This is a genomic window from Maridesulfovibrio spiralis (SeqCode) (assembly GCF_048571135.1).
GTDB classification, from domain to species: Bacteria; Desulfobacterota; Desulfovibrionia; order Desulfovibrionales; family Desulfovibrionaceae; genus Maridesulfovibrio; species Maridesulfovibrio spiralis.
The window spans coordinates 571,645-629,315 of the sequence record NZ_CP182344.1 but is presented as its reverse complement, the minus strand read 5'-3'; the positions used below and the strand labels follow the sequence as shown (position 1 = coordinate 629,315).

Below are 57,671 nucleotides of genomic sequence, written 5' to 3'. Positions count from 1 at the left end.
AATTTCGACAACATCTTCAAGTTCACGGGCTGCCTGAAGCATGCCTTCGCGTTTAGCGTTTTCAGCCTGCTTGCGGGCTTCGTCTGCTTCAAGGGTAGCCTGCTGCGCTCTTTTGGTTTCCTCAGCAGCAAGACGAGTCTGTTCCTGCGCTTCACTGATTTTTTCTTTGAGTGTGTTAACCATGGAGAGCAGGGCTGCTGCGAGAACTCCGACTTCGTCGTTTGTTTTTACACTCAGGTCGCGGTCCAGATCGCCTTCAGCAACAATGCTGGCGTATTCAGTGGTGGCGATGATCGGTTTGGCAAGGCTTCTGGCATAGAGCCACGCACACAGCATGATGATCGGCAGGATGATTGCGATAACCATAAGTGATGAGATCTCAATATTACGCTGGGCAGTAACCATAGTTTCAATGGGCATACCGATGAACCACATACCGATGTTGGATCCGTCCATTCCTTTGATAGGCCAGTATGCTGTCTGGTAGTCAATGCCGAGAATGTTATTGGTTGCGAGGAAGGTGTTGCCACGGTCGATTACGGTGGTGATAACTTCCTGATTGGTCATTTGGGTTCCGACTGCTCTACGTCCGTTTTTAACGATGGTGGTCATTTCTCTGGTGTCACCGTTGAAAACAGTAACTTCGAGATCACTGAAACGTTTTACGTCATCAACAAAATCTTCGTCGGAGAGAGATGTGCCGAGTGAGATGGTTCCGATAATCTTCCCGTCTGATTTTACGGGAGCTGTAGACCGTAGTGAAAAAGCTATTTCCTTACCTTTAATTATACCGGATGAAATTTCACCGCGCAGTGCCTTGCGTACGGTTCCGTGGGATTGAATATTGTCACCGGAGCTGTTTGCATGGGCCCGGCCGAGTACTGTTCCCTTGGCATCGGTCAGGGTCAGAAATTCAGAATCTGTTTCAGCCATCAGCTTTCGCAGTGTTTTGTTCAGCTCCTGCGAGTCCCCTTGTCCAATGGCATTGATAAGTTCAACCTCGTGCGAAAGTAGTTCAGCTTTTTCGCGGAAAGCTTGTGACATGCTGGCCACATGGCGGTTGACCACTTTCTTCATGGTTGAAATATTCCGCGTCGCTTCTTTGGCGAATCCTTCACCTACATAATGATTGATTGTCAGGAAAATGGATGCGGCAGTAATTAATGATATCACCACGGCCAGCAGCACAATCTTGTTACGAATTGAAAAAGTCATGGCATCCCTCTTTGATTATAAATTGCTTTACTCTGCCTGCTTACTCCCCCTCCAGAGATTTCTTTCAGGTAGCACCTTAAGAAATAATTGTTCCCCTATTCTCCTCTAACTATTTCTTATATAGAAGATTTTAGAGAATTTTAGCGAATGGGCAATTATAATTAACTAGGCTCAATTTGACAAAATTTTTCGTGGCAACAAGTTTAATTTTATAAGAATGGAACAGGATTTGAAAACTAAGGTGCTAGTTCGCGATCACTGTCGGTGTAATCCCGGACAACTTTTGCAACCCTGATTCTGTACTTGTCAAAAAGTTTGTCTTTTCCTGCAGTCTGTCCTTCATAATGTTCAAGTATGCCGCGCCATTTGGCTATTGATTCTTCATCTTCCCAGAAGGACAGGCTGAGGATTTTGTCCTCATCGACCAGACTTTGAAACCTTTCCGCTGAAATAAAGCCTTCGTTATCTTCAAGCAGCGGCCTGATTCTGGCTGCGATCTGCATGTATTCCTGTTTCCCTGAGGTCTTGGGATAAACTTCAAAAATTACTGCGTACACGTGTTTACTCCGTTTGTGACAATTTCTTTATACTGAACAGTTTTGTGTCAGTTTCCGTAATTTCGGACAAGCGATTTTCGGAAATGAGTCTACAAATATTATCTGTTTGAAATGACACATAAAAAATATGACGATGATTTTTGTAATACTGGAGTGTCCAAAAAAGAAGACTTGAGTTTGTTTAGGGTTAAAATTGGTATTTATATTTAATTCAAATGTTTATCTGGTATTGTCTTGATTTTCAGACTCTTGTTTTTCAGACTTTGTGCAAAAAAGAACAAATGTGTGGCGGTGTAGTTTTTGTCGATAATTATAATATTTTTTTCACAATATTTTGTCGCTGTAGTTAAAGACTGTTATTCTGGGTTCTTGAGTGGTTAAAGTAATTATCGAAGTTATATTTTATAAACGCATGGTATGGTAATTGCTACTGTTGGTAGCTGAATGAATAATCAATCGTATTCGGGGCTTGTGGTGCAGGCACTGATGGTTTCATACTTTTGATTTTCGGCTCTGGTCTTATGTCGAGAGGTTATTTCCTACTTGACCCAGGCGGTATTTTTTGGAAAGGGTTACTCCGAAACTAATACTGAATGATTGACCAATCATTAGCCGCTTCGCAATTCCACTTTCCATATGTACCCTTTCCCAGAGGGTTCGGAAGGGGGAGTCGCGAGGCGGACTGAATCTTTCGCAAAAGGCTGTGGATAGAGGGTTCCATACACTTTTTAAAGATTTACCGGAGGATGAAACTGCAAATTGATGCATAGGATTTGCTTCTAATCGTTAGTTTCCGGCCTTAGTGCCTTAATCTTGAATCTTTCTAAATCTAAGGATTGATCCGTTGAAGAACAGATATATCCCAATAACTTTAATTGTTGCTGTTTTGGCCGTTGCGGCTGCAGCCGGTTTCCTTTTTCCGCCTGCGGTTCAGGAAAACCCGGCCCGAGTCGTACTGGATAACAGTGGCGGCAGGGTTATTTTCACCCATTTTGTCCATGCTGATGAATATGGATACGAATGTTCCGATTGTCACCATGACGATATCGGTCAGGAAACACCCATTGCGTGCGGCAGCTGTCATCCCGCCGCTTTTGACGCCAAGTTCAGGGCTGAACACCAGAAGAGTTTTCCCAGTGAAGAAGCGTGTCTGCGCTGCCACGACGATGTTCCTTCCGGTCCCCTCGCTGAAGAGGATAAACCTGATACAGAGAACATTCCCCTGCGCGCTGAAGCTTTTCATGGCCAGTGTATGGACTGTCACGAAAGTGATGGAGGCCCCTACGGTGAAGATTCCTGTTACGATTGTCATGCGAGGTAGGTCTCATGCTTAGAATTCATTATTCCCTTGAATCCGATGTCCAGAACACCATTACCGACATCACTGCGCCTGCTGAGCTTAACATCTCCATGCGCAATAAGATTCTTAAAATTAAAAAAGGCCAGAAGCTCGTAGCAGGTCAACTCCTTGCCGAACGCCCTTCAAAATACGGTGCTGCCTGCAGCGCTGCACTTTCCGGTAAAGCCACCAAGGTCAACTACCACCATCTGACCATCAAGTCCGATGGCGGAGAAGAAAGTGTTGAACCTATCGATGTAAAATCCATGGGCCCGGGCAAAGAACTTCTTCGCACCCTTCAGGAACTGGGTGTTAATGTTGCAGCTCTTTCATCCCACGCAGACAATCTTGTCATTAACGGTCTGAACCCTGAACCGGGAATTTCCGTAGCCGAACAGCTGCTCAAAGATGAGAAAGAAACCATTGAAGCCGGGTTGCGCCTTGCTGAGTCAATGATCACTCCCATGCACACCACTCTGGCAGTTGCCGCTGGATCTTCATACGAGCTTGCCGGGACTGAACGAGTTTTTGTTAAAGCCAAATACCCTAAATCCCTTGATGCTCTTGTGGTTAAAAAAGTCACCGGAAAGGAATTTCCTGACGACACTAAAGTGATCAGCGTCATGGATCTCTACAACCTCGGACGGGTTGTTAAGACCGGTATGCCTATCACCGACACCATTATGACCATCGACGGTAAGAACTACCGTGTGCTTTTCGGAACTCCGGTCCGCCACATCTGTGCGGAACTGGATATTGATGTGAAGTCCGGCGACAAGGTTGTTCTGGATGGTCCCTTTCGTGGTGAAGCGATTTACAGCCTTGATGAAGGGGTCAAGAAAGGTGATTACGGTCTGTTCGTAATTCCTTCCGGCACATTCCCTTCAGTTGAAGATGCAACCTGCATAAACTGCGGTGAATGTGTGCTCAGTTGTCCGGCCAGGATCCAGCCGAACATGCTCAGCCGTTACGCAGAGTACGAAATGTTTGAAATGGCTGAAAAGCATAACCTGCACAGCTGCTTCGAATGCGGACTCTGCTCCTTCAACTGTACGGTCAGACGCCCGATTCTGCAGTACATCCGTTTTGCCAAAGACCAGCTTCTGGTCAGCGGTCAGGCGGAGAAGGCATAGTTGTTGCGCTTCGCGCGTTTGATGATTTGATTTCGCCTCCGGCGGCCAAAGGGACTAAGCCCCTTTGGAAACCCTGATGAATGAAGAAGAATTAATATTAAATACTTAAGTGGACCAGCCTTTTGGGATTCTTGCTGCAGACGTGGCGGAGCCTATTAAAAAAGTTTGGGATTCTTAAACCCTTTCCAAAGGGTTTAAGGCCCCCGGCAGGATCGCCGAAGGCATGCAAGCCGAGCCATTGGGTTATCCTACTCTAAATATTGATTGAGTAATCATACAGGGCTGCTGGTAAAGCGGTTAAACATACAAGTTTCAAGGGTTAAAATATGACTCCTCCAGTAATTAAAGCAATGTCCGACATTGCGGTCAGACTCACGGTTTCGCCTGCTCCCCACTGGCGCAGCAAACGTACCGTGGAGAAGATGATGCAGTATCATCTTCTGGCTCTGGTTCCCGCTCTGCTCATGGCTTTCAATATGTTCGGCCTGTCCGCCTTCTCAACAGTAGGTATCGCAGGTGCCGTTGCTGTCCTCACTGAGGCCGGCTGCCTCAAGTTGCAGGAACGGGACATCAATGTAGATAACTACACCGCACTTTATGAAGGTATACTCTTTGCCTTCCTGCTGCCTGCGGGTGCTCCTTGGTGGCTGGTAGCCAGCGGTGCTGCGCTGACCATCGTTCTGGGCCGTACCGTTTTCGGCGGCTTCGGTTCCAACCCCATCTGTGCGCCTCTGGTTGCATGGGCATTCTGCCGCCTCTCCTGGCCTGCAGCAATGGACATTGACCTGAACCTTGCACACTTCATGATCAATGCGCCTCTTGATCAGCTTAAGTATTTCGGTCTCGATACTCTTGACCAGTTCAGCTACGGCGATCTTTTCCTCGGCAAACAACTCGGCGGACTGGGTGCTTCCCAGATCATCGCAGTGCTGGCCGGCGGTATCTTCCTTATCGCTACCGGTTGGGTGCGTATCTTCATCCCCGCGGCTTTCCTCGTGGGTGTGACTGTTACCGCATCCATCTTCTGGATGATTGATCCCGAGGTTTACGCCAACCCGATGTTCCACCTGCTGACCGGTTCGGTAATGTTCGGGGCATTCTTCCTTGCTCCCGATGTTTCTTCCAGTCCGGTAGGCATGATTCCGCAGGTTCTGTTCGGCCTCATAGCCGGAACAATGGTTATCATCATCCGGGTTTATGGCATCTACCCCGACGGTGTGCCTTTTGCCATCATGGTGGCAAACCTGCTTACCCCCCTGCTGGACCGCGTGCGTCCCAAACCTTTCGGAGGCAAGTAAGTCATGCGCGAAATACTTCATATGCTCGTGGTCCTCTCCATCATCTGTGCCACTTCCGGTGCGGTGCTGGTTAACCTGAAGCAGGCCACCAAATCCCAGATTGAACAGCAGGTTCTGACCTACGTACAGGGACCCGCACTGCTCTCAGTCCTTGAGAATCGTGACAACGATCCCATCAAGGAGCGTGTAAAAATTAACGATGTGACTGTCTTCCCGGCCATTAAGGACGGCAAGCTGGTCGGCGTTGCCCTTGAAGCTTTTGCTCCCGGTTACTCCGGCGACATCGGCGTTATGGTCGGCTTTGATGTGAATGAAGATCAACTGCTCGGAATCGGCATCACCACTCAGACTGAGACTCCCGGTCTCGGTGATAAAGTCATGAAGCCTTCCTTCACTGGTAAATTCATCGGACATGACCTTGACTCCATGCAGGTATCTGCAAAGGGCGGGGACATCGATTCCATCGCCGGTGCGACGTACTCCTCTGTGGGTACTGTCGATGCTGTACGCAAGGCCATTGAGATTTATCAGACTATCAAGCCTGAGATCTCCAACATCTGGAAGAATTCTTAAGGAGAAACCATGAGCCGTTTAGTAAAAGAATTTGCAAAAGGACTCTGGGATGAGCTTCCTCCGTTCAGGGTTCTGCTGGGACTCTGTCCTGTACTGGCTGTTACCTCCTCTGCGGAGAACGGTCTCGGCATGGGAATGGCGGTCATCTTCGTATTGACAATGTCCAACCTGATCATTTCCAGCATCAGGAAAATCATCCCCGCTAAAGTACGTATCGCCTGCTTTATTGTTATCACCGCATCACTGGTTGTTACGGTTGAACTGCTGATGCAGGCTTATGCATATCCGCTTTACCAGAAGCTGGGCATCTTTGTTCCGCTTATTGTTGTTAACTGCCTTATCCTCGGTCGTGCTGAAGCATTCGCTTCCAAGAACGGGGTGATCCTCTCCATTGCCGATGCTCTGGGTATGGGAATCGGTTTTGCCGCCTCCTTGACCTTCCTTGGCGGTCTCCGTGAAGTCCTCGGTGCCGGTACCATTTTCGGTGTCCCGGTCATGTGGGAAAGCTTCAAGCCCGCTGAGTTCATGATTATGGCTCCCGGTGCTTTTGTCGGACTCGGTGTTATTCTCGCGGGCATGAACGCCTTCAACAGGTATCAGAGCCGTAAGAAGGGTGAAACTCCTCCGGATGTAATGCATTCCGGCTGTGCCAACTGCGGTGCCTGCGGCGGCATTGAAAACCTCAAGGATAAATAGGGGAGAGCGTTAAAATGGAATACTTTCTGCTTTTTATCTCCGCCATTTTCATCAACAACATCGTACTGGTTCAGTACCTTGGCGCATGTCCCTTCATGGGAACCTCCAAGTCCACAGATGTTGCCATGGGTATGGGCGGAGCGGTTATATTTGTTACCTTGATGGCGACCGCCATTACCTGGCCCCTGCACCAGTATGTGCTCATCCCTGCCGGGATTGAATACCTGCAGACCATCGTGTTTATTCTGGTCATCGCATCACTGGTACAGTTTGTTGAGATGTTCCTTAAAAAGGTCATCCCGCCTCTCTATAAATCTCTGGGCCTCTTCCTGCCCCTGATCACCACCAACTGCGCGGTGCTCGGTGTGGCGATCATGGTTCAGCGTAACGAGTACTCTTTCTTAAAGTCTATGATGTACGGGCTGGCTTCCGGTATCGGTTTCCTCATCGCCCTGGTCATCATCTCGTCCATTCGCGAACGTCTGGACGTTGCTCCGGTTCCCCATGTTTTCAGAGGCGTACCTATTGCCCTGATCACTGCGGGAATCATGTCCCTGGTCTTTTTCGCCTTTAAGGGCATGGCTGCCTAACAGGCTAAGCAAGGAGAATATATAGTTATGGTTACTTCTTCTATTCTGGTCCTGTTCCTGCTCGGTCTAACCGCAGCGGCCGTTCTGGCTGCCGCATCCAAAGTGCTGCATGTTGAGGAAGATCCCCGCATTGCAGAAGTTGAAGGATGTTTTCCCGGTGCGAATTGCGGTGGTTGCGGCTACCCCGGTTGCGGTGCTGCCGCAGGTGCAATCGTAAAGGGTGAAGCTGGTCCCGAGATCTGCGTAGCAGGTGGTCCCGATATTGCTGAAAACATTGCTGCTATCATGGGCCTCGAAGCTACTTTCAAAGAGCCCAAGGTTGCTAACAACATCTGCACCGGCGGTTCCCGTGCGAACTTGCTCTTTGACTACGAAGGTGTTGAAGACTGCCGCGCTGAAGCACTGCTCTACGGCGGTGAGAAGTCCTGCGGTCTCGGTTGCCTCGGCCTCGGTTCCTGCGTAAAGGTCTGTGGCTTTGATGCTATCCGCCTCAACGAAGAGGGCGTTCCTGTTGTAGACATGAACGCCTGCGTTTCCTGCGGTAAATGCGCAGAAGTCTGCCCCACCGGAGCTATCCGAGTCAGCGGCATGACCATGGACCTGCTCCATCTCAACAAGATCGACGATTGTCTGGCTCCCTGTATGCAGAAATGCCCGGCCCAGATTGACGTTCGTACATATATCAACCAGATGAAAAACGGCGACATGCGCGGCGCACTGCTGACCATGAAGGAACGCAACCCGCTTCCGCTGGCTGTGGGCCGTCTTTGCCCCGCACCTTGCGAAACCATCTGCCGCCGTAACATTGCTGATGACGGTGTGGCTATCCACACTCTTCACCGTTTTGTTGCTGACTGGGAAATGAATTCCGGTGCTCGCGTTAACCTGAACTGCAACCCGGTTTCCGGACACAAAATTGCAATCATCGGTGCCGGTCCTGCCGGTCTTTCCGCAGCTTACTTCCTGCGCCGTATCGGTCACGAGCCTGTGATCTTTGAAAAGCGTGAAGAGACCGGTGGTATGATGAAGGGAGTTATCCCCGAATACCGTCTGCCTTCCAAAGTTGTTGACTGGGAAGTCCAGACCATCCTCGACCTCGGCGTTGAGGTTCAGAACGGCGTTGAGTTCGGTAAGGACATCACTTTTGAATCCCTCGAACGCGACGGTTTCGAAGCTGTGTTTATCGCAACAGGTGCATGGAAAGTTCCTGCTCTTGAAATTGAAAACGCAGATGCTGAAGGCGTCATGGATGCAGTTACTTTCCTCAAGGAAGTCGGCCAGTCCATCTCCGACCTTAAAGGCAAGAAAGTAGTTGTTATCGGTGACACAAATACCGCTATGGATGTCGTCCGCAGCGGCGCACGCCTCGGTTGCGACGTGACCTCTCTGGTCGGCTGCATCCAGCGTAAAATGTCCGCCAACAAGAACGAAGTTAAACGCGCATCCGAACTCGGAAGCGAGCTTCTCTTCCTGACCAAACCCACCCGCGTTCTTGCTGAAAACGGCAAGGTCAGCGGGGTTGAATATATTGAAGTTCAGTACAAGGACCCCAAGAAGGCCCTTGGCGAACCTCTGCCTGTAGAAGGCACTGAGCAGACCATCAATGCCGATATCGTTGTCGTTGCTACCGACCGCGTACCGGATATGACCCCGTTCATGAATGCAGAAGGCGAAATTCCCTTCAAGCTCAACAAGAAGACCGGCGGTATTGATTGCGATAAGACCTCTATGCAGACCAGCATGCCCAATGTTTTCGTTGGTGGTGAGCTGCATACCGGTCGCTCCATCATCATTCAGGCCGTTGCTGACGGTCGTATGGCTGCCCGCGGTATCCACCACTTCATCACTGAAGGTGATATTCCCGAGCCAAAGAACCCGCAGTTGCGTGTTATTCCCGAATCCATTCTCAAGAATATGGACGTTACCTACACCATCCCGAGAATCAATGTTCCCGAGATAACTGTTGAGGAACGCAGATCCACATTCAAAGAAGAAGTTAAAGGCTCTATCGTTTACGAAGCAGCCCGCAAGGAAGGCAGCCGTTGTCTGCGTTGCGGCCTGACCTGCTACGATGCTGAGGCCGGAGCAGAATATGCTCAGGATTCCGACGTGCAGAAGTTCAGCGAACTGGGCAAGGAATAGGGACTTAATTCATGGTAAATGCGGCTAACCGTTCTTTTGTAAAAGCATTCGGTGCAATCAGTACCGGTGCAGCGACATTTGCCCATCCTCTGGGAGCGGCAATGAAGCTGGCTGACACTCTGCGCATCGGTGATAAGCGACGTAAGTATCGTGCCACCCGGTTCCTCATGGGAACCAAGGTCACTATTGTTGCTTTGCATAGCTCTAGAGATGCGGCTGATACAGCCATGTCTCTGGCTTTTGAAGAAGTAGAACGGCTGGCCGCAATCTTCGACCGCCGCAATCCCGGAACACAGGTTTCAAAACTTAATGAAACCGGAAAGCTGAGCGATGTCCCCCCGGAGCTTCATGAGGTAATGGAAAAGGCTCTGTCCTTTTACTACCGCTCCAACGGGACTTTTGATGCCACTGTGCTGCCCGTTCTGGATATGTTGAAGAGCAATATGGATTCAAAAGGGCAACTCATGCTCAGCCTCAGCGATCTTGATGATGCTCGCGCTCTGGTAGGCTCTGAATTCGTAAAGGTATCTTCCAGCGAAATCAGTTTCGGCAAAAGATCCATGTCCGTCACTCTGGACGGTATCGGCAGAGGGTTCATCGTGGACCGTGCTTCCGACATCATGGCTGCTAACGGTGTGGAGAACCACCTGATCAGTGCAGGCGGCGATATCCGCGCCCGTGGTGAATGCGCTCCGGGACAGCCTTGGGTAGTGGCTATCAAAAGCCCTTCCGGTAAGGGAGTCTACCCGGCTGTGATTCAGCTCAAAGATTCAGCTGTAGCCACCTCCGGTAACGTGGAATTCTACTTCGATGCTGAGCGGTCTTATTACCAGATACCAAACCCCGTAAACACACCGGGTCCCATTCTGGGAGTCTGCGTTTCTGTTGTAGCACCTACCGTGCTGGAAGCAGATGCGCTTTCCACCTCGGCATTTGTTATGGATGCGCAGGATGCACTTCGGTTCATCAATAAGCAGAAAGATAGCGAATGCCTGATTTCCAGCTCTTCCGGTGTAAAAATGGATTCCCAAAACTGGTTAGCCATGGTCGGGAGTAAATAAGATATAAAGTCGATTCCGGTGGCGGGGACTAAAAGCACCTCCTAAATGAAAGGTTCCCCTCCAAGCTGTATGGGACGGTACATCTCACCGTTCAGGGCAACAACGCAGCAACTGGAAATACGACGTACTCATACATGGGATCTACCTCGTCCCCATGAAAGTCGAACAGGCCGGAAGCTCACTCTTCCGGCCTGTTTATTTTTTATTTCTATCGCTCAGCAGTTGTACTTAGCAGAATTATGGATTTTTGTTCTTGGCGAGAGGTGTTAGGATCGGGCTATTAAATTTCGCGCTTCTTGCTCGGAAAGAGGTTTACCGAGGTAGTAGCCTTGTACAACGTCACATCCCAGTTTGATCAGGATCTGTAATTGTTCTTCGGTTTCGACACCTTCGGCAATAGCAATCATATTCAAGCTGTGGGTAAGCTTAATGATTGATTCGACCAGTTTTCTTTTGCTGGTATCTGCTTCGATTCCCTGCACAAAGCTCATGTCAATTTTCAGGCTTTGGCTTGGAAAGTTACTCAGATAAGCTAATGATGAATACCCGGTCCCGAAATCATCAATTGCGCAATGCACTCCAAGATCATTCAATGCTTTCAATTTTAGTGCTGCCAGTTCCGGGTTTCCAATAAATGCTGATTCGGTCAGCTCAATCTGCAGAGTTTCAGCCGGGATGGCGAACTCGTTAATGGTTTCTTCAGTCATCTTGAGCATGGCAGGTTCGGTAATATGTTTGGCACTGAAATTAACCGAGATATGTCTGCCCCTGCAATTACCGAATTTTTCCAGACAATTGCCCCACATGATGCACGCCTTTCTGAGTACTAAGCGGTCAAGCTCCACTATTAGTCCGGTTTCTTCAGCTTGTGGTATGAATTCAGCAGGGCTGATCATCCCCCTTTCGGGGTGGTGCCAGCGAACCAGAACTTCAAATCCGGAGAGCGTAATGTCGTTCTGTATGCTGAACTGAGGCTGGTATACAAGTTGGAACTGGTCCTGTTTGATGGCGGTTTTGAAATTGCTTTCAAATTGGATGATGTCGTATGTGGGGTTAGCCATGGCTTTGGTATATATTGTGAGTACATTTTTACCCCGTGCTTTGGAACGGCGCATGGCTATGTTGGCCATGTTTATTATTTCACTTGGGCCGATATCTTCTTTGTGGATTGATGTGTAGACCCCGTAGCTGGCATCAAGGCTGAAACTGATGTCGTCAATTTTGAAAGGCTGCAATAGCTCACGCCGTATGTCTTCGAGTTTTCTGATGCATTGATTCGGGTTAAGCCCCCGAAACAGAAGAGTGAAGTCATCTCCACCAATTCTGCTGACAAGCGCATTGTTTCCACAGGAACTGATCAGTCTTTTAGCTACTTTAATAAGTATTTTATCGCCGAAATAATGGCCGAAGCTGTCGTTTACTTTTTTGAAATTTAAAAGGTCCAGAAAGACTACACTGAAAATTTCGTCTGTTTTCTTGCTTTTGGCTATTGTCTTTGCCAGCTCTTCGGTGAACATCCTGCGGTTCGGGAGCTTGGTCATATAGTCGTGGTAGGCCTGATTGCGTAAAATCCTTCTGGATTTCAGTTGCCTGTCGAACATGGTTGTGGTCAGATAAGCTGTGGCAAGGACAAATAGTGAGCCTAGAAAAAGAATCGGCCCGAAGATGGCATTGAAGTCAATGTTGTGATGGAGTGCATTTCCTATGATTATAGCTGAATATCCAGCAATAAACGATATTATGAGTCCAATTAATACCGTGAAACTCTTGCGGGTTGCCCGATAAAGGACAGGGTCATTTTTACAAAGTTTATGAAACTGTCGTATATACAGGGTCGCGCCCCCGAGAAGTATCATCAGTCCAGACAATATGCTGGCACAAAATATGGCTGAATCTGGGTTTTTCAGGAAGTGCATTTAAGGAGATTAGGTAGCAGGAGAGTTAATGTCAATTACAACTGCATTTGCTTATAATTTTAAACTAACCCAGTCGTTGCTGCAGAGATATGCACACATGAAGCAGTGCTTTAAACCGCCTCAGACAGTGTTTGAGGTATGGGCTATGCCAATGAAGAGAATGAACCTTGCATTTTGTTTTAAAAAGGTTTTTAATCAAAAATAGAATAAATTTTTTTTGTGCTGTTAGTAATTAAGTATGATGTCCCAACTTAAAATTGTATTGTAGTTTAATGAGGTATGATGCGAGTCCTGATAGCCATATTGTGTTCTTTAGTCATTTTGATGACGTATTCTCTTGCTGCTGCAGCAGAGGAATTCAATCCCGTACTTATTTATCAGGGGCAGATTGATCAGAATTCATTTTCAGTAGCTATTCATAAAGGCGTTGAGCGTTTTATGAATAATACCGGGGAGCATTGCACAGAAGTTGTTGTCGGTCTTAATCTTAAAGAATACGTGGATGAGGTTACAAAGTTTGCCGATCAGGGATATTCACCGATTTTCCTGCTTTACGGCAACCATTTTCCTGACCTTTTGAGTTTTGCGCGTAAGTATCCGGCAACACGGTTTATTTTGTTGGATACAGTCCGCGATGAACCTAATATTTACTCTTTTGTTCTGGCTGATCATGAAGGTTCCTTTTTGGCGGGTGCTCTTGCGGCAATGGTTTCCAAGACCGGTAAGCTTGGGTTTGTTTCGGTCGTGGATACTTCTTTCCAGCGTCGTTTCCTTTGTGGATACAAGCAGGGGGCAGCATACATCAATCCGGACATTATTGTATACGAAGGTTTCACAGGCAGTTATCCCGGGGCATGGTTTGACGGAAATGCCACTGCCGCCTTTGCAAATGAATTCATGGACAAAGGGGCAGATGTGATTTTTCAAGCTGCCGGAGGTGCCGGACCGGCAGTTCTCAAAGCCTGTGCTGACCGTGGCAGGCTGGGAATAGGCGTGGATATAAACCAGAATGGCCTCTATCCGGGCAGTGTCCTTACTTCCATGGTTAAGCATACCGATAAAGCTATTTATGCTGCACTCATGCTTGCCAAACGCGGTATCTGGCGGGACAATTACAAACGTCTCGGACTGGAGCAGGAGGCGGTCGGTATTGTTTTTGATGAACACAATGCCGGGCTTGTAAATCAGGAAATACGTAACAGGATAGAAAGTATACGTAAGAAGATTGTCTTTGGAGAAATTTCAGTCCACGAATTTACAAATTCACTAAGCTGCCCTGCCAATGATCAGTAAATACGTAAAAAGATTACATAGCATTTCTTTTTTTCTGGTCAGGGTCATGCTGGTCGGGCTGATTGTACCTTTGGCGGCTGGACTTCTGATCTCATTTGAAATGGAGGAGAAGGAGCTTACAGACGAGCTTTCCGAATTTCATAAAAAATCTTTGAATACCCTTGTCGAGAGTGGCGAGGACTCCATGCTTTCATTCTCGCCGGAAGAGGCCCGCAAGATTGTCAGCACCTTACTGCAGGATTCACGTGTTGTTGAAGTAGAAATTTTTTCAAATGTTTATGATCTTTATCTTTTGCGCGTATCCAAACAGACACCGGAACATCAATACCAAACCATAGAATTAGTGGAAAAGGTGATCAAAGACGGTGAAGAAATCGGTTTTGTCATGCTGGCGGTCGATAGTGATTGGGTCACCCCGCGCATTAAGGAAGAGCGAAATCATATTGTTGTGCTGTTTGTGACCATGTTTGTGGGGGGCTTGCTTCTCATTGTTCCCGCAATATATCTAAGAATTCTTAAGCCGCTTAACAGGCTTATGCGTCAGGTCGAAGTTCTGTCCAAAGGAGATTTGGGCGTTCCCTGCCGTTGGTCGGGACATGATGAGTTGTCGCTTCTGGGAAAAACACTGGATGACATGCGATCAATGTTGGACAAAGATTTTAGCATAATGCAGGAAATCGCAGTTACCGACGAGCTTACTGGGTTGCCAAACCGACGCGGATTTAACGGTGAAGTTGAAAAGCTGCTCAGACTTAGTGGACGTTACAATCATCATTTGTCTCTGGCTCTATTCGATCTCGATCATTTCAAGCAGATTAATGATAATTATGGACATGCCACTGGAGATGAGGTGTTGAAATTATTTGCTGAAGTTATTTCCGGACGCATTCGCAATACCGATCTCTTTGCCCGCATCGGCGGGGAAGAGTTTGTACTGGTTATGCCTGAAACATTGCTCGAAGATGCCTGCAATCTGCTGGACAAGCTTCGGGTTTCAGTGGCGGAGCATCCGTTCAGTCATGGCGAGCAGGTAACTGTAAGTGTCGGTGTGGTCGCATATACAGGTCGGGAGAAGCTCGAATGGCTTATGGATATTGCTGATAAGGCTCTTTATCAAGCCAAGGAGCAAGGCCGGAACCGGATTGTTGTAGGGCCTGCTCTAGTTATAGATTAAGCGGATTCGAATGTTGAATTTTAGCTTTATAATTGTTTACTGAAATTGTTGCCGCCGGCCATATATCCAAACGTCACCGCATTCTCTTCTCTTGTCGCTCTTTAAGGTGTGTGCATTTTAAAAATAATATCTCCTCTTCCTGCTTGGGTGTTACAAACTGGACACAGTTTATGATGCCGCTTTACCCGTGTTCAATAATTGGATATTTCTTTTAAGCATAGTAGCTGGCATATCTATATAATCGAAATTTAACCGATGGAATTAACGAAATGAATATTTCTACCCGCCTTAAGCTTTCTGCACTTGTCCTTGGGTTTATACCTCTTGTTATAGGCTTGATCCTTTTGGCTTTCAGCCCTGATTTCACCCTTGATTCAACATCAGCCACTATTCTTTTTGGCGGTATTGCGGCTAGTTTGGTGCTGACCGGATTTATTGTTTACAGCATTAGCCGCAATGTTATCGCTCCTATTCAGAATATTAAGAAGTATGCTGTGGATATTCAGAATGGCAAAGAGAATGATGAATGCTCCGGTTTTTATATGCATGAGCTTGAAGAGTTGAAAGTTGCTGTTTGCGCCATGGTAGCCAGCATGGATGAAGCCAACAAGCGGGCTGAAGAAATGAATGCTCAGGCACAGGACAAAGCTGCAGAGATTGAATCCGCCCTGCGCACCAGCCGGGAAAAGGAAATCGAGACCCAACAGTTGATTCAGTCCATGCGTAGAGTTGCGGACAAGGCCGGGAATGCTTCGGAGCGTATTTTTTCAGATATTAATGATCTTAGTGAGCGTATTGAGAAAGTAGGCGAGGGCGTTGAGATTCAGCGCGACCGTATGACCGAGACCGCCACAGCTATGGAAGAAATGAACTCCACCGTAGCCGAGGTTGCCCAGAATGCTTCCCTTGCTGCCGGTAATGCTGATCAGTCCCGTGAAAATGCCGCGACAGGGGCACGCGGAGTAAGTGATTCCGTAGAAGCCATCAAGAAAGTTGAAGACGAAGTTCTTTCCCTCAAGCAGACCATGAGCCAGCTTGGCGAGCGGGCCGAGAATATCGACCGTGTTATCAACGTCATTAACGATATCGCCGATCAGACCAACCTGCTTGCCCTGAACGCAGCCATCGAAGCTGCACGCGCAGGTGAAGCCGGACGCGGGTTTGCGGTTGTTGCGGATGAGGTCCGTAAACTGGCTGAAAAAACCATGGAAGCGACCAAAGAAGTAGGTGAAGCAATTACCGACATCCAGCAGCATGCCCAGACTAACGTAGCCTCTGTTGATCGTGCGGCGGAAGATATTGTCGCCGGTACTGAAACTGCAGTTGAGTCCGGTAAATACATGCAGGAAATCGTGACCATTATCGAATCCACTTCCGAGCAGGTAGAGTCCATAGCCACCGCATCAGAAGAGCAGTCCGCCACCAGTGAAGAAATCAATAGGGCAGTTTCCGACGTAACCCGCGTTGCTCAGGAAACAGCTGCGGAAATGGATGAAGCCCGTGATATTCTCATCGAAGTATCCAGCCTTGTGCAGGAACTGGATTCCCTTATCAACGGAATGTCCGCAGGCAGCCTCGACTCCGCTTCCGGAAATGAACTGGTTACTTGGAGTGAGAAAGAATTTTCCGTGAATGTCCGGGCTATCGATGTGCAGCATAAAAAGTTGGTCGGCATGATCAACGGCCTGCACAAGGCCATGCGTGACCGCGCTTCCGACACCGTCATGAAGCGTCTGGTAGAAGAACTCAAGAACTATACTGTCGACCACTTCAGCACTGAAGAAAAACTTTTTGACCGCTACGGTTATCCCCAGACTCCCGAGCACAAAGAGTTGCATGTGAAGTTTGTTAATCAGGTACTGGAATTCGAATCCGCACTTATCAGCGGCAAGGCCAAAGTAACCATGGACGTTATGAAGTTCCTCAAAGATTGGCTCGTGCAGCATATTCAGGGTGAAGACCGCAAGTACACTTCATTCCTTAATAATCACGGGGTTAAATAGTATGGGCGATCACTGTTTCCAAGGGGAGAGTAATGCTTGAAACAGTTTTAACCCTGCTGACAATATGCTTCGTGGCCCGTATGAGTCCGGGGCCTGATATGATGCTGCTTATCCATCATGCGGGATGCGCACCTTCTTCTGAAGCGCGCGGTTTATTACGCGGTTCTCCCGGTGCCTTCGGTTGTGTGATCGGGGTCTGCATCGGCCTTACCTTTCATGTCAGCCTGTCTGTTCTCGGTCTGGCTTTCGTGCTGAAAAGCAACCCTTTCATTTACAACCTGCTGCGCTATGCCGGGGCGTTTTACCTGCTCTACATCGGCTACCGCTGTTTCAATGATAACGGCGGCTTGGATATAGATTCCGCGTCCGGGGATTGCACAGCTTCCACCTTCATGCAGGGGCTAAAAGACGGTCTGTTCTGTAACCTGCTTAATCCCAAAGTGACCCTGTTTATTCTCAGTGTATTCATGCAGCTGGTCGGTTTTGATGCCGGACTGGGGGAGAAAGCTGTTTACGGTTCAGTGATCGTGCTGGAAGCTCTGTTCGGATGGGGGGCGTTTGTTCTTTTCCTGAATACTCCTATAGTGCAGCGCATCTACGTAAATCACGTTACCATGATTAATAAAGTTACCGGGGCCATCCTGTTCCTGCTCGGCGGGCTGATATTCTTCAGCGGCTAAATTTCACGAAAGATATGATTCTGTAAAAGTCCGGGACCTTGTCCCGGACTTTTTTGTTGCATTGTTCTATGCTCCTTAAAGTGCTAATAAATGATGTATGAAAAAGGCCACAATATTTTCGGTGGCGGGGATTCTCGGTTATGTGCTGACCGTCCTGCTCATCCATCATTTTGAATCAGCCTGTGAAAGCTCCAATATCAGGACGGTCTTTGATGCGTTCTGGTATTCACTGGTCACTCTGACCACGGTGGGTTATGGGGATTTGTATCCCACTTCCGTTGCCGGAAAGCTGATTTCCATGGTTATGGTTCTGGGCAGCATCGGGATACTGGGTTATTTTATAGGCAGGCTTACCGAACATATTCAGGTTTTGGCAGAGAGGCGTAAGATGGGTTTTGACGGGACTGATTTCACGAACCACGTGATTATTGTCGGCTGGAACGAATTTTCCGAGGATGTTGTCACCCAGCTTGTGCATGCCGGGAAAAAAGTCTGCATCATCACGGACAATAAAGACCACATTGATTTCATCTATGAGAGCTTCTCCCGCGATCAGGTCTTTGTTATTTTTTCGGATATGAATTGCTGTGAATGCTTGAAAAAAGGCAATGCGGCTGCTGCCGTCTCACTTATGCCTAATCTGGGAGACGATACACGAAACCTTGTTTTCCTGCTCAATGCCCGAAAATACCACCCGCATCTTTCCTTTGTGGCAACTATCGACAACTCAGAATTGAAAGAGACCTTTACCAGCGCGGGGGTGAATTTCACCATCTGCCGTAACGACATTTCATCAAAGATTGTAGCCAGCTATATTTTTGAACCCAGCGTGGCTCTTTTTAACGAAGACATCCTTTCGTCGGCATCGGAAAATCAGGATTATGATGTGCAGCAGTACTATATCAAATCGGACAGCAGGTATGACGGCTTGGATTTCGGGCAAATTTTCAATGACTTGAAGCAATCTTTCAATGTGCTTGCAATCGGTGTTTCACAGGATAAAGGGCAGGGGTATCAGCTTGATAAACTGCCGCCGGACAACCTGCAGGTCAGTGCAGGGGATTATCTGATAGTGCTTACTTCGGGGCGCAGTATTGATGAATTGAATAAAGTCTTCGGATGCACTGAGGGGCTTTATTACGCTGATTGATGTCCGGTTATGCTGCGCTGCTTTCGTCCACAAAGCAGGCAGTAACTTCGGTTCCGATATTTTTGGCGGAGCACATGGTGATTGTGGCCCTGTGGGTTTCAGCAATGAGCTTGGCGGAATAAGTCCCGAGTCCCGTACCGTCCTCTTTGCCGATGGTTACGTATTTATCGAAAAATCTTTCCCTGATTTCTTCAGGAACCGCAAGAGTGTTCTTAACCGTTACAGAGACCGGGGGACCGCTGCAGATGACGATGCTCACGGTGTCTCCTTCATTGGATGCTTCAACCGCGTTTTTGATCAGATTGCGGAACATAGTTCTTAGCAGCATGCCTTCCCCGGTGAGGTGCAGCTCTTCCATTCCTTCGATTTCTTTACCGTCCAGCATGATAGAAAGGTTTACCCTTGACTGATTCAGCAGCAGGGCCATCTCCTCTTCCAAGGAAGTCATCAGGTCCACGAGGTCAATGCGCATGGTTTTCAGGCGGTAGATACCCTGTTCCATCTTGAACATATCCAGATGAAACTGGATCATATCCAGCATACGGTAACCCGCTGAGGCAATTCGCTTGATATATTTCCGCTGATTCACAGTCAGCTCTTCGTCACTGTTGAGGATTAGCTCCGGGTAGCCGATGACAAGGTTCAGCGAGGACTTCAGATCGTGCCTGTTGATACGTTCCACCTCGTCACGAATCATTTCCGCTGTGCGTCTTTCATGTATCTGCTGCACAAGGAGCTTATTTTTCTTTTCCAGCTCTGCCTGTTTGGAGCGCAGCTGTTTGGTTCTTTGCGATACGATATTTTCCAGCATCTCGCGGTGGCTGTTCAGCCACTGATCCCGTTTATCAATCTTGCCCAGCATGGAGTTGAATTCAGAAACCAGATAGCCGATTTCATCATCACTCTTGTACGAAACCCGGCGGGTGTAATCCTTGCTTTCTGAAATGTCGCGAACGGCATCAGTCAGCTGTCCGATGGGCTGGGTGAGCTTCTTGCGCAGGTGGTTGGTCGTCAGGAAGCAGATGGTTATTACCGAGATCAGAATAAGCACGGCGCTGGCAAGGTTCTGAATAAACCAATCCAGCTGGTCGGAGAAACGCCCATCAATCAGGATGTATCCAAGGAGTTCCTCGCCGGAGCGGATTTCCTGAATGATGCGGTAACGGTTGAATTCTTCAATTGTATTTCCGCGGTGCAGGGGCAGCTCTTCTGCTTGTTGTCCGAATCCGGCAAAGAACTGTCCTTCGGCAGTAAAAATTGTCGCACCCAGGGAGTTGCTGACCAACGCCAGAGACTGCAGAACTTCGGTGGCGGAGTCAGGGTCCTCAAAGTCCAGTGCCGGAGCAACGGAAGTTCCTAACACCTGGGTGAGAGATGTCGCTTTTTGCAGGGTGGCCTGCCGGAAAGAGTGGAAGAAGGACGCAATATTAAGCGACATGGAGAGAACTACCGCCACAATGGTTGTTCCCAGAATGGCAAGGCCTACTTTGCGCCCTATGCTGTTCCGGTATTTTTTCATCGAGGAGTCTCTCCGCAATATATTTCTGAAAGTTTGAGCAACTTTGAGCTGATGGTCAGCCCGGCTTTGCGGGCAGCACAGATATTTACCTGCAGCTTGAAACGTGAGCCGGACTCAACAAGGTTTATCATCCCGCCGAGGCGCAGGAAATCTGGGCTTTGGCCGATAGTCAGTACCGGTTTGCCTTTTACCTTCTTTAGTACGGCGGCAATGATTCGCGGGTTGTCAACATCAATGAAGAGGACGTCGCTTTCTTCTTCCGGCCAACGTACGAGTTTGAATTTGTCCGGTTTTTTAAAAAAACGGAAGATCTTTTTAGGAGCTACAGCGGCTATTGTAACCGGCTTTTTTGCGGATATTCTACGTTTGTCAGTTCCCAGCACATACTTGGTTATTTTTTTGATGAACAGGGCCTGTAATTGCGGCTGGGTAGCGGTCAGCCTGTGCTGTTTTCCGGTTATAAGGCGGGCCTGCACGGAGATGGGCGGTATGATAGTTGCCACAAAAAATGCCGCGAGTATGACAGCAGTTATCTTCCGTATCGTTAGAAGTCCCATGTCAACCTCAGCATGCCGGAAGGTTCCACAGGAGCGAAATTGTTTTCATCAATGTTGGTCAGCAGATTTGAACCGATCAACTCAATGGAAAGGTTTTTACGGGCCTGCCAAGCCAGCCGTGCATCAAAACCGAATCCGGTGGAAAGATCCTTGTCATCCATGGAGTTCAGGTAGGATGAGAAGAGGTCCAGTTCCCAGTTTTCTGCAAGGTCAAAGAGGGCCTGCAGTTTTATGTTGTACAGTGATGAATTAAGCGGCGGAGAAAAACCAGGCATTCCTCTGGGCACATTCTGGAAATCCTGATTGGAGATATCGATGGAAGGCCGCAGGGTCAGAAAAGAAAACGGCTGCCAGTCAATGGCTATTTCAGTTCCATAGGCTATTCCGGTTAATCCGCTTATCGGAGTTGCGGTTCTGGTGCTATCATCAAAGCTGAAAGTGACCATCTGGTCATAGCTGTTCAGGTACAGGGACAGGTCGAGCTTCAGGGTTTCGCTGAAAAGTTTGCGATACCCTGCCTCAAGTGAGCTGAGTTTTTCATTTTCAAGATCTCCGCTGAAATCAACGTTGTATTCTTTGTCCTCGATTCTGATCCGGTAATTACCCTCGCGCAGCCAATAGCCCGGCTTGCGGTTGGCATAGGAATATGCGAGCCAATACTCTTCGTCGTCTTCCATATACAGAAGGCGGGCGGTGGGCTGGGGGGCAAGTTCTGAATCTCCGGAATAGTCCAGCTTCAGGCCGAGGGTCAGGAATAATTTTTCATCAATGAGGGTTATGCGATCCTTGGCGAACCCGCTGAAATCAAGACGGTAGATGCTGTCGTTTGTGACTTGTACATTTTCGCCCTGTTTGAAAGCATCCCAGAAATATTTTCCCCCCGCACCAAAGGTCAGGAAATGGCCATCCAATTGCTCATTGGAATAGATGAATTCAGCATCAACTGCGTTGGATATGTTTTCCATGTCCTCAACAGTGATAGAGCCTCGGGTGTAGGATGACCGGAATTGCATGCCGGAGTTCGCTCCGGTTTTTCTGTCCCAGAGGAGTTGGGCGTAGCCGTTGTAGTCGCTTTTGTCCTTGTTGGCGGAAAACGGATTGCCGGGAGGGGAGTGTTCGGTAATGGATGAGGCTGCAAGGTTGCCCTGTAAGGAGAACTGGTCGGTGTAAGCATTGAGCCAATCGGCGCGGAAACCACCGTTTCCGGTTACCCAGTCGGTGGAACCTTTTTCATTGTGCCCCCGAATGCGGTAGTTCTTTCCTTGCTCGTATACGCCTTGGGCAAAAACGGCCATTGTTGCGTTTTCGGAAATATTAACGCCCTTACGAAGATACTGGCTTACTCCGTCTGTTCCGGCGGTGGTGACGCTCTGGTTGCCCTGCAGTTCTGATGCGGATTTGGTGATGATGTTGATGACACCGTTGAATGATTCGGAGCCCCAGAGACTGGTCCACGGGCCACGGATGACTTCGATGCGTTTTACCTGCTGGATGGGCAGGTTCTGGCTGGACCAGATAACTCCGTGGAAATAGGGCGAGGTGATCGGGCGGTTGTCCACAAGAATGAGTTGCTTGCTGTTGAACATGCCTGAGAATCCCCTGACCCCTATGGCCCACTTGTCAGTGTCGGTGCGGGTAACAATTACACCGGGAACAGTGCGCAGGGCTTCAGGGACCGATCTGGCCCCGCTGCATTTGATGTCCTCTTCAGTGAGGATGGTGTATGAACCGGCTATGTTTTCAAGTGATTGCTTGCGTTCGGAAGGGGAGACCATTTCAACCTGCAGCAGGTCTTCAAGGTCAAGGTTTTCCAGTTCCGCAGAGACATCCTTGTCTGCTGCAAAACATGGCGATATCCCGACCAGCGTGGTCAGAATAAGAAGAGAGAGGGCAACAACTGCCAACCGCAACCGGATCATGCTTCGGCCTGATTCCTCGCGGTCATCATATATCCGCGTCCACGGATTGTTTTGATTGAAACGGAGTCGCCGATTTTGCGGCGCAGGTTACTCATGTGTACGTTGAGCACGTAGTCGTCGAAGTCGGCGGTCCTGCCGAGGGCAATCTCCATCAGTTCGTCACGTTCAATGAGTTTGCCGCAACTGGCGGCCAGATGTTCTATTATGCTGAATTCAGCGGCAGTGAAGTGGGTGTCGATACCTTTGACCTGAATTGAATGGGAATCAAGATTGATGTCCAATCCGCCCACTTTGATATTTCCTTTGGAGGTGGGGGTGATGCTCGGGGATTGCGGAGACATGTAGCAGCGGCGCAGGGAGGCGCGCATGCGGGCCAGCAGTTCGCGGAGCGGGAAAGGTTTGCAGATGTAGTCGTCTGCTCCCATTTCAAGGCCAACTACCCTGTCAACCTCATCTCCTTTACCGGTTAGCATAATGACCGGGACAGTTGAATTCAGCCTGATTTTCTCCAGTACGTTCAACCCACTGATGTCAGGCAGGACAATATCCAGCAGGACGAGGCTGTATTCCCCGTTGCCGAATGCCTTAAGGCCCTCCTTTGCAGTGCACTTGTGATGCAGGCTGTAGCCTTCTCCGTCCAGATAGGTGGATAAAAGTTCCCCCATTTCCGGGTCGTCGTCGATAAGAAGTATTTTATTCATAATGTTCTCCTGAAATTTATATTATGTGTTCAGAAGGAATAAGCAAATAAGTTTCGTGTAAATAAATGTTAAATACATTAAGAAAGCTTAAGGAAAAGAAAAAATTTCTATAGTATTGAGTTCTTGCGATGTGGTGAAAATATTTCCTATATAAACGTTCTCTACCTCCGCTGCGTATAAACTTGTAAAAGCAGGTGAATCGGTCATCTGCTGAAAGTGCAAGGATGTACGATACAACACGGAGGTTTTTATGTCTTTAGTAATCAATAACAATACCGTTGCGAATTCCACTGCTCGCCACTTGAATGATGCATACAAGGCTCTGGGGTCTTCCACAGAGAAGATGTCATCAGGTTTGCGTGTCAATTCTGCAGCAGATGATGCAGCAGGTCTGGCTGTTCGTGAACTTATGCGTTCCGATGTCTCGACACTGCAGCAGGGTGTGCGAAATGCCAACGACGGTATATCCATGATCCAGACCGCTGACGGCGCACTGGGCGTAATCGATGAAAAGCTCATTCGAATGAAGGAACTGGCGGAACAAGCCGCAACCGGTACTTACACCTCAGACCAGCGTGGACTTATCGACAGTGAGTATCAGGCCATGGCCTCTGAAATTACCCGAATTGCCAGTGCAACCGACTTCAACGGAATCTATCTGCTTAACGGTAACTGCTCCGGTGATAATGCTGTTACCATTCACTTCGGAACAGGTAACGACAGTGCAGAGGATAAGTATGATGTTGAAATCGGAACCTGCACCGCATCTGCACTGGGTATCGGTAACCAGAGTGCTGAGGATGCCGGTTTTGCTGTTTCCACCCAGGAAGCAGCGCAGGCTTCGCTCGCCGCATTGGATCAGGCCATTGTTTCCAAGGATAAGGTCAGGGCGAATCTTGGTGCACTTGAAAACAGGCTTGATGCAACTATTTCCAACCTCGAGATTCAGGGTGAAAACCTGCAGGCCGCTGAATCTCAGATCTCAGACGTAGACGTTGCAACCGAAATGACCAACTACTCCAAGCAGCAGATTATCACCCAGTCCGCAGTTTCCATGCTGGCACAGGCCAACTCCCTTCCCCAGATGGCATTGTCACTCATCGGCTAGTAAGTCAAATCAGCCCGAGTATTTAAGGTCCGGTTCATCCGGGCCTTTTTTTTAGTCTGATTAAGCCTGCCGTCTTTGTTTTTCTTAGGATTGCAGCTTGTTGGCGTTCTTAGCCGGGCATTTGTTTCCGGTAAATAGTTCCCCCCATCTGTTTGGAGCTGTCAAAAGTTCCTACTGCCTCCAAAACTCATTTTTAGGGATTAAGAAGCCTTAATTTTAGGCTTTTTCCGTTAATTATCCTGAAGGATTTTAATTTTTCTTAAATGAATTCTGATTCATTCTCTATGTAATTCATCTCTATTTTAATGTTGTCAGGAATGCATGTTGCTCAATTTATAGCAGCAGGAGGCATTATGAACACATACATTAAAGAGAGTGCAGATTACAAATCGAATTATGATAGCAGTGTTTTTTTTAAAGACAATCGTAATTTTATTAAAAACGTAGTCAGAAAATTTTTATTCACAAAGTATATTTCTACTACTGACAGTGATGTTGATGAGGTTTGTCAAGAAGTAGCATTAAAGATCATTAAAAATGATTATATTTCTCGATATTCTTCTGAAAAAAGTTCTCTCAATACTTGGCTGTACATCATAAGTCGTTCTGTTGCTGTTGATTATATGAGAAGAAATAATTTTTTATATATTAATGTAGATGATCTTGAAGAAATCTCAGAGATAGAAAATGAAACAATAGACTTCAACTTCCCTGAAGAAATCCTATCCAAAAGACAGAAGGAAGTGGTCAGGATGATTTTCTGGGGAGATTTAAACGCTGTTGAAGTCGCGGAACAGTTAGGGATCACTTCCTGTACGGTGCGCTGCATCAAACATCAGGCCATTCAAAAACTCCGCCGCCACTTTTCCGCAGCAGACAAGCGGAGGTTCGTATCATGAGTGTAGATACCACCAACTACTACAGTGGCTTAACCGGATCGGATTCCACTACGAACACAACCTCCACGAGCAACGATAATACGTCGCTTGATCAGGTTGATTTTCTGACCCTGCTGACCACCCAGCTGGCATATCAGGACCCCACAAACCCTGTTGATAACACTGAAATGATCAATCAGATGACCAATTATTCCATGCTTGATGAAGATGTGGAGCAGAATGCGAATCTGGAAACGATCATAAACCAGCTGCATGCCCTCTCCGCATTAAGCACCTCCGGATACATCGGCGAACAGGTTATGGCTGATGGCGGGGTTATCAATGTGGAGAACGGCGAAGCCAGCGGCGTGACCATCGACCTTCAGGATGATGCCGCAACCGTCGGCCTTAATATTTACGATTCTGAAGGAACCCTCGTGGACACGATCTACTTAAGCGATTTTGAAGCCGGAGAACATGAGATTTCCGGCGAGACTATTCTTAACAGTGCCAACATAGAATCGGATGGAACCTACACCGCAATGGCTTTTGCCACTGACGGGAATGACGCATCCGTTGAGATCTACATTCAGTCTGTCGGAACTATCACTGCCGTGAGTCAGGATGACTCCGGCAACGTAACCCTCACTCTTGACGACGGACGTGAAGTTTCCATCACCGAAGTTTCCTTCATTTAAATAAATTTAATAACGCAGGAGCAAAAAATGGGTATCACAAGTTCTCTTTATACCGGAATTTCAGGTCTTTATGTTAACTCTCTGGCAACGTCAGTTGTTTCCAACAACATCGCAAACTCGTCGACTGTGGGATTCAAAGGCGGAGATGCGGTTTTTGAAGATGTTTTCTATTCCTCGCTCACCACCGGAAGCGGCTTCTCCCGGGTCGGTAACGGGGCCGGGGTTTCCACCATCAACACCAATTTTACTCAGGGTTCCTACGACAGTTCCAGCATTTCCACCAATCTGGCCCTGAACGGTGATGGCTATTTCGTAGTGGTAGACCCTGACACCAGCACCACCTACTACACCCGTGCCGGTAATTTCGATTTTGATAGGGACGGCTTTCTAGTCGACCCCTACGGCAATCAGGTTCAGGGCTGGGCCATTGAAGACGGCACGGCTTCAGGCTCCCTGACCACTATCCAGCTGGACCAGTCCCAGTCTCCGCCCAAGGCTACAACCGAGATGAGTCTGACCCTGAACCTTGATTCCCAGAGTGAGGACGAGGCCCAGACTGCCAACCCCTACACCTCTCTCTTCGAGCTTTATGACGGAACCCAGAATCCGCCGCTGGATGATTCCCTCTACAGCTATTCCACCACCATGACCGTCTACGATGAAAACGGTTCCGCTCACGATATGACTTATTATCTGGACCCGGTAGACGTGGATGCCGACGGTAATATCGTCTGGGAATACGTTGCGGCCTATGACAGTGCAGATGACATGCGTTCCACCGCTGACGGTGTGGACATGAACACTACCAGCGGAGCCGGACTGGCCATGACAGGAACCCTGACTTTCAATTCTGAAGGACAGATGACTTCCATGACCGCCTTTACTCTTTCCGATACGGCTACCTCCGCAGACACCAAGGATGCATCACAGTGGGAGCTGGCAGATCTCAGTCCCGAAGGTTATCCGGAAGTAAATCTCAACTTTACCGGAAGTGCCACCGGACAGAATGTGGCGATTAACTTGGGCTTATCAAGTGATAACAGAACTTGGGATACTTCCGGTGGTGTTAATACCCTCGGAGACATAACCGCAGCCACCGATTATTCAGATCTGCCTTCATTCAGCGAATACACTCTGGAAAATGGAGCCACCACCAGTTACAGCGACAGTTCCTCAGCAACCTACAGTGTCTCACAGGATGGATATCCCACTGGATCACTTGTTTCAGTGGGAGTGGATGAGAACGGAATTTTGATCGGTAACTATTCCAACAGCCAATCCATAGAATTATTCCAGCTCGGTCTTGCAGATTTCACAAACGAAGGCGGCCTAAGAGCAGAAGGGGGAACCCTGTTCCGGGCAACTACTGATTCAGGTGAAGCTGTAATCGGAACCGCCGGGACTGCAGGGTTCGGTTCCGTGGTTTCCAATGCCCTTGAAGCTTCAAACGTGGACCTCGCTTCACAGATGACAGAGCTGATTATCATTCAGTCCTCGTATCAGGCCAACAGTAAGGTCGTAACCACCGCAGATACCCTGTTGCAGACCGCGATTTCATTAAAGAGTTAATTAAGGCATGCCTCCGGCGGCCCTGCCGGGGGCCTTAAACCCTTTGAAAAGGGTTTAAGAATCCCAAACTTTTTAATAGGGCTTCGTCGCTTCGCATAAAGTATGACGGCCTGACGAAGTTGGGCAGCGAAGCTGAATAAAAGTTTTTGAAGAGTCCAGAGAAACTTTTTCCAAAAAGTTTCTTTGGCCCTCGGAGAGCCGCCGGAGGCATCAACATGAGTTTAACAAATGCAATGTCCATAGGTCAGAGAGCACTGTCTAATGCACAGATTTCGATCAACACGACCAGTAACAACATAGCTAACGCCGAGACTCAAGGGTATCGCCGTGCGGATGCTGTTTATGACAGCTTGGGCAATATTTCTGTTAATGGTAACAGTCTGGGATCAGGCGCGGATATTGTCGATATTCTTGCCAATTGGGACAGTTTCATTGAGAAGCAGTATCTTGCGGCCTCGGCAGATCTTGCCTCCAGCGAGGCGCAAGCCAGATACCTTGCCCAGATGGATTCCATCTTCAATCAGAGTGAAGGCGAAGGGCTGGCGGCGGCACTGGATGAATTCCTGAGCAGTTGGAACGGGCTTTCCACTTACCCGGACTCTCTGGCAGAGCGTGAAGCCCTGCTTGGTGAAGCTGATTCCCTGATCTATCTGTTGAACTCCACGGCTTCTGAACTCAAGGATATGTCCGCCAGTGTGGAATCGGAGATTATAGATCAGGTCGGTAGTGCCAATGAATTGATTGATTCAATTGCCTTGCTTAATGAGCAGATCGGAGCCAACCCGAATAATTATGAACTTGCTGCTAAACGTGATCAGGCCATTCGCGAACTGGATGAACTCATCGGGGTGGAGGTGCTCAACAACAGCGACGGCACTACCAAAATATATACTGAAACAGGTCAACCGCTGGTTGAGGGCGGTGAAACCCATCATCTGGCTGTGGCTTACGATGATGAAACTTCGAAGAGCGGGCTGTTTTGGGAAAGCGGCTCCGGGGCACTGATAGATATCACACCCATGAATGATGAAAGCGGTGATCCGGTTTCCGGCCGCACCGACAGCGGCTCAATCGCCGGACTGTTTACCACTCGCGATGAATATATCCAGCCGACTCTGGACAGCCTTGATGAGTACGCCTCGGCTTTGATCTGGGAAACCAACGTGGCCCATTCGCAGGGCGCAGGTTTGGAACCGCATACTTCCGTTGAAGGGACTTACGGAGTGGACGACCAGACCGCAGCCCTCTCAAACAGCGGTTTGGAGTACGCGGACAAAATCACTTCCGGCGAATTCACCATTTATACCTATGACGCAGACGGTAATGTGACCGGAAGTTCGGTAATCAGCATCGACCCTGCCACTGATTCAATGGATGACGTGGTTGCGGATATCAATGCGGCTTTCGGCGGGAGTTTGACTGCTTCGGTAAATTCCGACGGAGAGCTTGTCATTGAGGCCGCAGGGGATACATCTTTCCAGTTCGGGGAAGACAATTCCGGTTTTCTGGCTGCTGCCGGAGTGAATACGTTTTTCGACGGCAGTTCAGCTGCGGATATAGGAGTGAATAGTTACGTTGCCGATGATCCCTCGCATCTTAATGCCGGTCAGGTTGAATCTGACGGAACTGTTTCCTCCGGGAGTAACGATACTGCCAAGTCCATAAACGATTTGCTGAATGAGACCGTATCAATAGGTGAGGGATCGTCAGCAACGAACAGCACGCTTAGTGAATATCTCGCAGCCATAGTTGCGGATGTGGGAGCCGCAGCGTCCAAGGCCGAGACTCAGGTTGTCTGCGATACCGCCGCTGCCCAGATTTATGCAGACCAGCAGGAATCAGTCAGCGGGGTCAATGTGGATGAGGAGTTGGTCAACCTGACCAAATCACAGCAGCAATATGAAGCGGCCTGCCAGATTATTTCCGTAACCCGCGAGATGATCGATACCATTCTGGGTATCGTTTAATGGGGAGGAGTCAAACATGAGAGTAAGTACTTCACAGATTTACAATCAATGCATGTCCGGTGTCAGCAGGTCTCTTTCTGATTATATGAATGTCAATGATCAGGTCGCCAGCCAGAAGAAAATTAATGCTCCCTCGGATGATCCTGCGGGTATGGGCAATGTTGTCAACCTGCGCAGCTATGACCGGAATCTTGCGGATTACTATAGCAACACCCAGTATGCCGGAAGTCTGCTGGGGACTGCTGACGGGCTGCTCGGTGAAGCCAGTGAAGTGATGATTTCCGCCCGCGAACAGGTGGAGCAGGGGGCCACCGGAACCTACACCGACGACCAGCAGCAGTCCATGGCAGTGAACATGATGGGCTATCAGGATTCTATGCTGGCCATCGCCAACTCCGAGATGGGCGATGATTATCTTTTTTCCGGTGAAGCCACAGATACCGCACCTTATGAATATGTGCCCGGCGTGACGGTGACCGGGGACAGCCCGGCGAAGAGCGATTTCGCTTCCTTCAGCGGTGAGCTGGATAACCCGGTTATCGTGGAATTCACCTCCGGCGGGACCATCGGTACAGACTCCGTTGATTACCGCTACTCCCTTGACGGCGGCAGCACATGGCTGACCGGAACTATGGATAGTATGGCTATACCGCCGGATACGACCATGGAACTTGGTGACATATCGGTAGAAATGAACGCAGGCACAGCGGTCAAGGCTTTTGATTCTGAAGAGAGGGCCGGAAGTCAGTTCGTGGTTCGTAATTCCCTGCAATACAACGGGGCCGATGAAGCCATGGCGGTGAATATTTCAGAGAGTACCGAGCTGGAGGTCAATTCTGCCGGCAGCGATATTTTCGGCGGAGTGGACCCGTCAACCGGGCTGCCTTACCCGGAACCGAACATGTTCGAAGCCATGAGTGACGCCATCGCTTTCATGTGGATCGGGGATGAGGGGGGCACGGCTAAGACCCTTGAGACTATTAACGACGGCTACAACAATATGCTCATTGAAACATCCAATATCGGGGCGCGTGAGGAAAAGGCGGATTTTACCGGGCAGAGTCTAGCCCTGACCCGCGAGCGAGTGGCGTCCGCTATCAGCGACGAGGAAGACGCGGACAGCGCACAATTGACCATCGAACTCAGCCGGGCAGAGTACATTTATCAGGCGGTACTCAGTTCAACTTCCGATGTGATCGGCATGTCGATCATGAATTATCTTTAGGGTTATTAGTCTAGATTAAATCTAAACTTAATCTGGAAATAAAGATTAATATTTCATTACGGAGACATGAATCATGGCAATCTCATCCGTTTCAACTGGCACTTACCAGTCCAACACAACCTCTGGCGGGTTCACAATCAATGGTCTTGGCGACGGTACGGACTGGACCGATCTTATTGAAGCGTCCGTAGAGGCTGAGAGTTATGAGCTGGATCAGTACAAGGAGGATCTGGAAGAGGCGGAAGCAATCACGTCGCTTCTGGATGCTTTGAATACCGAAGTGCTGACACTTTCCGCCTCATTGCAGGGCATAGATGAGATGGATGAGTTTCTGGCCTATACCGTGGCAACGACCGGGGATGGAGAGGTTCAGGCTTCCATCGAGGACGGAGCTACCGAGGATTCTTACAACGTAGTCGTAAACCAGCTGGCCCAGAAAGATGTCTGGATTTCCGAAGGCATGGCTATCTCCAGTTCCGATCAGGAAATTATTTCAACTGATTCTACCATCACCCTGTCCTATGCCGGGGAGGACATCACAATGGATGTAGAGGCCGGGACTACCGCGCAGGAACTGGTGGACCAGATCAACAGCGACCCGGATTTCGATAACAAGATTCAGGCTTCCCTGATCAGTGACGGCAGTAATTACTATCTTAAGCTCAGCGGGCATGAAACCGGGGCTGATAATGCTATCGTTTTGACTGACCTGAGTGCCATTGACGGCTATTCTGCATCTTCATTCAGCAACACCCAGCCCGCGCAGAATTGCCGGATGAAAGTGGATGGATTCCCGTCCGGTGCTGATGAATGGATCGAAAGGAGTTCCAACACTGTTGATGATGTCATCGACAGTATGACACTGACCCTGAATGCTACTACTGATTCCGAAGGTATTCATCTTGGAGTTTCCTATGATACCGACGCTATGGTCGAGACCATCGAAGAATTTGTTACTGAGGTCAACCAGCTGCTTTATGATCTGCTGGATGTAACCGGAGAACTCTCTGACGGAGATGATTCTTCGGATACGGTTTATATCAAAGATGCCACACTGGATCTGGTTTACAATTCCATAAAAGATGTTCTCGCTTCAGCCGGACTTGGTTTTCAATATTACGATAGCGAAACCGGAAAGGGGGACAAGTTCGCCTCGCTTTCGTCGCTTGGTATTACCACAGACAGTGAAGAAGGTTCATCCACCTTCGGGCAGTTGACAATCGACTATGAAGAGCTGGAAGATGCGCTCGCCGAGGACCCGAAATCCGTAGCCATGCTTTTTGCCGCAAACGGGGAAGCTGAAACGGACAGCTCAGACCTTAAGGTTATTTCCACCATTGCCGGGCTGACGTCTGCCGGGGAGTATGATGTGGAGTACACTGTCTCAGGCGGTTTTATTACATCGGCAACCATTGACGGCAAGGAGATGTTTATTGATGGCAACACCATTCTGGCCGGAAATGACAGCGGTGCGAACGGTCTTTTTCTGGAAGTTTCCGATTTGACGGATGGATCATATTCCAGCAAAGTTACAGTTAAGCAAGGCAAGTGCGGACAAATGGGTGACCTTTGCGCGGCACTGACTGATGTTTCAACCGGGAGCCTGCCCCTGCTTTCCGCAAGTTATGAGGACCTTACCTCCAAGCTTGAAAGTGATATTTATGATGAAGAGGCCCGTTTGGATGCATACAAGACCCGGCTGGAAGAAAAGTATTCCGCACTTGATACAATGCTGGCTTATTATTCCGGTATGGAGAGCCAGCTTGAAACAACCCTGTCTTCCCTTGATTCCAGCTAGCAGGGCAGCCTGATACGATGATATGAAAACTGACGATAAGCTGATTTATTCTTCGCCCGTTGAGGGGCTGGAAGTACTTTCATGCAGCAGTGGGCGTGAATTCAAAAAACACCTGCATGATGGATATGTACTCTGGCTTAATTCCGAGGCCGGTGAAAATTATCTTTTGCAGGGAAATTCTGACATCCTGCAGCCCGGTTCCATCAGCATTATCGAGCCGGAAACCATTCATTCAAACAGCCCTTGCTGCACCGAGAGACGTCATTTACGCAGTTTCTATTTTTCAGAAACATTTGTCCGTTCCCTGAACCTGAAATTGCTCGGCAGAGAAAACGCGTCCTCGCCATTTCGCAACAATCTGATTGAAAATAAAAAACTCTGGTCGGCTCACTCTTCTCTGCATAACCTACTCCTGAATCCCGGTGAAACACTGCAAACCGATGAATCAATCCTTTCCGTGCTTTCCGGGCTGTACAAGAATGTTGACGACAAAGAGATCTCACCCGGCAGCGAAGACAAACGGGTCGCAACTGTCATCGAATTCCTGCATGCCCACATTGACAGAAACTTGTCCCTTGCCGAACTTGCCGAGCTGGTTGGATGCACTGAATTTCACTTGATCCGCATTTTTCGCAGCCATAAAGGGCTGCCGCCGCATTCTTTTCTTATCCAATTGCGGCTCGAAAAGGCGCGTGCTCTGCTGGCTGCCAAAGCTGATATTGCAGATGCCGCGATTCAGTGCGGCTTCTCCGACCAGAGTCACCTGACTCGTCTGTTCAAAAACAGATACGGCCTTACTCCGCGGAAATATCAAAAGGCAATTTGATGCGCTGCCGCGCTTTTAAGAATGAAAGAGTTTGCCTCCGGCGGCCAAAGAACCCTTTTGAAAAAGGGTTCTCTGGACTTTCCTAAAACTTTTATTAAGTTTCGCCGGCTTGATTTTTAAATCCGCTTCCATGTCAATTTTATTCAATATTCATAAATTGAATATGTCTATTTTCTTCTCACGAAAACAATTTCTCGAGGAGTAAATAATGAATACAATTGAATGGGATGATTTTGAAAAAGTGGAAATCAGGGTCGGAAAGATTGTCGAGGCCCGTGTTTTTGCAGAAGCCCGCGTTCCTGCCTACAAATTGCACATTGATTTCGGGCCGGAAATCGGCATGCGTAAATCAAGTGCCCAGATTACAAAACTCTATTCAGTAGAAGAACTGCCCGGCAAGCTCGTAGTCGGAGTGGTTAATTTCCCCAAAAAACAGATCGGACCGTTCATGTCCGAGTGTCTTGTGACCGGATTTCATAATGAAAACGGCGAAGTTGCACTGTGCGTGCCTGATAAGGAAGTGCCGTTAGGCGCGAAGCTTTGTTAATTTAAGATGCCTCCGGCGGCCAAGAAACTTTTGGGAAAAGTTTCTCTGGACACTTCAAAATTTTTTATTAAGCTTCGCCGCTCTTTTAATCGAAGATCGTGTTGTAAAAATCAAAGGCGACAGCTTATTAAAACGTCTTTTGGGAAGAGGGGATGGGGTCTGGGGAAGGGGAGAAACCCTTTTGGGCGTTAGCAAAAGGGTTTCTCCCCTTCCCCAGCCGCCGGAGGCATAAAATTAATTAGCAACAGCTAATTTCTGATTCTCGGCAGGTTCCCACCATGTGGTGTGGTGGCTTGTGCCGGGGATACAGAACTCGCCCATCTGCGGGGTCAGCAGATTAATCCCTTGTTCTGCTGCCAGAGCGGAGACTCTGCGGATGGGCTCATCCCATTTATGAAAGGCGAGATCGTATGCTCCCCAGTGAACGGGCAGCATGTATTTCCCACGCAGTTCGATATGCGCCTGAACTGATTCTTCGGGCAGCATGTGAACGTTATGCCATGATTTATCGTAAGCCCCGGACTCGACCATGGTCAGGTCGAACGGGCCGTATTTTTCTCCGATTTTTTTGAAGCGGTCATCGTAACCGCCGTCTCCGGTATAGTAGGCACGGTGACGCTCGCCTTTGAAGATATAGGAAGCCCAGAGGGTCTTGTTTCTGTCGCCAAGCCCACGACCCGAGAAATGCTGCGTGGGCGCGGAGATGATCTCTACATCTTTGATGATTATCGATTCATCCCAGTTGAGTTCGACGATCTGCTCCGGTTTGCAGCCCCATTTACGCAGGTGTGATCCGACACCGAGCGGCACAATGAACAGCTTCACCCTTGGTGCAAGGAACTTGATGGTGGACATTTCCAGATGGTCGTAATGGTCGTGGGAGATTACTACCGCGTCCAGTTCGGGAAGCTCTTCGCGTTCAATGGGCGAAGGCTGGAAACGGTTGACCGTGAACGGTACAGGTGAAGCATTGCCGAAAACGGGATCGATGAGCAGCCGTATTCCGTCGATGTCGAGGACCATGGACGAATGACCCAGCCATGCCACCTGCAATTCTGCGGGAGTTGCGGGGAAGGAATTTCCGGTGAGTAGCTGGAAGGGAAAAGTTTCCTTGGGCTTGCGGCTGAGGTCAAAGAAGAAGTTCAGCGTCTTGGCAAAGGTGAAGTCTTCGACAGTCATTTTTACCGGATGCGCGTTGGTGAAGGTTCCGTTCCGGAAATTGGCTGATTTTTCAAACATGGTGCTTTCCTCAATGGAAGGGGCGCGCCCCATTTTGGAGCAGGCCGGGATTCCTATGAGAATCCCGGCCGCTGCCAGCAGTGCGAATGTATAAAGTATTGCTTTTTTCATTTCTTAGTTCTGTCCTTGAAATCCATAACAATGAATCTAACGGACAAAGTGTGATTACTCCTCATACTTTTGTCTAATTCGTGGCCTGTGCGGCAAGTTTTGCGGCCTTGCGTTTTGCGGACCGTTCTTTCCAGCTTTCCTGCAGGGAGCAGAGCGTGGGTACGACGACCAGCGTAAGCACGGTGGCGATGGCCAGACCGAAGATAACAGCAACAGCCATCGGTCCCCACCACTGTGAGGTTTCACTACCCATGTCGAGTCGCATGTTGATGAAGTCGAAGCTGATTCCGGTTGCCATGGGAATGAGGCCGAGTACGGTGGTGATTGCGGTCAGCAGTACCGGACGGAAGCGGGTCAAACCGGCTTCTATGAGTGCTTCGCGGGCTGTGCGTCCCTGTTCTTTGAGTTGCTCGAAGTAGTCGATTAGTACGATGGCGTTGTTGACAACGACCCCGGCGAGACTGAGCACCCCGACCCCGGTCATGATGACCCCGAATGCAGTCCCGGTAATCAGCAGGCCGACCATTACCCCGCCGAGGGAGAGTATTACCGCAGTCAGGATGATGAACGGTGTGGCAATGGAGTTGAACTGGGTGACCAGCACTATGAAGATCAGGAATAGTGCTCCGGCAAATGCTTTTTCAAGAAATGCGGAGGCCTTGGCCTGTTCTTCCTGTTCCCCGGTGAATTTGTATGAGTAACCGCGCGGCAGCTTGATTGAAGATACCGCAGTATTGATATCGGCGATGACTTCTTCTGCCAGACGCCCGGACACATCTGCGGAGATGGTAACCACCCGTTTCTGGTCGATACGGTTGATGCCGCCTAAGCCCCCGCCCATGGTCACATCAGCAAGGCTTGTGATGGGGATCGGCTCTCCTTTGGGACCGGATACGGTGATTCGGCGGATGTCTTCGAGGGAATCGCGGTTATGCTTGGGCAGACGGGCAACGATGTCATATTCGTCCTTGCCTTCACGGTAGACCCCGACTTTGAAACCATTGATGGCGGTTTTTACTGCTTGCGCGATGGTGAATGCATCGAGGCCCATAATCGCGGCTTTTTCCTTGTCCACATCCACGCGGATTTCGGGCTTGGCGGATATGAAGTTGTCTTTAAGGTCTACAAGTCCGGGGATGTTCTTGATGGTGCGCTTGAATGAAGCCGTGATTGCTCCCAGCTTGCGCAGGTCTTTGCCGTATATTTCCATATTGATGGCACTGCCTGTGGGCGGACCCATCTTTTCCGGTTCGGCACGTACTTCCGCTCCCCGGATGGAGTTCTGCAAGCGGTCGCGGATCTCGTTTGTTATTTCTGATGAGGGTCTGCTGCGGTCCTGAATATCCAGGTAATCAAGCTTCACGAGACTGTAGTTGGTCCCGATTTCATCGGATTGCCCGGATTCCCCGGTGTTTGCGATTATGTATTCAATGTCCGGGTATTCGGAGGCGATCTTTTCGACCACTTTCACAAACTGGTCCGAAGCTTCAAGGTTGGTTCCTACCGGAGCCTTGATCTTTACGTCAGAACGTTTGGGTTCGGTTTTGGGCAGGAATTCCACCCCGCGCCCGAACATCCCGAAGCTGACCGTGGATGCTATTAGGAAGCCGAAAGAGAAGAGCACTACCAGCAGCCTGTGGTCCAGCGACCATTCGAGAATGGGGCGGTAGATGTTCTTGAGTGTTTCCATCATGCGGTCGATGAAACCGGGCTTGGCGTTTTTACCCAGCTTGGGCACATCCTGAAATTTTGCCGAGAGCACGGGGTTGATGACCAGTGCCACAAAGAGAGACGCAATGAGGGCGATGATAACGGTGATGGGCAGGTAGCTCATGAATTCACCCATGATTCCGGGCCAGAAAATCATTGGGAAGAATGCTCCGACGGTGGTCAGGGTAGAGGCGATTACAGGCCATGCAACTTCGTCGGTGGCATCCATTGCCGCCTGATAGCGGGATTTACCCATGCCCATATGGCGGTAGATGTTTTCAACTACAACAATACCGTTATCCACCAGCATGCCGAGGCTAAGGATCAGCGAGAAGAGGATAACCATGTTCAGGGTGTAGGAGAATATCTCCAGCACGGTAAAGGTAATCATCATGGACAGCGGAATTGCCAGCGAGACGAACAGGGCGGAGCGTCCGCCGATGAAAGCGAATACTACGATGAGTACCAGTAGCAGTCCGCTGATGATGTTGTTCTGCAGATCGGCAACCATTTGGCGTATTTCGTCGGATTTGTCCGCAGTCAGGTTGATTTTCAGGGTCGGCGGCAAGACCTGCTGTTCTTCCCTGATAATCTGCTTGGTTGTATCGATGATACGAATGATGTTTTCCCCGGCCCTCTTTTTGACTTCAATGGTCACACTCTGGATTCCGTTGAAGCGGCTTTTGGAGGTCGGGTCTTTGTAGTGGTCACGGATGGTGGCGATGTCGCGCAGGTAGATGGGACGGCCATCCTTTTCGTAAACTACGATTTTATCAATTTCGTCCGGGTGCTTGAAATCTTCCGGTACACGCACGAGGTATTTGGATGTGCCGATTTCAACCGATCCGCCGGGGGTGTTGACGTTGGCGTTTTTCAGCGCATTGAGCAGGCTGGAAATGGGGATATTGTAAAAGGTCACGCGGTCCATATCGAACTCCACGTGAATCTCACGTTCCAGTCCACCGATGATCTTGGCATCGAGCACACCCTGTACCGATTCAATGCGGTCTTCAAGCTGTTCGGCGAAGACCTTCAGCCGTTTCAAGGAAAACGGCCCGGAGAGGACTACGTTCAGGATAGGTTGTTCCGAAAGGTTGACCTCGTTGATTACCGGTTCATCGGGCAGGTCTCCCGGCAGGTCCGGCTTGGCCTGATCCACCTTGTCGCGGACTTTTTGCAGGGCATCGTCAATATCCACATCGGGGTTGAATTCGACCTTGATGATGGATACACCGTCATCGGAAATGGATGAAATCTCCTTGGTTCCTGAAAGTCCTTTGAGCTTACGCTCGATGGGCATGGTGATAAGAGTTTCCATGTCCTCCGGGGCCACCCCTTCAAAGTTTGTCTGCACAAAGATGTAGGGGATGGTGATGTCCGGGTCGCTTTCACGGGGAAGTGAGGCATAGCTCGAAATCCCGGCAATAATGATGAAGACAAGCAGAACCATTACGGTGGACTGCCTGTTCAGTGCTGCCTTGTTTATAATCACTTGGTCACCACCTTCATGCCGTCTTCAACCATGGTATGCCCGGCGGTGATAAGCTTTTCTCCGGCTTCAAGCCCTTTGGTGATCTGGGCGCGGTCGCCGTCGATAACTCCCAGTTCAATGGTTCTAACCTGAGCCAGACCGTCTTTTTCCACGTAGATGATCCGTTCTCCGCCTTGATTGATAATGGCGGAAAGAGGGGTGGTTAGCGCATTTTTAACTGTGCGGCGCAGCAGGGAAACGCGGGCCAGCATCCCGGCGCGGATTTCGCCGTCTTTATTATCAGTGAGTACCTTTACCTCAAAAGTCTTGGAGAAACGGTCTGCTTTGTAGGATACGAAATCAATTACCCCTTCCCATATTTTACCGGGCAGGGCGTCAACGGAAACAGCTACCTGCTGGCCTTTTTTTATGTAGGAAATATCCATTTCCGGCACGTTGATGTAAGTTTTGATGGTGGAAGAATCCACGATATCAACGACATTGGAACCTACTTCAAGGCGTTCGCCACGGTCGATGTAACGCTTGTTGATAACACCGGCGATGGGTGCGCGCACGATGCCGTATTCCACGTTGACCTGCATTTCTTTGAGCGAAGCTTCGCTCTGATCCAGTTCGGCTTTGATCTGGTCGTATTCTTCCTGCGCAAGCACGCCTTTGTTGAGCAGTTCTTTGCGGCGGCGCAGCTGTTCGGCGGCGAGTCTTTTGGCGGCCTTGGCGCGGTCGAATTTCGCTCCGCTGGATGCTCCGTCCAAGCGGGCGATGAGCTGCCCTTTGCGGACTGTGTCACCTTCTTTCACGCCCAGCCAGACTACAGTCCCGGCGGATTCAGAAGATACGCAGACGTCTTTGTCCGGTGCTGTTTCTCCGGGCAGGGTGAGCATATCCTGAATGGTCACCGGAGTGACTTCAACCACGCTTACGCGTACTGCTTTTTCCGGTGCAGCTGCGCTGGCTTCGGTTTTGGGATCAGAATTGCAGCCGCAAAGGGATAAAATCAGTATTCCCAGTATGAAGGGGACTAAGTGTCTATTCTGCATGGTATTTTTCCTTAATGGCTTTCAGGGAACCAAGTATGAAGGTGGTGTAGAAATCGATCATGAATTCCAGCTGCTCTTCGGAATTGATCTCCCCTTCCGGGTAATGGATGATCATCAGGAAGTGGTGGACAATGACTCCGCTGGCGGCCATGCAGGCCTGTTCCAGAATTTTGGGGTCATTTACCGGTTCGATCAGTTCCTTGATCAGAGGGAACAGTACTTTTTCTTCAATCTGCTCATGGCACTTGAAAAGATCCGGGTCGCAATCCTCGGAAACATATTCTTCAAGGAGGAGCCTGATCTGACGTTTCTTCAATCGCTCGGGATCATCATAGGTACATAGCGGAAGAAGCTCATTGCGTACGTAGAGCCTGAGTTTTTGTTCGGGTGGCAGTGCCAGAACGGATTCATCCAACATGGTGTAGTGCTTCATGGATTGGTCCATCCAGAGTTGCAGGACTTTATAGTAAAGTTTGCGCTTATCACCGAAGTGGTAGTTTATAGCCGCCACATTGGCATCAGCTTCAGCGCAGATGTCACGCACGGTGGTGGATTTAAAACCTTTTTCGCAGAAGACCCGGCTGGCGGCTTCCAATATCCTGTGTTTGGTAGTTTGATCGCTCATGTATTTCCTCAATAACTATTAAAACGCTGTTTTAAGCCTTGTATGGTTCGTTTATAAAAGAGTCAAGCAGTATTTCAAACGATGTTTTAATTTGTGCTTATTAAATAGCGTATGTCTATTTATTTAAGGTTTTTATGTTGTTTGTATATAAATATTAAGAAATGTTTATGACTGTTGATTAACAGTTGACCTGCTGTGCGAGCGGGCCTATTATCAGATATTCACATCTCCGGTTCTGACCAGCCAGCATTTTCCCTATTTAAAATTTCCGCTTTTTATCTGAATCGATAATTCATTATTTAATTTAACAACTCTACCGTTATGCCAAATTTTCTTTTCATCACTATGTTGGCGGCTTTTCCCGCCTTGTCTACGGATATGTATCTCCCGGCCCTCCCGACGATTCAGGAGCAGTGGGGTATTTCCCTTGCTGAAGTTAATCTTTCGCTGGTGCTGTTTTTTATTTTGTTCAGCTTTTCCATGTTAGTTTACGGCCCGCTATCTGATAAATATGGTCGCAGGCCCGTGCTTATCGGTGGAGTTGGGATTTATGTGCTGGGTAGTCTGCTTTGTGCACTGGCCACCAATATCTGGTTTCTGGTCGCGGCGCGTATTGTACAGGCTTGTGGTGCGGCCTCTGCCTCTGCCTTGTCTATGGCACTGGCCAAGGATCTTTATCAGGGTGTGGAGCGTCAGAAGGTACTGGCCTACATCGGGGTTATCATTCCGCTGTGCCCAATGGTTGCGCCGATGCTGGGCAGTATGATGCTGGAGTTTTTGTCGTGGAAATGGATCTTCGGCTGTCAGGCTGTACTGGCTTCCCTTGCTTTTTACGGAACCCTTGTCTTCAAGGAACCGGAATTTAAAAAGACCGAGGGGGGGATTCTGGATATGATGTCCCGTTATCTGGTGGTGCTTAAGAACATTGAATTCAGCACCTACTGTTTTGCCTTTTCGGTTATAGGTATCGGATTTTTCGGCTTTCTGGCCGGGTCGGCAGATATTTATATTCGTGGGTTCGGACTGACAGAGCAGCAGTACGCGTTGTTTTTCGGTTTCAATGCCATCGGTTTTATGACCGGATCATTTACCTGTTCGCGGCTTTGCGTGGGGTATTCTTCCATGTCTATCCTGAAATTATCGTTGCTTGGGGTGGTGCTCTCCAGCATAGGCATTTTGTTGCTAGGCGGTTCGGAATACGCATTTGCAGCCCCCATGTTCCTGATGACCTTTTCCATCGGGGTCAGCAGACCGATCAGCAACCATATGATCCTTGAGACCGTGGACCGTGATATCGGCGCGGCCTCGGCACTGCTCACTTTCGCCTATTTTATACTTGGTGCGGTAGCAATGGAGCTGATTTCCTTCGACTGGTCGTCAAAAATAAGTGTGATCGGGCAGATGGGTATTCTTGGCGGGGTAGTTCCGTTGCTTTCCCTGTTCTGGGTTGCACGGCGTGGGAAAACTGCTGAATAGGAAGTAATCAAAATTCATAGGATAAAAAAACTCGCGCATGATCACATGCGCGAGTTTTTGTTTTTTAATGTCTGTTGCCGGATTTATTCAGGTATGGAATCAATCAGTTCCAGCATCTCCAGATCGCCATCACCTTCTGTGAGTTCTCCGATCTTTGCGCCGAGTACCTTGAAATGTTCGGAATTACAATGAGCGTCGAACGCTTCCTGATCTTTGAACTTTTCAATGAAACGAAACGCTCCGGGAGCATTAGCGACCCGGTGCAATCTGTACTCAATAGAACCTTCTTCGGTTGCTGTCCCCTTGACCAGTTGACGCAATATTGTTTCGAGTTCCTGCTCTTTGCCTGCAGCCGCCTGTACTTTTGCTGTTACAACTATCATGTTTTCTCCAATGTAAATTGTTAAGTCATGGACTGGCTGCTTATAGCTTGTTTCAAGTTGTGGCACATCAATAATTTAGCTGAAATAGATGTCATTACCGAAAATCGCTTGCCCAAATTGCAACAAAGACTACTTTGTCTTTACTACAACTCACAACTAGGGATTCCAGAGGGAAATATCCCCTTGGGCCGCCAGAGGCGAAATCAAATTATTATTAAGGCGAAGCCTAACATAGCTAATTATGACTAACCAAGAATACTGCAGGGCACGTATCGCTAGAGACAGGAACTTTGATGGAAAGTTCTTTTTTGCGGTAAAAACCACCGGGATTTTCTGCCGTCCATCCTGTCCTTCACCTCGGGCCAAGGAAGAAAATGTATTATATTTTAATTCCATTTTTAAAGCTCTCGAAGCCGGGTTCCGTCCCTGTCTGCGCTGTCGCCCGGATATTAATATAGAATATGGAGCTGGATATCCGTCTTCGCATGCACAAGTGAATGAAGCCTTGCGCATGATTTATGACGGTTACCTTAACTATCATTCCCTGAATGATCTGGCCGCCGAGCTTGGGATTACCGACCGTCATTTGCGGCAGCTGTTTGTGGAGAGGCTGGGTGTCCCGCCTATCAAGATAGCCCGTTACCATAAAGCCATGTTTGCCCGGAAGATGCTGCTGATGTCCAATAGCAGCATTACAGATATCGCTGCAGCCTCCGGGTTCGGGTCCCTTCGCCAGTTCAATGATGTTTTCAAGACAATCTTCAGCATGACCCCTACGGAAATGCGTAAGGAACAGGGAATCCCTGCGGCGGAAAATACAACACTTCTGGTGAAATACTGCCAGCCATTTGATTTCAAAGCCATGCTTTCGTTCATGCGGGAGCGGGCCTTGAAAGGTGTGGAACTTATCACTGAAGACAGTTACAGCAGAACCTTCAGGACAGCCGAAGCTCAGGGATATTTTACCGTTACCGATGATCATGCGCGTTCATCTTTGAGGCTGACAATTTATTCAGCAGACATCAAATGTTACATGGAGATATACAACCGGGTTCGGCGCATGTTCGACCTTGATACGGATTTTGAAATTATCCGCGAGCTTTTTCAGAATGATCCTCTGCTGGGCAAAGGTATGGTGAATGGGGATATTCCCAGACTTCCTAAGGCCTTTGAGCCATTTGAATTCATGATCCGCGCAATTCTGGGGCAGCAGGTTTCAGTTAAGGCGGCAACCACCATGGCCGGGCGCATAGCGGAAGCGGGTAGGCTTTGCTGTGGTGATGATTTTCCTGATGGGTTGGATTATTTCTTTCCCGGACCGCAGGAATTTGCGGATATTGATCTTAGCGGCATCGGATTGACCCGCACGCGACATGAAACAGTGCTTACAGCTGTAAGAGCAGTTAATGATGGCAGGGTGACGCTCTCGGGCAATCAGTCGTTGGAGGACTTTCATGGCAATTTTTCAGCTTTGAAGGGTATTGGTGATTGGACTGTGAATTATGTTGCCATGCGCGGTTTGGGGCTGCCGGACAGTTTCCCTGCAGGAGACCTTGGTGTAATCAAAGCCCTTACGCTGGAAGGTGTGAAGCCTTCCACTGCAGAGGTGATCAAGGTCGCTGAAAAGTGGCGGCCATATCGTAGCTACGCCACCCTTTGTCTTTGGAATTCTCTCGGAGGAAAATCATGACCACATTTTATACACGATTTATGACCCCGCTTTGCGAGATAATTCTGGCCGGAAGCGAAGACGGTTTGTCGCATCTGCATATGCAGACCGGGGAGGGCCACCGGGTCTTTGAAATTGCTACGGAATGGGTGCGTGATGACGAGTTCTTTAAGGTCGAAAGGGCGCAGATTAAGGATTACGCGGCAGGTAAGCGTAAGGATTTCGATGTGAAATTGAATCCGCAGGGAACGGATTTTCAAAAGCAGGTCTGGGCTGAGTTACGAAATATTCCCTGTGGTGAAACCCGTTCGTACAAGGAAGTGGCAGAGGCTTTGGGTAATGCAAAAGCAAGCCGCGCGGTGGGCGCAGCCAATGGTAAAAATCCTATCCCGCTCATTATCCCCTGCCACCGGGTTATTGCGGCAGATGGAAGTCTAGCGGGGTTTGCACACGGTACTAGAATCAAGAAAAAATTACTGGAGCTGGAACAGAACGTTTAACAGGGCGAGGCTCTATTCCTCAAGCTCGTCGTCAATTTCTACTTTCGGGGAATCCTTTTTTACCGGAGCGGTCTTATTCTGTCCTTTCTCAAGCAACTTTACAATCTGGCCGTGAAGGGCTCGGGACGGCTCAAGGCTGTTGTCTAAACGTAAGCTGAGTTCGGTGTAGTTCAGAGCACTTTCGTAGTCCTTGGCATAGGTATATGCGCGGGCCATGTTGTAATAGAGGTTGGCATCATTAGGCGTGAATGTGCAAGCCTGATGGTAGGCTTTGATGGCACCCTGATAGTCTCCGTCCTTGCGCAGCTTAACGCCGAGACGGTTGAAGGGGTTAACAGCATCTGGCTCGTTCTGGAGAATTTCAATGAACAGTTCTTTAACATTATCAAGGCTGTCCTGAACCGCGTAGATGTCCGCGGCCTTGGTCAGGTAGTCCTGATAGCTGTTTATATCACCTTTGCCTTTGTATGCATCGGCCATGCCCTTGTATGCCTCGGCATACATTTCATTTAGTGCAATTGCCTTGTTGAAGGCTATGATGGCCTTGCCGAACTTTTCCTGCGAAAGGAAGGTAAGCCCTTTTTCAAAATATTCTTCTGCGGGGTTCTTTTCAACCTCGTTAACTTCTTCGAGAATCTCATTGAAGCTGTCGATAGCTTCATCAAAGCTGCCGTTGGCTACCAGATCCCATGAAGAGTTTAGCAGTTCCTGCTCGATCTCATCCGGGGTGGCACTCATGTATGCAGCGAAAAGGTGGCGTTTAAGGGTGTCCATGCTGTACGGACGCAACACATATCCACCGACACCGGCTGCAATGGAGTTCAGCACGGACTCTTTGCGTTTGTCAGGAGTAACCATGATAACCGGAAGGGCACGGGTTGCATGGCGGCGCAGTTGCCTAACGCAGTCGGCACCGGATGCATCGTGAATGGATTCATCAACCAGAGCTAGATCGATTTCTCCATTTTCCAATGCACTTACTGCTTTGTCCCAGGTTGAATAAACGTATATGTCGGATGCACCCAGACCTACCAGCGTAAGCCTGTCATTGGATATGTGCTTAGAGTTATTTGAAAAAATACCGTATCGAAGTTCTTCAAGCATTCCCCCGCCCCTGAAATGGTTAATTTATCGTATGATAATACCTTTTCGTCAGCTCTGATTCAATAGAATTCCAACTTTGACGAGTTATTAAATATTAAAATTGTATAAGACCCGTTTTTCCCGATCAGGAGAAAACGGGTCTTACCAGTTTATTCCTTATCAATACTAGCTCAGGCTGATCGCAAGAGGAATTACATGCAATTCTCTGCTTTTTTCCTGAGTTGAGCCCAGTTGCCAGCTGACATTATCTGTCTTGCCGACAGCTTCGCCAACTTTATCCGCAACACCCTGAATGTTGATGATGGGGTGGCGGGAGAAAACCTGCGGCAGGCCGTAGGTCAGGTTGCAGGCCAGGCAGCAGCCCGGACGCTGGCGGAGCTGCAGTTCGAAATGGACTGTATCTCCACTGTCTCCAGCATATGCCAGTGCGATATCGTAGCTTCCTTCATCTGCATCGCCGAAAAGGGCTTCGAAAAATTGATTTGTACGGTCTTCAGGAAAAAGAGAACTCATCATTTCCTGATTAAAAATATCAGCATATTGAGTCATACGAACTCCGGTCATTCAGAGGTGTTTATTTGAGTAATCCGCCAAGCAATACTAAATGCTTTGAAAACCATTCTCTGTCAACTCTCATAGAGGTGTAAAAAAGGGCCGGAGAGTTCTGTTTTAATGAATTGATCCTGCTAAAATTTTTTTAAGATCGTTAATTTCAAATGGTTTGCATAAATAACCGTTAACCCCTGCTTCAAGGGCAGCATATCGGCTTTCTTTATTGGCGTGTGCAGAAAGGGCGATGATCGGAATGTCCCTGTTGTTGATGAAGTCCTTGGAAGTTCGGATTCTGCGGGTTGCTTCCAGACCGTCCATCCCCGGCATCTGGATATCCATCAAAATCGCATCAAAATTATTCTCGTGCAGTTTTTCGAGACATTCAGTTCCATTCTCCGCACAGATGACATCATGGCCCATTCTTTCGAGAAGTTTGCTGGCCATCAGTCTGTTAACCGGTTCGTCTTCCACCAGCATAATCATCAGTTTTTGGGGCAAAGATTCAATACAGATCTGTTCTTCTTTTTCAAATACAGCTTCCCCTGTAGGCTTAAGGAACAGTTCGAAGTTTATAGCTGTGCCTTCGCCCAGAGTGCTTTTGAGGCTGATGGAACCATCCATGAGATCCACAAGTCGTTTGACTATGGATAATCCGAGTCCGGCTCCTTTGTATTTCCGTGAAAGCGAACCGTCCACCTGTGTGAAAGAATCGAAGATTGATTTCTGATACTTATCAGGTATCCCTACTCCTGTATCTGTAACCGTAAAAAGCAGGTGGGCTTTATCTACTGTGGAGTCAGAACCGGATCTTATTTTTATGGTGACCGACCCTTCGTCCGTAAATTTAACAGCATTGCCGACCAGATTGAAAAGAATCTGTCGAATCCGTCCTTCATCCCCCAGATATGTATCCTTAATTATATCTACAACACAAAAATTCAGGTTAATGTTTTTTTCTTTTGCCTGAATTTTGAAAAGTTCAACGCTGTCTTTCAGTATTTGTTTGAGTGAAAACTTTTCTTCAAGCAGGTCGAGAGTGCCTACAGCCACCTTCGAAATATCCAGGATGTCATCAAGCACACGCAGAAGGTTGCGTGAAGATTGCAAAGCCACATTAATGCATTCCCGGTGTTCATCTTTCAGGTCATCGGTATTCATGACCTGTAGCATGCCCATCACTCCGTTAAGGGGAGTACGTATCTCATGGCTGATATTGGCTAGAAATTCATCTTTAGTCTTATTGGCTTGAATTGCGGCTTCCTTAGCTTCAGACAACTCTTTTTCATACTTAAGCCGCTGGGTGATATCGTGGACGATTGAAATCAGCCGGGTTTTTCCTTTGAAATTAAAAGGTCCGGAATAAACTTCAACATCTCTGATATCTCCATTCGCTAGACGGTGCTGAAAGATGAAGTTGGCGAGCTTGTGCCTTTTCGCTTCTTTGATCTGTTCGATCACTTTGTCTTTCGATAACTGGTTTAGATCAAATACAGTTTTTGATTTCAAATCTTCACGGCTGAAACCATAGAAGTTTACAGCGGCATTTGTTGCATCTTCAATCCGGCCGCTGGCGGGGTCGATGATGAACATAACCGAGTGGTTGTCTTCGAAAAATGCCCGGTACAGCTCCTCACTTTCACGGATGGCCGTATCGAATTGTTTCCGCTCAATGGCATGGGCAATCTGGTCAGAGCAGGCTGCAAACAGTTCCAAGTCATGATCGGAAAATGCGTCGGCATTATGATAATCTTGAATAACAAGCACTCCAATCGGGATACCGCGCAGCAGCATGGGGATGCCTATCCATATTTCTGGGACTGGGCCGGAAATTTCTATGCTTCCATTCATCGCGGATTCCTTTATCTCGTGACGGGCCATGCGGACGTATTTATTTCTTTTAATGGGCAGCAGATTAATATTTTTGTTATCAGGATTGTATATGTCGTGAACTTCTTGGCAGGTGCTGCTGTATTCGTCGGCCTGACAGGTGAAATTAAGTCTTTTATGCTGCGGGTCAATCAGGGCGATATTGAAACTTTCAGCCTTTAGTTCTTTGCGCATGAGGTTGTGTATTGATTCCAATAATTCTTCAAGTGTGTCAGCGAAATTGGATTGGCTCATGATCTGGAGGAATACCGACTGTTGATGTCGGCTGCGTTTCAGTTCCAGTTCATTACTGATCATGTCCGTAATATCTTCCGCATAGATGGCTATCCGGCTGACTTTATCTTCATCGAAAATCGGGTAGTAGGATTGAAGAATTGTTCTGCCGTTGCGTATGTCCTGAAATTTAAGATGTTGCCCGGTTTCTGCTACTTTACGTAATTGCTCGCGGCGGGATTTGCCCAGTTCCGGAGAGAGGTAGTTAAATATGTCTTTACCGATCAGGTCTTGAGGGGGTGTCCCTATTATGTCTGCTACTGTACTGTTTACATGTATGACTTTGCCATCCGCCTTCAATAGAAGAATAGACTGAGTGTTGGCATCAAGGAGTGCTCTGATATTCTTTTCGGCATCCATGGCCTGCTTACGGATTTTTTTAAGTTCCGATTGCGATTTATTCAGTGATTCTTCCATAAAAATAGTGCTTGTTAAGATTATTTAGAACTTTAATAGTATGCCAAAAAAATAAATTTTTCCATCTTAGAATTGAAAAAAGAATGAAAATAAAAAGTATGGGAAAGTTGTATTTTACGGTAAATTTATCATTACAAAGAGTCTTAATATCGGCTCTGGTTTTAAATGTGCAGTTAATGTATTATTCATGTAACTAAGCGTATGAAGGAGACCATTTATGCTTGACAGTGAAAAAGTGCGGCTGGGAATTGCCAAGTGTCTTCTGGGGGAAAAAGTCCGGTACGACGGAAGCCACAAATTAGACCGTTACCTGAGGGATGTGCTTGGACCTTATGTTGAGTGGGTTCCGGTTTGTCCTGAAATGGAATGCGGCATGGGTGTCCCGCGAGAAGCTGTGCGGCTGGTGGGCGATGTGGATAATCCGCGTCTGATAGGCCGTAATTCCGGCGATGACTGGACCGCTCGCATGCAGGAGTGGGGACGTAAAAAGCTCGAGTTGCTGGAAAAGAAAAACCTTTGCGGATATATTTTCAAGCATGGCTCTCCGTCCAATGCAATGGGGCGCATGAAGGTCTACAATGATGACGGGCGAATCTTTTATTCCGGGACCGGAATATGGGCACGGATGGTGATGGATCATTTTCCCGGTCTTCCCTGCGAGGATGACGGTAGACTGCATGACAACGGAATCCGCGAAAATTTCATCAACCGTATTTTCACCTTCAAACGTTGGCGAGACACAATGGCGGACGGCTTTACCCCGGCAAAGATGGTTGATTTCCATACCCGTCATAAAATGCTGGTTATGGCTCACAATGAGTCCCTTTACCGCAAGATGGGAAAGCTGGTGGCGACAGCAGGAATTGCTGATCATGATGAGCTGAAGAGCGAATATGCGGCCCTGCTTTTCAAGGCCTTGGATTACAGGCCTACCGTTAAGAAACACGTGAATGTGCTGACCCATACTCTGGGCCATTTCAAGAAAGATATTACTGCTGATGAAAAGCAGGAAATGTTGAAATTAATTGATCAATATAAAACCGGTCTCATCCCTTTGATCGTTCCCGTAACCATGCTTAACCACTACGTACGCAAGTATGGTAAAGAATATTTACAGCAACAGTTTTATCTTAACCCGTATCCTGCGGAACTTATGCTGAGGAACCATGTCTGATCTTCGAAACGGAGTTATCTGTGTACTTGGGGCGACCGGCTATGTGGGCGGTCGCCTTGTGCCGCAACTGTTGGATAAGGGTTGGAAAGTACGGGCCGTAGGGCGTTCTGCGGCCAAACTATATAACCGTCCCTACAGTTTTCATGAAAATTGTGAGCTGGCCGAAGCTGATCTTTTTGACCCTGAATCTTTGAAGGCCGCTTTGCAGGGATGTTCAGCTGTGTATTATCTTGTGCATTCCATGCAGCCCGGCAGTAACAATTTTGCGGAAAAAGACCGTCTGGCGGCGGAGAATACCGTGCGTGCTGCTGAGGAGGCAGGGGTTAAGCGCATAATTTATCTTGGAGGTATGGTTCCTGATGATCCGCATATCAGCCACCACCTCAAGTCTCGTGCAGAAGTCGGGGATATCCTTTCCGGCTCAGCGGTCTCCTGCACTGTGCTTAGGGCTGCTGTAATTCTAGGGTCAGGAAGCGCTTCATTTGAAATTCTGCGTTATCTTGTAGACCGGCTTCCGATTATGATCACTCCGCGCTGGGTTCGTACCGAAAGTCAGCCGATCAGCATCCGCGATGTTTTATTTTATCTTTGCGGTTGTCTGGATCACCCTGAAACCGAGGGGGAAAGCTATGACATCGGCGGACCGTTCATCGAGACTTATGAGAAGTTGTTCCGCATTTACCAGGAAGAAGCCAGGCTGCGTAAGAGATTGATCTTCCCGGTACCCTTTATCTCACCGAAACTTTCATCTTATTGGTTGGGGCTGGTTTCTCCGGTTCCGGTGTCGTTGGCTGTGCCTTTGGTCATGGGCTTGCGGAACAGAGTGGTCTGCAAGGATTACCGGATTCGTGAAATTATGCCCTGTGAGCTTACAGATTGCCGGACTGCCATACGCCGCGCTCTCAACAAAATTGAACAGGAAGTTGTTGACACTTGTTGGTCCGATGCCGGGACTGTTGATACTCCGGAATGGGCTATCTGCGGTGATGCCGGATATTCAGGCGGTACTGTTTACCATTCCGCATACCGGGTGAAGTTGCAGGGAGATTCTCAACAGCTTTGGGACAAGGTTGTTTCCATTGGCGGTGATGAAGGCTGGTATTGCTGTGATTCATTATGGTCTTTGCGCGGTTGGCTGGATAAGCTGGTTGGCGGAGTGGGCTTAAGGCGCGGGCGCAGGCATCCGGTGGAGCTTAGTGTCGGTGATGCACTTGATTTCTGGCGGGTGCTGGATGTGCAGTCTGGAGAGCGGTTACTGTTGCTGGCCGAAATGAAGCTGCCCGGCGAAGCTTTGCTTGAATTCGACCTTGAAAATACCCTGGCCGGGGATACTGAACTTACCATGACCGCACGGTTCTTGCCGCGGGGGTTGGGCGGTATTCTGTATTGGTGGTCGGTCTATCCGCTGCATTCAGTCGTTTTTAAAGGCATGGCCCGGTCTCTTGCAGAAAAAAGCGGCAGTAAGATAATGGAAGGTCCTGAGTTGCTGGAAGGACCGGCTCCACGGTGCCGTATTCCTTCAAGTCGAGGAGAACAAGTTGATTAGAGTTGATCACCGGAGGGTTTTCCGGCTGGATGGCGCAAAGCAGGGAGACGGACCTGTAATATATTGGATGAGCAGGGAGCAGCGTGTCCGGGATAATTGGGGGTTGCTTCATGCCTGTGAAATTGCCGCAGACAAATATCCGCTTATAGTTGTGTTCTGCCTTGCCCCGACATTTATCGGGGCCACTTTGCGGCAATACGATTTTATGCTCAAAGGATTGGCTGAGGTTGAGCGGGATCTACGGAACTTAGGGTATGAATTTGTGCTGCTCAGCGGCAGTGCCGATGTTAAGCTGCCTGAGTTTGTGCGTGAAATCGGAGCCGGAGCCGTGGTTACTGACTTTGATCCTTTGCGTATCAAACAGTTCTGGCAGAAATCCATCCGGGAGCAATTGGATGTCCCGCTTATCGAAGTCGATGGGCATAATGTGGTTCCGGCCCGTTACGTAACAGATAAGCAGGAATATTCGGCGCGGACCATCAGACCTAAAATCCAGAGGCTGCTGCCTGAATTTCTCGAAGAGTTCCCTGAATTACCTGCTGCAAAAGTTCAACGGGACATTGGAACTGCCATTGATTGGAGTGGGGTTTATGACAAGATAAGTGTTGATGAAAGTGTGGTCCCGGTGGAGCTTATTCCCGGTGAAGCAGCGGCCAAAGCGGCACTCGATTTTTTTGTACGGGAAAAGATGAAGAGGTACGCCGAGAACCGCAATGACCCTAATGCCGATGCTACCTCAATGCTTTCCGCATATTATCATTTTGGACAGCTGGCTCCGCAGCGTGCGGCTCTGAGCACGGTGGCCTGTCCGCCGGGTGAGGGTGTTGATGCCTACATTGAAGAGATGGTCGTTCGCCGGGAGCTGGCAGAGAATTTTTGTTTTTACAACGCCAAGTACGATTCATTGGATGCCGCACCACAATGGGCCCAGACAACCCTTGCAGAGCATTCTGGAGACAGGCGCGACTATATTTATGAATATGATGAATTCGAGCAGGCTAAAACCCATTCCGACCTTTGGAACGCAGCGCAATTACAGATGGTTAAAAGCGGTTACATGCACGGTTATATGCGCATGTACTGGGCTAAAAAGATATTGGAGTGGTCTGTTTCTCCGCAGGAAGCTTTGCATATCATAATAACCCTCAATGACCGTTACCAGTTGGATGGCCGTGATCCCAATGGATATGTGGGTGCGCTTTGGTCTGTGGCCGGGGTGCATGACCGTGGTTGGAAAAAGCGTCCTGTTTACGGTTCTATCCGCTATATGAATGAGCGGGGCTGTCGTCGAAAATTTGATGTTGATGGGTATATTTCGGAGTGGGGGAAAGTTCAGTCGATGTCCTGAATGGATTTCTGCAAACAGAAAAGATTGAAGATTAAATCAGGTAGATCAAAATAGTCAGATATTACTGTTTTTTAACGTGATATATTTTTTTAAAGAAAAATAATGAGCTGGGCCTTATTTAGTGATATACTCCAGTTATTCTTAAATCTATTTTTGGAGGTTTGTTATGGCGAATATGGATTACCCCGGACCTTGTCCCAGTTGTGTCGGTATTGACGGTTGTAGCACTGAAGAAGCGAAACAGCAGGCTGTTAACCATTATTGCAAAGGTCTCGAAATGGAACTGAATTCATGGAAAGCACGTCTGTATGACGTGCTGGCAGATGACAATTCCGAAAATCTCAAAGATCAGATTATACTGCTTAAGTCCACCATGAAAGAACTCGACGTTGTTGTTGAGCAGATGAAGGAAGTTTGTCCCACCAGTCTTGGCGAACAGGAAAAAGTTATTTCCGGCAAGCTTGAAGACCTGCGCGTTCATTACACCAAGGCCATGGAAGTTCTGGCTCCCGGTTGGTTCGGTGGCTGATTAATGTAATTAAGGAACTTAGTGTTTATGGTATAAGGTCGGCTTCATGCCGGCCTTTTTTAATTGAAGCAGATAGCACAGTGTTCTTTTTCGCTTTGTTTAATTTTGCGCAGACATTTCAAATTCATGGAGACTTCAACATTTTTAGGAGTAATAATTGTGACCGGACTGTACATTATTTTGGGGATTTTTTTCCCGTCGAGAAGATCAAGCGCAGCCCGGACGCCAAAGAAACCCATTGCGTATGGTTTTTGAGTGATGAGCGCATTTACTTTTCCCTCTTTGATTCCCTGCAGCAGGTGTTGATTATAGTCAAAGGCTACGAAAGGGATGTCTTTGTCGGGGTGATTATTCAGTACATGCAGAACCCCGTCAGAAGTTGGCTCATTAACTGAAAAAATACCGGCGATGCCGGGTATTGAATCAAGGATTTCACCAACCGTAATTCGTGTTTCCCGTTCACTCCCGCCAGTCATATGCAGGCGGATTATGGAGCGTCCCGGTGAAAGTTCATTAATCCGGTCGATAAATCCCTGTTCCCGCAGATATGAAGCCCCGTTGTCCGGACGGTGTCCGATCAGGAGTAATGGGCCTTTTTTGCTGACGTCTTTGATCAGCAGTTCTGCTCCGGATTGCCCGGATTCGTAATTTCCGGTCGCAATGTATGCATGGGGAGCCTTCGTCGTCACCGGGGAGTCGATGATTACAACCTTGATACCCGTTTCAACCGCTTTTTCTATGTATGGATTGAGGCGCTCTTTATCTGCCGGAGCCAGTATGATGGCATCAACTTTTTTGTCTGTGTAAAATTCTAAAAGATGTTTTTGGGCATCTAATTTTTCCTCAACTCGCGAGCCTCGCCAGATTAGATTAACGTCAGTATTTTGAATTGCAGCATGTGCACCCGTGCAGACAATTTTCCAGTAGTGCAGGATAGTTGCCTTTGGTATGAAAACAACTGTTTTTTGTGCTTGGCTTGCGCAGGGGAAGCACAGTATGTAAATTATAAGCAGTAATGCTATTGCTGGTTTACGGGAAAATTGCTGTGCTGCTCTATTAATATATTTTATTTTAGAGACATACATGGTTACAACGTAGCAGTTTAATTTTTATTTGCAAATTGTAATATTAAAGATATTTTTTCTATGTCGTAATTTATTTAATGTACTTGGAGGCCTGATGCGTATTTGCAGGATTCTGGTTGCTTGTTTGGCTTTGGTTCTGATGGCAGTTTCATCGTCTTTTAGTGCAGGCAACGCTCTGCCTGATGGTTTTTGCTATTTGGACCGGATTCTCCCTGATGCGGTTTATGATGTGCGTTACTTCGGAAAGAATAATTTTGTTGGGGAGAGGATCGACGGTTATCTTGCACCGCGTGTTGTCCTGACCCGCGTTGCGGCATCGGCTCTTGCTGGAGTGCAAAAGGATCTGGCTCCTTTCGGTCTGGGACTTAAAATCTTTGACGGATACCGTCCGCAGGATGCAGTGCTCCATTTTGTGCGCTGGGCTGAAGATCTGGAAGATGTCCGTATGAAACATAAATTCTACCCGGATGTTCAAAAGAAAAATCTTTTCCGGGATGGTTATATTGCCGGGAAGTCCGGTCATTCAAGAGGGTCGACGGTTGATTTGACTATTATAGATATTAAGACCGGGCAGGAATTGGACATGGGCACTGGTTTCGATTTTTTCGGGCCTAAATCATGGCCGGATAATAAGGATATGAGCATCGAGGTTCGCAGCAATCGTGGCTTATTGAGATCTGTTATGTCCCGTAACGGTTTTAAACCTCTGAAAGAGGAATGGTGGCATTTCACGCTTGAATTTGAACCATACCCGGAAACTTATTTCAATTTTCCAGTACAATAGATATTTTTTAAGTTTGTTTTGTCGAAGCGCAGCTCTTAAGGACTGCGCTTTTTTTATGGCTATGAATTGACTAAATCTCAATTGTGTATATTTATTATTAGTAGTTATTATTAATAAGGACGGGCTGATGGTAAAATTTATTTTATATACTCTGACGTTGTTTATGGTCCTTTCAGGTACTGTTTTTGCTGCTGAAAATATGGGGGAAGTTAAAATGCCTAATAATTCAGAATTTGAAACAGCAACATTGGCCGGGGGGTGCTTCTGGTGTGTTGAGTCCGATCTTGAAAAAGTGGATGGAGTGATCGAAGTTGTTTCCGGCTATTCGGGTGGGCATATTGAAGAACCGAGCTATGAACAGGTCAGTTCGGGAAATTCCGGCCATCTGGAAGTTGTTCAAGTCCGCTATGACCCGGAAAAGGTCAGTTATGAAGATATACTGCGGGTATTTATCAGGCATCATGACCCGACCGACCCCGGCGGTTCATTCAATGACCGTGGCGAACAATATACTTCTGCAATATTTTACCATGATGAAAGCCAGAGGAAGATAGCTTCAAATGTCTTGCAGGAAATTGATGGGTCAGGCGTCTTTGAGAAGCCGATAGCTACCAAGCTGATTCCATTCGAGAAGTTCTACAGGGCTGAAGAGTACCATCAGGACTACTACAAGAAGAATCCCGTGCGCTACAACTGGTATCGCTACCTGTCCGGCAGGGATTCATTTGTCGAAAAGCACTGGGGTGATGAAAAAGAAGAACATCCTCTCAGCGGTGAGAACGGCTACAAGCGGCCAGATGATGACAAGCTGCGTGAAATCCTGACTCCGCTGCAATTCAAGGTTGTGCGTGAAGATGGGACCGAGCCTGCTTTCAACAATGAGTTCTGGGATAACCACCGTGAAGGACTTTATGTGGATGTCGTTTCAGGTGAACCGCTTTTCAGTTCACGGGATAAGTTTGACTCCGGTACCGGATGGCCCAGCTTTACCCGCCCGATTGAGGAGCAGGGTGTGGTTGAAAAGAAAGACCGCTCGTTTTTCATGACCCGTATCGAGGTGCGTTCACGCAAGGCTGATTCGCATCTGGGACATGTTTTCGATGACGGGCCCCAGCCTACGGGTTTGCGCTACTGCATCAATTCAGCTTCGCTAAGATTCATTCCGCTGGAGGATCTTGAATCCGAAGGTTACGGGGAGTATCTGAAGCTGTTCAAGTAAATAAAGGCGGCCCGGAGTATTTCATGCTCCGGGCCGATTCATTTTAAAATGTTTCCAATCAGGGCCGGGTGGTGTATCTGTTCTGTAAAGCCTTATCCATAACGGACACACTCACATGACCCTGTTTTCTATTATTATACCCAATTACAATTACGGATGTTTTGCTGACCGTTTTTTCGGTTCGCTGGTTGCGCAGTCCATGTCTCTAGCTGATGCGGAAGTCATTTTTGTTGATGACGGCAGCAGTGATGATTCTCTTGCTCAAGCCCGTAAATGGGCGGGCAGGGTAAAGTGCCGGGATTTTAAGATACTGGCCCCGCCGAGGTCCGGGAAGCCCGGTCCGGTGCGTAATTACGGGCTGGATCAGGCAACAGGTAAATACCTGCTCAGCTTTGACCCTGACGATGAAATGGAACCGGAATTTCTGAGTTCCTGTGTGGACTTTATGGATAGTAATCCTAAAGTTTCAGTGGTCTACACGGACTACTATGAGGTCAGTCCTGCCGGGAAGAAGCATTGCGTTCTGCCGGACTTCAGCCCGTTGCATCTGCGAACCCAGAACTCTCTGCCGACGAGCGCAATATACCGCCGGGAATTATGGGATGCAGGTGTCCGTTACCGGGATAACACAACCTACGAGGATTGGGATTACTGGGTGCAGTGTCTGCTGCTCGGTGCTAAATTCAAGCGCATTGTCGAACCTCTTTACATACATCATTTTCATGAAGCCAATTTTTCACATCAGGCGGAGAAGGAAGACGGCGCAGCCAAGGCCCGTATTGTTTTGAATAATCCCGGTTTTTTCCATAAGGAAGTCCGGGGCTGGGCCGAAGACTTTTTGCGTGGACGCGTCCATGCCCCTTCATTTCAGCGCGGCTATATTCCTACCCAAGACGATATCGTGAAATTATCAGATTTGATCAGGACTGGCGAAATATAGAAATTCATTCTCGGAGATTTAGATGCAGATTATCTTGACCGGAGTTCTGGCAGCTTTATTTTTCAGTTCCACTTTTGTGCTCAACCGGGCCATGAGTCTAGAGGGCGGGCACTGGGTCTGGTCGGCCAGCCTGCGCTATTTCTGGATGTTGGGATTTCTTTTTGCCGGTCTTGCTGTTTTTCGCCGTGATTTGCTGCTTCGTTCATTTAAGCTTTACCGGAAGCACTGGAAATTCTGGAGCCTTGCCGGGGGCGTCGGATTCGGCGTTTTCTACGGGCTTATTACCTTCAGCGCATCCTACACACCCGGCTGGGTGGTGGCCGCAACATGGCAGACAACTATCCTTGCCACACCGCTGGTCCTGCTGGGATTTGGTAAAAAAGTTCCGCTGCGGGCCATGCTGCTGACCCTCATAATCTTTGCCGGGGTTTTGCTGGTA

At 48.4% G+C, this 57,671-nt stretch carries 49 protein-coding genes (2 of these 49 only partly in view); 33 read left to right on the top strand and 16 right to left on the bottom strand.

The window, feature by feature from the left end; translation table 11 throughout:
- Positions 1-1,215: the 5' portion of a methyl-accepting chemotaxis protein gene (locus ACNI29_RS02915; protein ID WP_419780691.1), read on the bottom strand. The gene continues 813 nt to the left of window position 1, outside the view; the window shows 1,215 of its 2,028 coding nt (coding positions 1-1,215); its start codon is at positions 1,213-1,215; its stop codon lies off the left edge, out of view.
- Between the two features lie 236 nt (positions 1,216-1,451).
- Positions 1,452-1,772, bottom strand: coding sequence for an antibiotic biosynthesis monooxygenase family protein (locus ACNI29_RS02910; protein ID WP_419780690.1), 321 nt, complete (start codon positions 1,770-1,772; stop codon positions 1,452-1,454).
- Positions 1,773-2,616: 844 nt separating this feature from the next.
- Between ACNI29_RS02910 and ACNI29_RS02905 the strand changes: the two genes are divergently transcribed.
- From ACNI29_RS02905 to ACNI29_RS02870, 8 genes are all read left to right on the top strand, one after another.
- A complete protein-coding gene (locus ACNI29_RS02905) occupies positions 2,617-3,093 on the top strand; it encodes a cytochrome c3 family protein (protein WP_419780689.1) in 477 nt (158 codons plus the stop codon).
- 5 nt (positions 3,094-3,098) lie between these two features.
- Positions 3,099-4,244 carry a 4Fe-4S dicluster domain-containing protein gene (locus ACNI29_RS02900; RefSeq protein WP_419780688.1) on the top strand — a complete coding sequence of 382 codons (1,146 nt, stop codon included), beginning with the start codon at positions 3,099-3,101 and terminating at the stop codon, positions 4,242-4,244.
- Positions 4,245-4,570: 326 nt separating this feature from the next.
- On the top strand, positions 4,571-5,542 hold the full coding sequence (locus tag ACNI29_RS02895) for an RnfABCDGE type electron transport complex subunit D (protein WP_419780687.1): 972 nt from the start codon (positions 4,571-4,573) through the stop codon (positions 5,540-5,542).
- A 3-nt stretch (positions 5,543-5,545) separates the two neighbouring features.
- Positions 5,546-6,115 (top strand): RnfABCDGE type electron transport complex subunit G, encoded by a 570-nt coding sequence (gene rnfG, locus ACNI29_RS02890; protein ID WP_419780686.1) that lies wholly within the window; start codon positions 5,546-5,548, stop codon positions 6,113-6,115.
- Between the two features lie 9 nt (positions 6,116-6,124).
- The gene (rsxE, locus tag ACNI29_RS02885; RefSeq protein ID WP_419780685.1) at positions 6,125-6,811 is read left to right on the top strand and encodes an electron transport complex subunit RsxE; all 687 of its coding nucleotides are present in this window, start codon (positions 6,125-6,127) and stop codon (positions 6,809-6,811) included.
- 14 nt (positions 6,812-6,825) lie between these two features.
- Complete coding sequence (locus ACNI29_RS02880) at positions 6,826-7,401, top strand: electron transport complex protein RnfA (RefSeq protein WP_419780684.1); 576 nt, start codon at positions 6,826-6,828, stop codon at positions 7,399-7,401.
- A 27-nt stretch (positions 7,402-7,428) separates the two neighbouring features.
- Complete coding sequence (locus ACNI29_RS02875) at positions 7,429-9,543, top strand: RnfABCDGE type electron transport complex subunit B (RefSeq protein WP_419780683.1); 2,115 nt, start codon at positions 7,429-7,431, stop codon at positions 9,541-9,543.
- An 11-nt stretch (positions 9,544-9,554) separates the two neighbouring features.
- The gene (locus tag ACNI29_RS02870; protein WP_419780682.1) at positions 9,555-10,604 is read left to right on the top strand and encodes an FAD:protein FMN transferase; all 1,050 of its coding nucleotides are present in this window, start codon (positions 9,555-9,557) and stop codon (positions 10,602-10,604) included.
- A 266-nt stretch (positions 10,605-10,870) separates the two neighbouring features.
- Here the strand turns inward: ACNI29_RS02870 and ACNI29_RS02865 are convergent, their stop codons facing one another.
- Complete coding sequence (locus ACNI29_RS02865) at positions 10,871-12,205, bottom strand: putative bifunctional diguanylate cyclase/phosphodiesterase (protein WP_419780681.1); 1,335 nt, start codon at positions 12,203-12,205, stop codon at positions 10,871-10,873.
- A gap of 639 nt (positions 12,206-12,844) precedes the next feature.
- On the opposite strand from ACNI29_RS02865, the gene ACNI29_RS02860 reads away from it, so the two are divergent.
- The 5 genes from ACNI29_RS02860 to ACNI29_RS02840 all read left to right on the top strand — a co-directional run bounded on the left by ACNI29_RS02860 (position 12,845) and on the right by ACNI29_RS02840 (position 18,820).
- Entirely contained in the window at positions 12,845-13,813 is a 969-nt protein-coding gene (locus ACNI29_RS02860; protein ID WP_419780680.1) for a BMP family ABC transporter substrate-binding protein, read from the top strand.
- Positions 13,803-14,987, top strand: coding sequence for a diguanylate cyclase (locus tag ACNI29_RS02855; protein ID WP_419780679.1), 1,185 nt, complete (start codon positions 13,803-13,805; stop codon positions 14,985-14,987). Before ACNI29_RS02860 ends, ACNI29_RS02855 begins: the two co-directional genes overlap by 11 nt.
- Positions 14,988-15,256: 269 nt before the next feature.
- Positions 15,257-16,990, top strand: a complete 1,734-nt coding sequence (locus tag ACNI29_RS02850) for a bacteriohemerythrin (protein WP_419780678.1) — start codon at positions 15,257-15,259, stop codon at positions 16,988-16,990.
- A 32-nt stretch (positions 16,991-17,022) separates the two neighbouring features.
- Entirely contained in the window at positions 17,023-17,670 is a 648-nt protein-coding gene (locus tag ACNI29_RS02845) for a LysE family translocator (protein WP_419780677.1), read from the top strand.
- Between the two features lie 97 nt (positions 17,671-17,767).
- Complete coding sequence (locus tag ACNI29_RS02840) at positions 17,768-18,820, top strand: potassium channel family protein (protein WP_419780676.1); 1,053 nt, start codon at positions 17,768-17,770, stop codon at positions 18,818-18,820.
- A 7-nt stretch (positions 18,821-18,827) separates the two neighbouring features.
- Here ACNI29_RS02840 and ACNI29_RS02835 read toward each other — a convergent pair whose 3' ends face one another.
- From ACNI29_RS02835 to ACNI29_RS02820, 4 genes are read right to left on the bottom strand one after another with little or no spacing between them, the layout of a single operon-like run.
- Positions 18,828-20,339, bottom strand: coding sequence for an ATP-binding protein (locus ACNI29_RS02835; RefSeq protein ID WP_419780675.1), 1,512 nt, complete (start codon positions 20,337-20,339; stop codon positions 18,828-18,830).
- Positions 20,336-20,842 (bottom strand): YfiR family protein, encoded by a 507-nt coding sequence (locus ACNI29_RS02830; RefSeq protein WP_419780674.1) that lies wholly within the window; start codon positions 20,840-20,842, stop codon positions 20,336-20,338. The genes ACNI29_RS02835 and ACNI29_RS02830 overlap by 4 nt, the downstream gene beginning before the upstream one ends.
- A 41-nt stretch (positions 20,843-20,883) precedes the next feature.
- Entirely contained in the window at positions 20,884-22,815 is a 1,932-nt protein-coding gene (locus tag ACNI29_RS02825; RefSeq protein ID WP_419780673.1) for a TonB-dependent receptor plug domain-containing protein, read from the bottom strand.
- Positions 22,812-23,516, bottom strand: a complete 705-nt coding sequence (locus tag ACNI29_RS02820; RefSeq protein WP_419780672.1) for a response regulator transcription factor — start codon at positions 23,514-23,516, stop codon at positions 22,812-22,814. The genes ACNI29_RS02825 and ACNI29_RS02820 overlap by 4 nt, the downstream gene beginning before the upstream one ends.
- Before the next feature lie 250 nt (positions 23,517-23,766).
- Between ACNI29_RS02820 and ACNI29_RS02815 the strand changes: the two genes are divergently transcribed.
- The 9 genes from ACNI29_RS02815 (at position 23,767) to ACNI29_RS02775 (ending at position 34,132) form a co-directional block, all read left to right on the top strand.
- Positions 23,767-24,624: a flagellin N-terminal helical domain-containing protein gene (locus ACNI29_RS02815; RefSeq protein ID WP_419780671.1), complete on the top strand. Its 858-nt coding sequence runs from the start codon at positions 23,767-23,769 to the stop codon at positions 24,622-24,624.
- Positions 24,625-24,977: 353 nt separating this feature from the next.
- Entirely contained in the window at positions 24,978-25,523 is a 546-nt protein-coding gene (locus ACNI29_RS02810) for a sigma-70 family RNA polymerase sigma factor (RefSeq protein WP_419780670.1), read from the top strand.
- Positions 25,520-26,200 carry a flagellar hook assembly protein FlgD gene (locus ACNI29_RS02805; RefSeq protein WP_419780669.1) on the top strand — a complete coding sequence of 227 codons (681 nt, stop codon included), beginning with the start codon at positions 25,520-25,522 and terminating at the stop codon, positions 26,198-26,200. Before ACNI29_RS02810 ends, ACNI29_RS02805 begins: the two co-directional genes overlap by 4 nt.
- Positions 26,201-26,227: 27 nt before the next feature.
- Complete coding sequence (locus tag ACNI29_RS02800; protein ID WP_419780668.1) at positions 26,228-27,769, top strand: flagellar hook protein FlgE; 1,542 nt, start codon at positions 26,228-26,230, stop codon at positions 27,767-27,769.
- Positions 27,770-27,984: 215 nt separating this feature from the next.
- Complete coding sequence (gene flgK, locus ACNI29_RS02795) at positions 27,985-29,736, top strand: flagellar hook-associated protein FlgK (RefSeq protein WP_419780667.1); 1,752 nt, start codon at positions 27,985-27,987, stop codon at positions 29,734-29,736.
- A gap of 16 nt (positions 29,737-29,752) precedes the next feature.
- Positions 29,753-30,961, top strand: a complete 1,209-nt coding sequence (gene flgL / locus ACNI29_RS02790) for a flagellar hook-associated protein FlgL (RefSeq protein WP_419780666.1) — start codon at positions 29,753-29,755, stop codon at positions 30,959-30,961.
- A 73-nt stretch (positions 30,962-31,034) separates the two neighbouring features.
- A complete protein-coding gene (gene fliD / locus ACNI29_RS02785; protein ID WP_419780665.1) occupies positions 31,035-32,759 on the top strand; it encodes a flagellar filament capping protein FliD in 1,725 nt (574 codons plus the stop codon).
- A gap of 22 nt (positions 32,760-32,781) precedes the next feature.
- Positions 32,782-33,585 carry a helix-turn-helix domain-containing protein gene (locus ACNI29_RS02780; RefSeq protein ID WP_419780664.1) on the top strand — a complete coding sequence of 268 codons (804 nt, stop codon included), beginning with the start codon at positions 32,782-32,784 and terminating at the stop codon, positions 33,583-33,585.
- A 208-nt stretch (positions 33,586-33,793) separates the two neighbouring features.
- On the top strand, positions 33,794-34,132 hold the full coding sequence (locus ACNI29_RS02775; protein WP_419780663.1) for a tRNA-binding protein: 339 nt from the start codon (positions 33,794-33,796) through the stop codon (positions 34,130-34,132).
- Between the two features lie 234 nt (positions 34,133-34,366).
- Here ACNI29_RS02775 and ACNI29_RS02770 read toward each other — a convergent pair whose 3' ends face one another.
- From ACNI29_RS02770 to ACNI29_RS02755, 4 genes are all read right to left on the bottom strand, one after another.
- On the bottom strand, positions 34,367-35,482 hold the full coding sequence (locus ACNI29_RS02770; RefSeq protein ID WP_419780662.1) for an MBL fold metallo-hydrolase: 1,116 nt from the start codon (positions 35,480-35,482) through the stop codon (positions 34,367-34,369).
- A 73-nt stretch (positions 35,483-35,555) separates the two neighbouring features.
- A complete protein-coding gene (locus tag ACNI29_RS02765) occupies positions 35,556-38,684 on the bottom strand; it encodes an efflux RND transporter permease subunit (protein ID WP_419780661.1) in 3,129 nt (1,042 codons plus the stop codon).
- Positions 38,681-39,721, bottom strand: coding sequence for an efflux RND transporter periplasmic adaptor subunit (locus tag ACNI29_RS02760; RefSeq protein ID WP_419780660.1), 1,041 nt, complete (start codon positions 39,719-39,721; stop codon positions 38,681-38,683). The genes ACNI29_RS02765 and ACNI29_RS02760 overlap by 4 nt, the downstream gene beginning before the upstream one ends.
- The gene (locus ACNI29_RS02755) at positions 39,711-40,346 is read right to left on the bottom strand and encodes a TetR/AcrR family transcriptional regulator (protein WP_419780659.1); all 636 of its coding nucleotides are present in this window, start codon (positions 40,344-40,346) and stop codon (positions 39,711-39,713) included. The genes ACNI29_RS02760 and ACNI29_RS02755 overlap by 11 nt, the downstream gene beginning before the upstream one ends.
- A 321-nt stretch (positions 40,347-40,667) precedes the next feature.
- Here ACNI29_RS02755 and ACNI29_RS02750 point away from each other — a divergent pair, with 321 nt between their 5' ends.
- Entirely contained in the window at positions 40,668-41,822 is a 1,155-nt protein-coding gene (locus ACNI29_RS02750; protein ID WP_419780658.1) for a multidrug effflux MFS transporter, read from the top strand.
- An 83-nt stretch (positions 41,823-41,905) separates the two neighbouring features.
- Here ACNI29_RS02750 and ACNI29_RS02745 read toward each other — a convergent pair whose 3' ends face one another.
- Complete coding sequence (locus ACNI29_RS02745; RefSeq protein WP_419780657.1) at positions 41,906-42,205, bottom strand: putative quinol monooxygenase; 300 nt, start codon at positions 42,203-42,205, stop codon at positions 41,906-41,908.
- Positions 42,206-42,446: 241 nt separating this feature from the next.
- Here ACNI29_RS02745 and ACNI29_RS02740 point away from each other — a divergent pair, with 241 nt between their 5' ends.
- Positions 42,447-43,895: a DNA-3-methyladenine glycosylase 2 family protein gene (locus ACNI29_RS02740; protein ID WP_419780656.1), complete on the top strand. Its 1,449-nt coding sequence runs from the start codon at positions 42,447-42,449 to the stop codon at positions 43,893-43,895.
- Entirely contained in the window at positions 43,892-44,374 is a 483-nt protein-coding gene (locus ACNI29_RS02735) for a methylated-DNA--[protein]-cysteine S-methyltransferase (RefSeq protein ID WP_419780655.1), read from the top strand. Before ACNI29_RS02740 ends, ACNI29_RS02735 begins: the two co-directional genes overlap by 4 nt.
- A gap of 12 nt (positions 44,375-44,386) precedes the next feature.
- Here the strand turns inward: ACNI29_RS02735 and ACNI29_RS02730 are convergent, their stop codons facing one another.
- From ACNI29_RS02730 to ACNI29_RS02720, 3 genes are all read right to left on the bottom strand, one after another.
- The gene (locus ACNI29_RS02730; protein ID WP_419780654.1) at positions 44,387-45,478 is read right to left on the bottom strand and encodes a tetratricopeptide repeat protein; all 1,092 of its coding nucleotides are present in this window, start codon (positions 45,476-45,478) and stop codon (positions 44,387-44,389) included.
- 165 nt (positions 45,479-45,643) lie between these two features.
- On the bottom strand, positions 45,644-46,027 hold the full coding sequence (locus ACNI29_RS02725; protein WP_419780653.1) for a pancreas/duodenum homeobox protein 1: 384 nt from the start codon (positions 46,025-46,027) through the stop codon (positions 45,644-45,646).
- A 120-nt stretch (positions 46,028-46,147) separates the two neighbouring features.
- Positions 46,148-48,607, bottom strand: coding sequence for a response regulator (locus tag ACNI29_RS02720; RefSeq protein WP_419780652.1), 2,460 nt, complete (start codon positions 48,605-48,607; stop codon positions 46,148-46,150).
- A 217-nt stretch (positions 48,608-48,824) separates the two neighbouring features.
- On the opposite strand from ACNI29_RS02720, the gene ACNI29_RS02715 reads away from it, so the two are divergent.
- The 4 genes from ACNI29_RS02715 (at position 48,825) to ACNI29_RS02700 (ending at position 53,204) form a co-directional block, all read left to right on the top strand.
- Positions 48,825-49,781, top strand: coding sequence for a YbgA family protein (locus tag ACNI29_RS02715; RefSeq protein ID WP_419780651.1), 957 nt, complete (start codon positions 48,825-48,827; stop codon positions 49,779-49,781).
- Complete coding sequence (locus ACNI29_RS02710) at positions 49,774-51,327, top strand: SDR family oxidoreductase (RefSeq protein WP_419780650.1); 1,554 nt, start codon at positions 49,774-49,776, stop codon at positions 51,325-51,327. The genes ACNI29_RS02715 and ACNI29_RS02710 overlap by 8 nt, the downstream gene beginning before the upstream one ends.
- Positions 51,320-52,675 carry a deoxyribodipyrimidine photo-lyase gene (locus ACNI29_RS02705; protein ID WP_419780649.1) on the top strand — a complete coding sequence of 452 codons (1,356 nt, stop codon included), beginning with the start codon at positions 51,320-51,322 and terminating at the stop codon, positions 52,673-52,675. Before ACNI29_RS02710 ends, ACNI29_RS02705 begins: the two co-directional genes overlap by 8 nt.
- Positions 52,676-52,841: 166 nt before the next feature.
- Positions 52,842-53,204, top strand: coding sequence for a hypothetical protein (locus ACNI29_RS02700; protein WP_419780648.1), 363 nt, complete (start codon positions 52,842-52,844; stop codon positions 53,202-53,204).
- A gap of 59 nt (positions 53,205-53,263) precedes the next feature.
- On the opposite strand, the gene ACNI29_RS02695 is transcribed toward ACNI29_RS02700, so the two are convergent.
- Positions 53,264-54,289 (bottom strand): substrate-binding domain-containing protein, encoded by a 1,026-nt coding sequence (locus tag ACNI29_RS02695; protein WP_419780647.1) that lies wholly within the window; start codon positions 54,287-54,289, stop codon positions 53,264-53,266.
- Positions 54,290-54,383: 94 nt separating this feature from the next.
- Here ACNI29_RS02695 and ACNI29_RS02690 point away from each other — a divergent pair, with 94 nt between their 5' ends.
- The 4 genes from ACNI29_RS02690 to ACNI29_RS02675 all read left to right on the top strand — a co-directional run.
- Complete coding sequence (locus ACNI29_RS02690) at positions 54,384-55,073, top strand: M15 family metallopeptidase (RefSeq protein ID WP_419780646.1); 690 nt, start codon at positions 54,384-54,386, stop codon at positions 55,071-55,073.
- Between the two features lie 214 nt (positions 55,074-55,287).
- Positions 55,288-56,292 carry a peptide-methionine (R)-S-oxide reductase MsrB gene (gene msrB, locus ACNI29_RS02685; protein ID WP_419780645.1) on the top strand — a complete coding sequence of 335 codons (1,005 nt, stop codon included), beginning with the start codon at positions 55,288-55,290 and terminating at the stop codon, positions 56,290-56,292.
- Between the two features lie 115 nt (positions 56,293-56,407).
- On the top strand, positions 56,408-57,232 hold the full coding sequence (locus tag ACNI29_RS02680; RefSeq protein WP_419780644.1) for a glycosyltransferase family 2 protein: 825 nt from the start codon (positions 56,408-56,410) through the stop codon (positions 57,230-57,232).
- A 22-nt stretch (positions 57,233-57,254) separates the two neighbouring features.
- Positions 57,255-57,671: the 5' portion of a multidrug resistance efflux transporter family protein gene (locus ACNI29_RS02675; RefSeq protein ID WP_419780643.1), read on the top strand. The gene runs 516 nt beyond the window's last position; the window shows 417 of its 933 coding nt (coding positions 1-417); its start codon is at positions 57,255-57,257; the stop codon falls past the right edge of the window.

What these genes read in the sequence shown, in the direction of transcription:
- ACNI29_RS02755 (WP_419780659.1), bottom strand. Translation starts at nt 40,346, where the DNA reads ATGAGCGATCAAACTACCAAACACAGGATATTGGAAGCCGCCAGCCGG.
- ACNI29_RS02750 (WP_419780658.1), top strand. Translation starts at nt 40,668, where the DNA reads ATGCCAAATTTTCTTTTCATCACTATGTTGGCGGCTTTTCCCGCCTTG.
- ACNI29_RS02690 (WP_419780646.1), top strand. Translation starts at nt 54,384, where the DNA reads ATGCGTATTTGCAGGATTCTGGTTGCTTGTTTGGCTTTGGTTCTGATG.
- ACNI29_RS02780 (WP_419780664.1), top strand. Translation starts at nt 32,782, where the DNA reads ATGAAAACTGACGATAAGCTGATTTATTCTTCGCCCGTTGAGGGGCTG.
- ACNI29_RS02775 (WP_419780663.1), top strand. Translation starts at nt 33,794, where the DNA reads ATGAATACAATTGAATGGGATGATTTTGAAAAAGTGGAAATCAGGGTC.
- ACNI29_RS02730 (WP_419780654.1), bottom strand. Translation starts at nt 45,478, where the DNA reads ATGCTTGAAGAACTTCGATACGGTATTTTTTCAAATAACTCTAAGCAC.
- ACNI29_RS02740 (WP_419780656.1), top strand. Translation starts at nt 42,447, where the DNA reads ATGACTAACCAAGAATACTGCAGGGCACGTATCGCTAGAGACAGGAAC.
- ACNI29_RS02770 (WP_419780662.1), bottom strand. Translation starts at nt 35,482, where the DNA reads ATGAAAAAAGCAATACTTTATACATTCGCACTGCTGGCAGCGGCCGGG.
- flgK (WP_419780667.1), top strand. Translation starts at nt 27,985, where the DNA reads ATGAGTTTAACAAATGCAATGTCCATAGGTCAGAGAGCACTGTCTAAT.
- rsxE (WP_419780685.1), top strand. Translation starts at nt 6,125, where the DNA reads ATGAGCCGTTTAGTAAAAGAATTTGCAAAAGGACTCTGGGATGAGCTT.
- ACNI29_RS02865 (WP_419780681.1), bottom strand. Translation starts at nt 12,205, where the DNA reads ATGTTCGACAGGCAACTGAAATCCAGAAGGATTTTACGCAATCAGGCC.
- ACNI29_RS02855 (WP_419780679.1), top strand. Translation starts at nt 13,803, where the DNA reads ATGATCAGTAAATACGTAAAAAGATTACATAGCATTTCTTTTTTTCTG.
- ACNI29_RS02760 (WP_419780660.1), bottom strand. Translation starts at nt 39,721, where the DNA reads ATGCAGAATAGACACTTAGTCCCCTTCATACTGGGAATACTGATTTTA.
- rnfG (WP_419780686.1), top strand. Translation starts at nt 5,546, where the DNA reads ATGCGCGAAATACTTCATATGCTCGTGGTCCTCTCCATCATCTGTGCC.
- fliD (WP_419780665.1), top strand. Translation starts at nt 31,035, where the DNA reads ATGGCAATCTCATCCGTTTCAACTGGCACTTACCAGTCCAACACAACC.
- ACNI29_RS02720 (WP_419780652.1), bottom strand. Translation starts at nt 48,607, where the DNA reads ATGGAAGAATCACTGAATAAATCGCAATCGGAACTTAAAAAAATCCGT.
- ACNI29_RS02680 (WP_419780644.1), top strand. Translation starts at nt 56,408, where the DNA reads ATGACCCTGTTTTCTATTATTATACCCAATTACAATTACGGATGTTTT.
- flgL (WP_419780666.1), top strand. Translation starts at nt 29,753, where the DNA reads ATGAGAGTAAGTACTTCACAGATTTACAATCAATGCATGTCCGGTGTC.
- ACNI29_RS02745 (WP_419780657.1), bottom strand. Translation starts at nt 42,205, where the DNA reads ATGATAGTTGTAACAGCAAAAGTACAGGCGGCTGCAGGCAAAGAGCAG.
- ACNI29_RS02880 (WP_419780684.1), top strand. Translation starts at nt 6,826, where the DNA reads ATGGAATACTTTCTGCTTTTTATCTCCGCCATTTTCATCAACAACATC.
- ACNI29_RS02870 (WP_419780682.1), top strand. Translation starts at nt 9,555, where the DNA reads ATGGTAAATGCGGCTAACCGTTCTTTTGTAAAAGCATTCGGTGCAATC.
- ACNI29_RS02875 (WP_419780683.1), top strand. Translation starts at nt 7,429, where the DNA reads ATGGTTACTTCTTCTATTCTGGTCCTGTTCCTGCTCGGTCTAACCGCA.
- ACNI29_RS02700 (WP_419780648.1), top strand. Translation starts at nt 52,842, where the DNA reads ATGGCGAATATGGATTACCCCGGACCTTGTCCCAGTTGTGTCGGTATT.
- ACNI29_RS02710 (WP_419780650.1), top strand. Translation starts at nt 49,774, where the DNA reads ATGTCTGATCTTCGAAACGGAGTTATCTGTGTACTTGGGGCGACCGGC.
- ACNI29_RS02840 (WP_419780676.1), top strand. Translation starts at nt 17,768, where the DNA reads ATGAAAAAGGCCACAATATTTTCGGTGGCGGGGATTCTCGGTTATGTG.
- ACNI29_RS02825 (WP_419780673.1), bottom strand. Translation starts at nt 22,815, where the DNA reads ATGATCCGGTTGCGGTTGGCAGTTGTTGCCCTCTCTCTTCTTATTCTG.
- ACNI29_RS02820 (WP_419780672.1), bottom strand. Translation starts at nt 23,516, where the DNA reads ATGAATAAAATACTTCTTATCGACGACGACCCGGAAATGGGGGAACTT.
- ACNI29_RS02850 (WP_419780678.1), top strand. Translation starts at nt 15,257, where the DNA reads ATGAATATTTCTACCCGCCTTAAGCTTTCTGCACTTGTCCTTGGGTTT.
- ACNI29_RS02860 (WP_419780680.1), top strand. Translation starts at nt 12,845, where the DNA reads ATGACGTATTCTCTTGCTGCTGCAGCAGAGGAATTCAATCCCGTACTT.
- ACNI29_RS02815 (WP_419780671.1), top strand. Translation starts at nt 23,767, where the DNA reads ATGTCTTTAGTAATCAATAACAATACCGTTGCGAATTCCACTGCTCGC.
- ACNI29_RS02810 (WP_419780670.1), top strand. Translation starts at nt 24,978, where the DNA reads ATGAACACATACATTAAAGAGAGTGCAGATTACAAATCGAATTATGAT.
- ACNI29_RS02845 (WP_419780677.1), top strand. Translation starts at nt 17,023, where the DNA reads ATGCTTGAAACAGTTTTAACCCTGCTGACAATATGCTTCGTGGCCCGT.
- msrB (WP_419780645.1), top strand. Translation starts at nt 55,288, where the DNA reads ATGCCTAATAATTCAGAATTTGAAACAGCAACATTGGCCGGGGGGTGC.
- ACNI29_RS02835 (WP_419780675.1), bottom strand. Translation starts at nt 20,339, where the DNA reads ATGAAAAAATACCGGAACAGCATAGGGCGCAAAGTAGGCCTTGCCATT.
- ACNI29_RS02900 (WP_419780688.1), top strand. Translation starts at nt 3,099, where the DNA reads ATGCTTAGAATTCATTATTCCCTTGAATCCGATGTCCAGAACACCATT.
- ACNI29_RS02895 (WP_419780687.1), top strand. Translation starts at nt 4,571, where the DNA reads ATGACTCCTCCAGTAATTAAAGCAATGTCCGACATTGCGGTCAGACTC.
- ACNI29_RS02805 (WP_419780669.1), top strand. Translation starts at nt 25,520, where the DNA reads ATGAGTGTAGATACCACCAACTACTACAGTGGCTTAACCGGATCGGAT.
- ACNI29_RS02715 (WP_419780651.1), top strand. Translation starts at nt 48,825, where the DNA reads ATGCTTGACAGTGAAAAAGTGCGGCTGGGAATTGCCAAGTGTCTTCTG.
- ACNI29_RS02735 (WP_419780655.1), top strand. Translation starts at nt 43,892, where the DNA reads ATGACCACATTTTATACACGATTTATGACCCCGCTTTGCGAGATAATT.
- ACNI29_RS02695 (WP_419780647.1), bottom strand. Translation starts at nt 54,289, where the DNA reads ATGTATGTCTCTAAAATAAAATATATTAATAGAGCAGCACAGCAATTT.
- ACNI29_RS02725 (WP_419780653.1), bottom strand. Translation starts at nt 46,027, where the DNA reads ATGACTCAATATGCTGATATTTTTAATCAGGAAATGATGAGTTCTCTT.
- ACNI29_RS02800 (WP_419780668.1), top strand. Translation starts at nt 26,228, where the DNA reads ATGGGTATCACAAGTTCTCTTTATACCGGAATTTCAGGTCTTTATGTT.